The organism is Kitasatospora sp. NPDC051170, assembly GCF_044455705.1.
Taxonomy (GTDB): Bacteria; Actinomycetota; Actinomycetes; order Streptomycetales; family Streptomycetaceae; genus Kitasatospora.
The window spans coordinates 282,696-340,366 of sequence record NZ_JBITFA010000008.1 but is presented as its reverse complement, the minus strand read 5'-3'; the positions used below and the strand labels follow the sequence as shown (position 1 = coordinate 340,366).

The 57,671-nt window shown below is 73.5% G+C and carries 47 protein-coding genes and 1 pseudogene (2 of these 48 cut by a window edge); 20 read left to right on the top strand and 28 right to left on the bottom strand.

Annotated elements, in window-relative coordinates; all coding sequences use genetic code 11:
- From ACIBCA_RS19425 to ACIBCA_RS19400, 6 genes are all read right to left on the bottom strand, one after another.
- The coding region annotated (locus tag ACIBCA_RS19425; protein WP_396284136.1) for a condensation domain-containing protein crosses the window boundary (this coding region is incomplete at its 3' end): on the bottom strand, positions 1–3,209 show 3,209 of its 3,902 nt. Its footprint begins 693 nt before the window's first position.
- 152 nt (positions 3,210–3,361) lie between these two features.
- Positions 3,362–3,646 carry an acyl carrier protein gene (locus ACIBCA_RS19420; protein ID WP_396284135.1) on the bottom strand — a complete coding sequence of 95 codons (285 nt, stop codon included), beginning with the start codon at positions 3,644–3,646 and terminating at the stop codon, positions 3,362–3,364.
- Between the two features lie 11 nt (positions 3,647–3,657).
- The gene (locus ACIBCA_RS19415; RefSeq protein WP_396284134.1) at positions 3,658–5,334 is read right to left on the bottom strand and encodes an acyl-CoA dehydrogenase family protein; all 1,677 of its coding nucleotides are present in this window, start codon (positions 5,332–5,334) and stop codon (positions 3,658–3,660) included.
- Positions 5,324–7,093 (bottom strand): acyl-CoA dehydrogenase family protein, encoded by a 1,770-nt coding sequence (locus tag ACIBCA_RS19410; RefSeq protein WP_396284133.1) that lies wholly within the window; start codon positions 7,091–7,093, stop codon positions 5,324–5,326. Before ACIBCA_RS19410 ends, ACIBCA_RS19415 begins: the two co-directional genes overlap by 11 nt.
- Entirely contained in the window at positions 7,090–8,883 is a 1,794-nt protein-coding gene (locus ACIBCA_RS19405; RefSeq protein ID WP_396284132.1) for a fatty acyl-AMP ligase, read from the bottom strand. Before ACIBCA_RS19405 ends, ACIBCA_RS19410 begins: the two co-directional genes overlap by 4 nt.
- Before the next feature lie 56 nt (positions 8,884–8,939).
- Complete coding sequence (locus ACIBCA_RS19400; protein WP_396284131.1) at positions 8,940–9,152, bottom strand: MbtH family protein; 213 nt, start codon at positions 9,150–9,152, stop codon at positions 8,940–8,942.
- Positions 9,153–9,581: 429 nt separating this feature from the next.
- Here ACIBCA_RS19400 and ACIBCA_RS19395 point away from each other — a divergent pair, with 429 nt between their 5' ends.
- From ACIBCA_RS19395 to ACIBCA_RS19385, 3 genes are read left to right on the top strand one after another with little or no spacing between them, the layout of a single operon-like run.
- Positions 9,582–11,171 carry an MBL fold metallo-hydrolase gene (locus tag ACIBCA_RS19395; protein ID WP_396284130.1) on the top strand — a complete coding sequence of 530 codons (1,590 nt, stop codon included), beginning with the start codon at positions 9,582–9,584 and terminating at the stop codon, positions 11,169–11,171.
- Positions 11,172–11,226: 55 nt separating this feature from the next.
- Positions 11,227–12,120 carry an alpha/beta fold hydrolase gene (locus ACIBCA_RS19390; RefSeq protein WP_396284129.1) on the top strand — a complete coding sequence of 298 codons (894 nt, stop codon included), beginning with the start codon at positions 11,227–11,229 and terminating at the stop codon, positions 12,118–12,120.
- Positions 12,117–14,096, top strand: coding sequence for an ABC transporter ATP-binding protein (locus ACIBCA_RS19385; protein WP_396284128.1), 1,980 nt, complete (start codon positions 12,117–12,119; stop codon positions 14,094–14,096). The genes ACIBCA_RS19390 and ACIBCA_RS19385 overlap by 4 nt, the downstream gene beginning before the upstream one ends.
- A 145-nt stretch (positions 14,097–14,241) precedes the next feature.
- Here ACIBCA_RS19385 and dpgD read toward each other — a convergent pair whose 3' ends face one another.
- The 8 genes from dpgD to ACIBCA_RS19345 form a co-directional block, all read right to left on the bottom strand.
- A complete protein-coding gene (gene dpgD / locus ACIBCA_RS19380; protein ID WP_396284127.1) occupies positions 14,242–15,048 on the bottom strand; it encodes an enoyl-CoA-hydratase DpgD in 807 nt (268 codons plus the stop codon).
- Positions 15,045–16,295, bottom strand: a complete 1,251-nt coding sequence (gene dpgC / locus ACIBCA_RS19375; RefSeq protein WP_396284152.1) for a (3,5-dihydroxyphenyl)acetyl-CoA 1,2-dioxygenase DpgC — start codon at positions 16,293–16,295, stop codon at positions 15,045–15,047. Before dpgC ends, dpgD begins: the two co-directional genes overlap by 4 nt.
- Before the next feature lie 140 nt (positions 16,296–16,435).
- Complete coding sequence (gene dpgB, locus ACIBCA_RS19370; protein WP_396284126.1) at positions 16,436–17,101, bottom strand: enoyl-CoA-hydratase DpgB; 666 nt, start codon at positions 17,099–17,101, stop codon at positions 16,436–16,438.
- A 56-nt stretch (positions 17,102–17,157) separates the two neighbouring features.
- Positions 17,158–18,318: a 3,5-dihydroxyphenylacetyl-CoA synthase DpgA gene (dpgA, locus tag ACIBCA_RS19365; RefSeq protein ID WP_396284125.1), complete on the bottom strand. Its 1,161-nt coding sequence runs from the start codon at positions 18,316–18,318 to the stop codon at positions 17,158–17,160.
- 109 nt (positions 18,319–18,427) lie between these two features.
- Positions 18,428–19,801: a PLP-dependent aminotransferase family protein gene (locus tag ACIBCA_RS19360; protein ID WP_396284124.1), complete on the bottom strand. Its 1,374-nt coding sequence runs from the start codon at positions 19,799–19,801 to the stop codon at positions 18,428–18,430.
- A 302-nt stretch (positions 19,802–20,103) separates the two neighbouring features.
- Positions 20,104–21,084, bottom strand: coding sequence for a 2,3-diaminopropionate biosynthesis protein SbnA (gene sbnA / locus ACIBCA_RS19355; protein WP_396284123.1), 981 nt, complete (start codon positions 21,082–21,084; stop codon positions 20,104–20,106).
- A 29-nt stretch (positions 21,085–21,113) separates the two neighbouring features.
- The gene (locus ACIBCA_RS19350) at positions 21,114–22,172 is read right to left on the bottom strand and encodes a TauD/TfdA family dioxygenase (RefSeq protein WP_396284122.1); all 1,059 of its coding nucleotides are present in this window, start codon (positions 22,170–22,172) and stop codon (positions 21,114–21,116) included.
- A 57-nt stretch (positions 22,173–22,229) separates the two neighbouring features.
- On the bottom strand, positions 22,230–24,278 hold the full coding sequence (locus tag ACIBCA_RS19345; RefSeq protein ID WP_396284121.1) for an amino acid adenylation domain-containing protein: 2,049 nt from the start codon (positions 24,276–24,278) through the stop codon (positions 22,230–22,232).
- Positions 24,279–24,918: 640 nt separating this feature from the next.
- On the opposite strand from ACIBCA_RS19345, the gene ACIBCA_RS19340 reads away from it, so the two are divergent.
- Complete coding sequence (locus tag ACIBCA_RS19340; RefSeq protein WP_396284120.1) at positions 24,919–25,449, top strand: hypothetical protein; 531 nt, start codon at positions 24,919–24,921, stop codon at positions 25,447–25,449.
- A 115-nt stretch (positions 25,450–25,564) separates the two neighbouring features.
- Here the strand turns inward: ACIBCA_RS19340 and ACIBCA_RS19335 are convergent, their stop codons facing one another.
- On the bottom strand, positions 25,565–26,443 hold the full coding sequence (locus ACIBCA_RS19335; protein ID WP_396284151.1) for a transcriptional regulator: 879 nt from the start codon (positions 26,441–26,443) through the stop codon (positions 25,565–25,567).
- A gap of 685 nt (positions 26,444–27,128) precedes the next feature.
- On the bottom strand, positions 27,129–27,716 hold the full coding sequence (locus ACIBCA_RS19330) for a TetR family transcriptional regulator (protein WP_396284119.1): 588 nt from the start codon (positions 27,714–27,716) through the stop codon (positions 27,129–27,131).
- A gap of 120 nt (positions 27,717–27,836) precedes the next feature.
- On the opposite strand from ACIBCA_RS19330, the gene ACIBCA_RS19325 reads away from it, so the two are divergent.
- Complete coding sequence (locus ACIBCA_RS19325; protein WP_396284118.1) at positions 27,837–28,130, top strand: hypothetical protein; 294 nt, start codon at positions 27,837–27,839, stop codon at positions 28,128–28,130.
- A 240-nt stretch (positions 28,131–28,370) separates the two neighbouring features.
- Here ACIBCA_RS19325 and ACIBCA_RS19320 read toward each other — a convergent pair whose 3' ends face one another.
- Positions 28,371–29,252, bottom strand: a complete 882-nt coding sequence (locus ACIBCA_RS19320) for a GyrI-like domain-containing protein (protein WP_396284117.1) — start codon at positions 29,250–29,252, stop codon at positions 28,371–28,373.
- Positions 29,253–29,375: 123 nt separating this feature from the next.
- Here ACIBCA_RS19320 and ACIBCA_RS19315 point away from each other — a divergent pair, with 123 nt between their 5' ends.
- The 3 genes from ACIBCA_RS19315 to ACIBCA_RS19305 all read left to right on the top strand — a co-directional run bounded on the left by ACIBCA_RS19315 (position 29,376) and on the right by ACIBCA_RS19305 (position 32,055).
- The gene (locus ACIBCA_RS19315) at positions 29,376–30,491 is read left to right on the top strand and encodes a serine hydrolase domain-containing protein (protein ID WP_396284116.1); all 1,116 of its coding nucleotides are present in this window, start codon (positions 29,376–29,378) and stop codon (positions 30,489–30,491) included.
- Between the two features lie 356 nt (positions 30,492–30,847).
- Positions 30,848–31,312: a hypothetical protein gene (locus ACIBCA_RS19310; RefSeq protein ID WP_396284115.1), complete on the top strand. Its 465-nt coding sequence runs from the start codon at positions 30,848–30,850 to the stop codon at positions 31,310–31,312.
- A 74-nt stretch (positions 31,313–31,386) separates the two neighbouring features.
- Entirely contained in the window at positions 31,387–32,055 is a 669-nt protein-coding gene (locus ACIBCA_RS19305) for a phosphoribosyltransferase (protein ID WP_396284114.1), read from the top strand.
- A gap of 109 nt (positions 32,056–32,164) precedes the next feature.
- Here ACIBCA_RS19305 and ACIBCA_RS19300 read toward each other — a convergent pair whose 3' ends face one another.
- From ACIBCA_RS19300 to ACIBCA_RS19280, 5 genes are all read right to left on the bottom strand, one after another.
- Positions 32,165–32,584 (bottom strand): ATP-binding protein, encoded by a 420-nt coding sequence (locus tag ACIBCA_RS19300; protein ID WP_396284113.1) that lies wholly within the window; start codon positions 32,582–32,584, stop codon positions 32,165–32,167.
- Positions 32,585–32,753: 169 nt separating this feature from the next.
- Entirely contained in the window at positions 32,754–35,207 is a 2,454-nt protein-coding gene (locus ACIBCA_RS19295; RefSeq protein ID WP_396284112.1) for a SpoIIE family protein phosphatase, read from the bottom strand.
- Positions 35,204–38,200, bottom strand: a complete 2,997-nt coding sequence (locus ACIBCA_RS19290) for an ATP-binding protein (protein ID WP_396284111.1) — start codon at positions 38,198–38,200, stop codon at positions 35,204–35,206. The genes ACIBCA_RS19295 and ACIBCA_RS19290 overlap by 4 nt, the downstream gene beginning before the upstream one ends.
- 188 nt (positions 38,201–38,388) lie before the next feature.
- Entirely contained in the window at positions 38,389–38,769 is a 381-nt protein-coding gene (locus ACIBCA_RS19285) for an STAS domain-containing protein (protein ID WP_396284110.1), read from the bottom strand.
- A gap of 149 nt (positions 38,770–38,918) precedes the next feature.
- On the bottom strand, positions 38,919–39,110 hold the full coding sequence (locus ACIBCA_RS19280) for a hypothetical protein (protein ID WP_396284109.1): 192 nt from the start codon (positions 39,108–39,110) through the stop codon (positions 38,919–38,921).
- Positions 39,111–39,283: 173 nt separating this feature from the next.
- Here ACIBCA_RS19280 and ACIBCA_RS19275 point away from each other — a divergent pair, with 173 nt between their 5' ends.
- The 5 genes from ACIBCA_RS19275 (at position 39,284) to ACIBCA_RS19255 (ending at position 44,791) form a co-directional block, all read left to right on the top strand.
- Positions 39,284–39,808, top strand: coding sequence for a PadR family transcriptional regulator (locus ACIBCA_RS19275; RefSeq protein WP_396284108.1), 525 nt, complete (start codon positions 39,284–39,286; stop codon positions 39,806–39,808).
- Positions 39,805–40,515: an ABC transporter ATP-binding protein gene (locus ACIBCA_RS19270; RefSeq protein ID WP_396284107.1), complete on the top strand. Its 711-nt coding sequence runs from the start codon at positions 39,805–39,807 to the stop codon at positions 40,513–40,515. Before ACIBCA_RS19275 ends, ACIBCA_RS19270 begins: the two co-directional genes overlap by 4 nt.
- Positions 40,512–42,782 carry an FtsX-like permease family protein gene (locus ACIBCA_RS19265; RefSeq protein ID WP_396284106.1) on the top strand — a complete coding sequence of 757 codons (2,271 nt, stop codon included), beginning with the start codon at positions 40,512–40,514 and terminating at the stop codon, positions 42,780–42,782. Before ACIBCA_RS19270 ends, ACIBCA_RS19265 begins: the two co-directional genes overlap by 4 nt.
- 334 nt (positions 42,783–43,116) lie before the next feature.
- Positions 43,117–43,239 (top strand): hypothetical protein, encoded by a 123-nt coding sequence (locus ACIBCA_RS19260; protein ID WP_396284105.1) that lies wholly within the window; start codon positions 43,117–43,119, stop codon positions 43,237–43,239.
- A 118-nt stretch (positions 43,240–43,357) separates the two neighbouring features.
- On the top strand, positions 43,358–44,791 hold the full coding sequence (locus ACIBCA_RS19255) for a TROVE domain-containing protein (protein WP_396284104.1): 1,434 nt from the start codon (positions 43,358–43,360) through the stop codon (positions 44,789–44,791).
- 172 nt (positions 44,792–44,963) lie between these two features.
- Here ACIBCA_RS19255 and ACIBCA_RS19250 read toward each other — a convergent pair whose 3' ends face one another.
- The 3 genes from ACIBCA_RS19250 to ACIBCA_RS19240 all read right to left on the bottom strand — a co-directional run bounded on the left by ACIBCA_RS19250 (position 44,964) and on the right by ACIBCA_RS19240 (position 47,300).
- Complete coding sequence (locus ACIBCA_RS19250) at positions 44,964–45,881, bottom strand: SigB/SigF/SigG family RNA polymerase sigma factor (RefSeq protein ID WP_396284103.1); 918 nt, start codon at positions 45,879–45,881, stop codon at positions 44,964–44,966.
- A 494-nt stretch (positions 45,882–46,375) separates the two neighbouring features.
- Positions 46,376–46,849, bottom strand: a complete 474-nt coding sequence (locus ACIBCA_RS19245) for an ATP-binding protein (protein ID WP_396284102.1) — start codon at positions 46,847–46,849, stop codon at positions 46,376–46,378.
- 13 nt (positions 46,850–46,862) lie between these two features.
- Positions 46,863–47,300 carry an STAS domain-containing protein gene (locus ACIBCA_RS19240; protein ID WP_396284101.1) on the bottom strand — a complete coding sequence of 146 codons (438 nt, stop codon included), beginning with the start codon at positions 47,298–47,300 and terminating at the stop codon, positions 46,863–46,865.
- Positions 47,301–47,466: 166 nt separating this feature from the next.
- Here ACIBCA_RS19240 and ACIBCA_RS19235 point away from each other — a divergent pair, with 166 nt between their 5' ends.
- The 7 genes from ACIBCA_RS19235 (at position 47,467) to ACIBCA_RS19205 (ending at position 54,830) form a co-directional block, all read left to right on the top strand.
- Entirely contained in the window at positions 47,467–47,673 is a 207-nt protein-coding gene (locus ACIBCA_RS19235; protein ID WP_396284100.1) for a hypothetical protein, read from the top strand.
- Positions 47,674–47,802: 129 nt separating this feature from the next.
- Complete coding sequence (locus ACIBCA_RS19230) at positions 47,803–48,912, top strand: AI-2E family transporter (RefSeq protein WP_396284099.1); 1,110 nt, start codon at positions 47,803–47,805, stop codon at positions 48,910–48,912.
- Between the two features lie 20 nt (positions 48,913–48,932).
- A complete protein-coding gene (locus tag ACIBCA_RS19225) occupies positions 48,933–50,336 on the top strand; it encodes a serine/threonine-protein kinase (protein WP_396284098.1) in 1,404 nt (467 codons plus the stop codon).
- Positions 50,337–50,588: 252 nt separating this feature from the next.
- The gene (locus ACIBCA_RS19220) at positions 50,589–50,987 is read left to right on the top strand and encodes a hypothetical protein (RefSeq protein ID WP_396284097.1); all 399 of its coding nucleotides are present in this window, start codon (positions 50,589–50,591) and stop codon (positions 50,985–50,987) included.
- Between the two features lie 121 nt (positions 50,988–51,108).
- On the top strand, positions 51,109–51,999 hold the full coding sequence (locus ACIBCA_RS19215; protein WP_396284096.1) for a hypothetical protein: 891 nt from the start codon (positions 51,109–51,111) through the stop codon (positions 51,997–51,999).
- Positions 52,000–52,285: 286 nt separating this feature from the next.
- Positions 52,286–54,001, top strand: a complete 1,716-nt coding sequence (locus ACIBCA_RS19210; RefSeq protein ID WP_396284095.1) for a putative Ig domain-containing protein — start codon at positions 52,286–52,288, stop codon at positions 53,999–54,001.
- A 169-nt stretch (positions 54,002–54,170) separates the two neighbouring features.
- Positions 54,171–54,830 (top strand): DUF4232 domain-containing protein, encoded by a 660-nt coding sequence (locus ACIBCA_RS19205; protein WP_396284094.1) that lies wholly within the window; start codon positions 54,171–54,173, stop codon positions 54,828–54,830.
- Positions 54,831–55,009: 179 nt separating this feature from the next.
- Here the strand turns inward: ACIBCA_RS19205 and ACIBCA_RS19200 are convergent.
- From ACIBCA_RS19200 to ACIBCA_RS19190, 3 genes and pseudogenes are all read right to left on the bottom strand, one after another.
- Positions 55,010–55,162, bottom strand: a pseudogene (locus ACIBCA_RS19200) (glycoside hydrolase family 95-like protein); the annotation flags it as partial.
- A 7-nt stretch (positions 55,163–55,169) separates the two neighbouring features.
- A complete protein-coding gene (locus ACIBCA_RS19195) occupies positions 55,170–56,420 on the bottom strand; it encodes a D-arabinono-1,4-lactone oxidase (RefSeq protein WP_396284093.1) in 1,251 nt (416 codons plus the stop codon).
- A 97-nt stretch (positions 56,421–56,517) separates the two neighbouring features.
- Positions 56,518–57,671, bottom strand: the 3' portion of a protein-coding gene (locus ACIBCA_RS19190) for a phosphatase PAP2 family protein (RefSeq protein ID WP_396284092.1). The gene runs 796 nt beyond the window's last position; only the last 1,154 of its 1,950 coding nucleotides appear in the window; its start codon lies off the right edge, out of view; its stop codon occupies positions 56,518–56,520.

Below are 57,671 nucleotides of genomic sequence, written 5' to 3'. Positions count from 1 at the left end.
AGGCCGATCCCGCTGCCGTCGTCCTCGACGAAAGCCGTGAGCGGGTAGTTGTTGCGGGCCCGGGAGAAGATCGTGCCGACGCCCTCGATGCCGAGGCCGTCCCGGTTCACGTCCTGTCCGGCCGTGTTGTGCCGGTAGTTGAAGATCGAGGTGAACAGCGGCGCGTTGCCGGGGATGCCGCTGACCCGCTGGGCCAGCGCCAGCGCGGCGTGCTCGTGCTCCAGCAGTTCGGCGAGCTGCCCGCGCATCCCGGCGACGGCCGCGCGGACGCCCGTGCCGTCCACCGGGACGCGGACCGGCAGCATGTTCATGAACGGCCCGGGCACCCGGTCAGCGCCGGCGCCCGCGTTCATCCGGCCGAACAGCACCGTCCCGAAGACGACGTCCGAGCGTCCCGACACGGAGGCCAGCACCCGCGCCCACGCCAGGTGCAGCAGGGTCGCGGGGCTGGCGCCCAGCCTGCGCGCGGCCGTGCGCACCCGCCCGACCAGGTCGGGCTCCAGGGCGACCCGGGCCTGGACGGAGTCGGAGCCGTCCCGGTGGACGTCCACCAGGCCGAAGGGCGCGGTCGGCTCGTCGACGTCGCCGAGCAGGTCGGCGAAGTACTTCTCGTCCGCGGCGTGGCCCGCGCCCGTGCGGACGCCTGCCACGAAGTCCCGGAACGGCAGCGGTGCCGGCAGTTCGGCGGTACGGCCCTCCAGGACGGCCCGGACCTCCGCGAGCAGCACTCCGATCGCCGTGTGGTCCTCGATCAGGTGGTGGATGCGGACGTAGGCGAGCCAGCGGTCGGCGTGCGGGTCGGCGGCGACGTGCAGGTCCATCAGGGGTGCCCGGCCCAGGTCCATCGCGAGCCCGCCGGCGGCCAGGAGCGCGGCGACCGGGTCCGGCTCACCGGCCGCGAGCGCCACCTCGGTCACCGGCAGCGACGCCGTTCGCCACACCACCTGGACCGGCTCCTCCAGGCCCTCCCACACCACGCCGGTGCGGAAGACGTCGTGCCGGTCGACCACGGTCTGCAGCGCCTTCGCGAAGGCGTCCAGCCCGGCCCTGGTGTCGAACTCCAGCACCGTCTGGGTGACGTAGGCATCCTCGGCCCCGCCGGCCAGGCGGTGGTGGAACAGGATGCCCTCCTGGACCGGGGCCAGCGGGTAGACGTCCGCCACGTTGGCCGCACCGCCGTGCACGCCGGCGACCACCCGCTCGATCTCGGCCGGGGAGAGCTCCACCAGCGGCAGCATCTCCGGGGTGATCGCGGTCGCGCCGTCCGGAATCAGGTTGGCGGGCGCCGGCACCGGCTGCCGGCCGGCGGACGCGGCCAGTCCGGCCACCGTCGGGGTGAGGAACAGCGCACGCACCGGCAGCGTCACCCCGAGCGCCTCCCGCACCCGGCTGAGCAGCCGGATCGCCGAGAGCGACTGCCCGCCGAGGGCGAAGAAGTCGTCGTCGACCCCGACGGAGGGCAGGTCGAGCGCCTCCGCGAAGAGGGCGCAGAGGAGTTCCTCCCGCGCGTCGGACGGGCCCCGGCCCGTCCGGGGCGCCGGCTCGCCCACCGGCCGGGCCGGGGGCTCGGTGGTCTCACCGAGGACCTCGAGCCGCCCGTCCGCCGTCCAGCGGGCCTGCTCCCCGGTGCGGTACATCCGCGCGCCGCTCCCGTACGGGCAGGCCACGAACCGCTGCGCGGTCGGGCCGGCCTGCTCGAGGTGGCCGGCCGTCAGGTGGGAACCGGCCAGGTACAGCTCGCCGACCGCACCGACCGGCGACGGGCGCAGCGCGGTGTCCAGCACGTAGGCCCGGGCATCGGCGGAGGGTTCGCCGGGCGTCGGGCCGGGGTGGGCCCGGGCCGTCTCGACGGGGGCGGCGTTCCACTCGGACAGGACGTGCCGGCGTTCGTCCTCTCCGAGGAGTTCGACGGCGGCGACGGGGTCGGTGGGTTCGGCGTTCGCGAGCCAGTCGAGGATGCGGGCGTACCGGGCGGAGACGGCGGCTCCGGCCTCCGGGTCCTGCGGGTCCCGGTTGGTGACGACCGCGGTGCGGATGCCGGCGCCGGAGGCCCGGGGGTAGACGTCGATGCGCAGGCCGTCGGTGGGGCCGCTGGCGAGGGCGGTGCGTTCGACGGTGCAGTCGCCGAACCGCAGGGCCCGGTCGGCGGAGATGACGTTGACGACGAGGTCGCACAGCGGGGCGCCGCCGACCAGCTTCAGGTCGCCGACGATGTCGGTGTACTGGTAGCGCTGGTGGCGCAGGCCGTCGGCGACCGCGGCGGCGGTGCGCCCCACCAGGTCGGCGACCGTGGTGCCCGGGGTGAGGCTGAGCCGGACCGGCATGATGCTGGAGGTCATGCCGGGGACGCGGCGTTCCCGCAGGCCGGTGCGGCCGGCGACGGCCACGCCGACGAGGGTGTCACGGGAGCCGGTGACCCGGTGCCGGTGAACGGCGGCGGCGGCGATCATCAGGGTGGCGAAGCTGGTCCTCAGCCGCCGGGCGGCGGCCTTCAGCGCGGCGGCCGCGGCGGGATCCAGGTCGGCGGTGTGCAGCACCGGGGCCTGGGAGCCGGCCGGGCGCCGGGGCCGGTCGGGCGCGGTCGTCAGCGGGTGTCCGGCCAGGGTGGTGCGCCAGTACTCGCCGTCCCGGGCGTGGTCGGCCGAGGCCCGGTAGTCGCGGTCGGCGTCCAGCAGGAGGGCCAGGGGCGGCAGGGCGCCGTCCTCGGGGGCGCGGCCTTCGAGGAGGGCGGTGTAGACGTGGGCGAGCCGGTCGGCGAAGGCCATGAGGCCGGATCCGTCGATGACGGCGTGGTGGGTGCGCTGGTACCACAGGTGGTGGTCCGGCCCGAGGGTGATCAGGGCGTGGAGGTGGGACGGCCCGGCGGTCAGGTCGACGGGGCGGTCCAGGTCCGCGCGCATCCACGCGTCGGCGGCGGCCCGCGCGTCCGGCTCGGCGCTGAGGTCGAGGACGTGGATCGGGTGGTCGGGCGAGCCGTCGACGTACTGCCGGGGCGTGCCGTCCTGGACCCGGAAGCGCAGGCGGTAGGCCTCGGCCTCGTCCAGGGTCCGCCGCAGGGCCGCCAGGAAGAGTCCGGGCTCCAGTCCGCCGCGGAGCTCCAGGCACTCGCCGACGTTGTAGGCCGGGCTGTCGGGCGCGAGCTGCTGTCCGTACCAGATGCCGAGCTGCCCGGTCATCAGCTCCCGGAGACCCGCTTCGGACGCAACCATTTACCGCACACCTCAATCGCTTGAGTCATCGACAGGAAAGTCAGGCAGAACAGGACCGGCAGGCAGAACTGAACCGGCAGGCGGAGCAGGACCGGCAGGCGGACCAGGAGGGGCAGGTGGAGCAGGAGGGGCCGAGGGGCGAGAACGCCCGCTCAGGCGGACGGACGGTCCGCGGCGAGGGCGGAGAGGTGTCCGGTGAGGCGGACGACGGTGTCGACGTCCCAGAGCAGGGTGGGCTCGACGGCCAGCCCCCAGGTGTCCTCGATCTCGCCGCACAGCGCGAAGGCGTAGACCGAGTCGAGTCCGTACTCGGCGAGCGGGGTGTCGGGGTCGATGTCGGGGGCCGGGCGGTCGAGGTAGTGGGAGAGCCGCTCGACCAGCCAGGGCCGGATGGTCTCGGGGGTCGGCTGGACGCGCTCGGGTCGGATCTCGGTCACGGTACTGCCTCTCAGCCCGGGATGTGCCGGGCGGTCAGGTCGAAGAGCTTCCGGTCTCGGTGGCGCTCGACGGCGGCCTCGAACAGGAACTGCTCGGTGCGCTCGCGCTCGGCCGGGGTGAGGACGGGGGCGCCGCCGAGGCGTTCGGTCAGCCGGTCGAGGACACCGATCAGGGCGGTCTCGGGGTGGCGTCCGCCGCCCCGGCGCCACACCGCGAGTGCGGCCGACGCGGCGAGCAGGACGGTGTAGCGGTCGGCCAGGGCGAAGGCCGCCGGCCCGGCGTCGATGGTGATGTCCGCGGGTCCGAGGGCGGCGCACTGCTCGCGCAGCGCCCGCAGTTCGGTGCGCAGGCGTTCGACGAACCGGCCGAGCGGGCCGTGCTGTTCGCCGGGGCCGGTGGGTTCGGCGAGCACGGCCATCACGCCGTCGCCGCTGGGCAGACCGGCGACCAGCCGCTCCAGGCGCAGCTCGGGCAGGTCGGCGCCGAGGTCGAACAGTTCCGGTGCGGCGGGCGATCCGGACAGCCAGGACCGGCGGGCCAGCCGGGGCAGCTGCGGCAGGATCATCACCAGGCACGCCGAGCGCGAGACGTGCGCGAAGGTGGCGGGTGCGATGTCCCTGGCCATCTTCTGGAAGATCGCGTACGGGCCCTCGCGCAGGTATCCGGACGCGCCGAGCACCGCCCGCAGATCCTGGAAGGCGTCCAGCACCATGCGCGAGGTCAGGTACTTGGCCGCGGGTGCGTAGACCGCCGTCGCGTCGGGCGTCAGGTGCAGGGCCCGCAGGCCGACGCCGGAGAAGGCGTCGACGGCCAGCAGGTCGGCGTACACGCGGGCGAGGACGGAGCGCACGTAGGGGATGTCGGCGACGGCGCCGCCGTAGAGCCGGCGGTCGAGGGCGCAGGAGAGCGCGGTGCGCAGCGCCGTGTCCAGCGGTCCGACGGTCATGGCGGGGATGACGACCCGGGTGACCTGGTAGGAGCGCAGGGCGGTCTCGATGCCGCGGCCCTCGCCGCCGAGCAGGGCGTCGGCGGGCAGTGGGCAGTCGGTGAACTCGGCGCCGCCGAGCTGTACTCCTCGCATGCCCGAGCTGGGGAAGCGCGGCAGGTCGCGGATCCGGTCGGCGGGCAGGTCGTCGCGGTGGACGAAGAACTGGCTGTGGCTCCGGCTTCCGGGTGCCGGGCTGGTGCGGGCGAAGAGCACCATGGCCTCGGCGCGCCGGAGGTTGGTGACGATCTCCTTGCGTCCGGTCAGCTGCCAGTGGCCGGCTTCGGGCCGGGCGGTGCAGTCGGCGTGGGCGAAGTCGTTGCCGTGGTCGAGTTCGTGGAAGGTCGCGGCGATCCTGCGGTTGCCCAGGAGCAGTCGGGCGGCGTCCCGCCGCTGGTCCTCGGTGCCCGCGGTCCAGATGTTGACCGCGGCGAGGAAGGAGCTGAAGCCGTAGCCGAGGCCCAGGGCCGGGTCCCGCCGCCACAGGGTGCGCATCGATTCGGCGAGCCGGTCGGCGCGGGTGAGCCGGCCGCCGTACCGGGCGGGGACGAACTCGGCGTTGAAGCCCCAGGTGTCGAGCAGGTCCTCGCCGGCGGCGAGCATCTCCTGGCGTTCGTCGGCGGCCAGGACGGCGGCGTGGCCGACGGGGTTGGCGGGGTCCGCCGGGTCGCCGAGGAGGGTGTCGAGGTCGTCAGCACTCATCGGTGGTTCCCCCTCCCGGGCAGGGCGCGGTGGTCGGTGCCCCGAAGGGGGTGACCGGGGCGCCGGTGGTCGCGGCCTCGACGAGGAGGCGGGTGAGCCGGGCGTCGATGAGGTCGTCGCCGGGGGCGGGTTCGGGCGGCGGGATGCGCAGTTGGGCGGCGAGCCTGGTGTTCAGGGCCCGCAGCGCGGCCCTGGCCCAGAGGGCGTCCTCCCAGAGCGGTTCGCCGTGGTGGCGGTCGCGGCCGGCGGCCCAGAGGTGGAGGCAGGCGGCGCCCGCGTAGCAGAGCTCGTAGCCGGCGGCCAGTTCGTAGGCGGCCATCGGGGGCCGTGCGGCGGGGCGCACGTCGGCCATCAGGGTGTGGAGCAGGCGGGTGGTGGCGTCGAGGGTGGCCGCGTGTTCGGCGAGTCCGGGCGGGCCGTCGGCGAGGGCGCCCGAGGCGAGCAGCCCGGGCAGTGCCTGGACGGCCGAACCGCCGTTCCGGGAGAGGAGGGTGAGGGCGCCGGGGTCGAGGGCCCGGAGGCGTTCGCCGACGTCGGCGGCTTCCGCGAGTCCGGCGGTGTCGACGGTCTGCGCCGCGTGGCCGCGGACGAGCCGGGGGAACTGCTGCACGAGGGCCGCGCGGTTGACCGGGGTGCTGCCGTCGAAGACGGCCACCACCTGGTGGTCGCGTTCGATCCTCTGGAACGCGCCGTGCTCGTGGACGTCGGTGAGGAAGGAACGGGCGCCGAGCAGTTCGGCGAGTTCCCCGAGCATCGAGTCCACGAGGGTGGGGGCGAGCGCCTTGACGGTGGCCGCGGTGACGCTCTGTTCGCCCGTGAGGCTGTGGATGGAGCGGGTCGCGAGCAGTGCGGCGGCCTCGGTCGCGCCGAGGAGCGCGGCGCCGCGGGCCAGGACGGAGGCCGGGTGGGCGCGGTCGGCGAGGGGTTTGCGCTGGATGACGCGGTGCGCGGCGAAGCGGGCGACGATCCGCAGCGCGTGTTCGCCGGCGCCCAGGGACAGCGCCGCGCACATGGTGCGGGTGAGCTGGAGGGCGAGCAGGACGGTCTCGACGCCGCTGCCCTCGGGGCCGAGCAGGGCGCTGCCCGGCACGGTGGCGCCGGTGAACTCGATGCCGGAGATGTCGATGCCGCGGATGCCGTGGGTGCGGACCTTCGGCAGCGCGCGCCAGGTGTCGGGGGCCAGGGCGGCCTTGTCGACCAGGAACAGGCTCTGGCCACGGCCCGCACCGGGTGCGCCGGTGCGGGCGAGCAGGGTGAGCCGGCCGCTGCGGGTCGCGTTGTTGACCGGCCACTTGACGCCGTCGAGGCGGTAGCCGTCGCCGTGCGCGGTGGCGGTGAGGGTGCCGTTGAGCAGGTCGGCGCCGTGGTCCGGTTCGGACAGGGCCCAGGCCATCGGGGTGCCGTCGAGGACGGCGGCGGCGGTCCGGGTGGTCTGCTCGGGGGTGCCGGCGATCCAGACCGGGGCGGCGGCCAGGTAGGTCTTGCCGTGGGCGACGGTGGCGCTGAGGTCGCGGCGGGCCAGGGTCCGCCAGAGCCTGAGCAGGTGTTCGTGGTCGTCGAGGCTGCCGCCGTGTTCGGCCGGTACGTAGTACTCGGCGAGGCCGAAGGTGTCGAGCAGCTGCTTGAGTTCGGCGGGGAACCCTTCGGCGGCGTCGAGTTCGGCGGTGCGCCGGGCGGCCTGGTCCGGGTCGCCGAGGACGGCCTCCAGGGCCGCTTCGAGGGCGGGCCCGGGTGCCGTCCCGGCGAGGGCGCGGGTCATTGCGCACCGGCCTGCGCCGGCCGCGGCAGCCCGGGGTCGAGCTCGAGGTGCAGGGCCTGGAGCTCTCCGGCCAGGAACCGCTCGCGCATGGCGGTGCGCTGGATCTTTCCGCTGGTGGTCCGCCGGACGCCGCCGCGCCGGACCAGGACGACGTTGCGGACGGGGACGCCGAAGGCGACGGTGAGGCGGCGGATGACCGCCGCGGCGACGGCGGCCCGCTCCTCGGCCGGCAGGCGGTTGTCGATCTCGTGGACGAGGACGATCCGCTCGTCGGGCGCCGGCACGGAGAAGGCCGCGCCGTTGAACCCGGCGAGTGCCGGGTGGGCGGCCCTGGCCTCCTGCTCCAGGTCCTGGGGGAAGAGGTTGCGGCCGTGGACGATCAGCAGTTCCTTGATCCGGCCGGTGACGTAGAGCTCGCCGTCGACCAGGGCGCCGAGGTCTCCGCTGCGGAACCAGGGCGTCTCGGTGGCGGCGGTGTCGTCGTCGTCCGCGCGGCGGGCGGCGAAGGTGCGGGCGCTGAGCTCCGGCTGGTTCCAGTAGCCGCGTCCGATGCCGGGGCCGCGCAGCCAGATCTCGCCGATCGCGCGTTCGGGCAGGGTCCGCCCGGTCCCCGGGTGGACGATGCGCAGTTCGACGCCGTGCGCGCGGGGGACGCTGTGGCCGACCACCTCCCGGCCTTCGCCGCCGGTGGTGACGTGCAGTTCGGGGGCTTCGGCGTCCTCCAGCCGGCGCGGGTCGACCACGAGTACGGTCGGGAGGGCGCCGGGCGGGGTGACGGTCACGTACACGGTGGCCTCGGCCATGCCGTAGGCGGGCGAGAGCGCGTCGGGCCGCAGGCCGACGGCCGCGAAGCGCTTGGTGAACGCGGTCATGGTCGGCACGTGGATCGGCTCGGATCCGTTGAAGGCGACGCGCAGCCGCGAGAGGTCGATGCCTTCGAGCTGTCCGTCGGGGATGTGCCGGGTGCACATGTCGAACGCGAAGTTGGGGGCGGCGGTGAACGCGCAGCCGTACTCGCCCAGCAGGCGCAGCCATTCCACGGGCCGGCGGACGAAGTCCCCCGGCGGCATCATCACGAGGTGCCCGCCGGACAGCAGGGCGGTGGTGAGCATGCCGAACAGGCCCATGTCGTGGTGGAGCGGGATCCAGATGCCGAAGGCGTCGCCGGGCGTGGCCCCGCAGTCGGCGGCGAGGGCCGCGATGTCGGCGAGGATGTCGCCGTGGGTGAGCAGGACGCCCTTGGGGGTGCCGGTGGAGCCCGAGCTGTACTGGAGCACGGCGAGGGTGTCGGGGCCGGGGCGGAACGCGCCCGGCGGGGGCTCGGCGGCTTCGCCGGGGGCGGCCTCGCCCGGTTCCTCCACGGGGACGTCGCCGAGTCCGTGGTCGCGCAGTCGCTCGGAGACGGCGGCGCGGTCCTCGCCGGAGGCGACGGCCAGGCTCGGGGTGCAGTCGCGGGCGATGGCCGCGACCCGCTCACCGGCGACGGCCGAGCCGCCGGGCACCGGTACGGGCACGGCGACCAGCCCCGCGATGAGGCAGGCGAGGTAGAGCTCGACCAGCTCGGGGCCGGAGGGCAGGGCGAGCAGGACCCGGTCGCCGGGTACGAGCCGTGCCGAGAGCGCCGCAGCGCGCCGCCGCGCCCGCCGGTGGAGTTCGGCGGCCGTGAGTACGGGGTGTTCCGTCGCGGCGGAGCCGCGGTAGATGGTCAGCGCGGGCCGGTCCGGACCTGCGGCGACGCGTTCGCCGAACGCGTCGCCCAGGTTCCGGTGCCCGGCGAGGTCGATCGTCATGGCGATTCCCTCCGGGATCCGCCGCCCGTGTGCCGGGCGGGCCCCTCGACGGTCCCTCAGTTGTTTTCCATGGCGGCGATGAGGCTCTTGGGCCGCATGTCCGTCCAGTTCTTCTCGATGTGGTCCAGGCACTCCTGGCGGGGAGCTTCGCCGAAGACCCGCTGCCAGCCCTCGGGTACGTCGGCGAACACCGGCCAGAGCGAGTGCTGGCCCTCCTCGTTCACGAGGACCAGGTAAGCGGCGTCGGGATCCTCGAAGGGATTCGTCACCTCGCGTCCTTTCTCCGGAACAAATCACGGATGACTCATGTCGCACAGGCGTTCGCCCGGCTGATCCACTATGACCCAGCGGCGCCGGAACGATCAACGATCCGCCCCGGGCGCTCACCTGACGTCTGATCGGGTGTTCAACCCGCACCGGAGCGGCAGTTGAACAGGCCCGCGCGGGCTCGCGCGGGCCGTGAATCCGGGGGGCCGGGCGGCCGTTGTTCCCCGGCGGCCCCGGTGCCATAGTGAGGCGGCGCGCCACGCCGTGTTTCCCCGGCGGACCATGCGGCCGCGGCCCGGAATCCGACCCGGCGCCGGCCTGCCGCCGTATCCACCCCCTGTCCCCCGGTCCGGGCGTGGACGCCGCGCATCCACCGTCGCGGCCCCGAGCCGGCCGGTGTCCGAAGTGCATTCCAGAACAGGGAGATTGACGTGGGCGCCAACGAAGAGCCGATATTCCTCCGCTCGAACGCAATCATCGAACCGCTGGTCGACGGGTTCTACGCGTGGCTCTACACGGTCGCACCGGTCCAGGCCGCGATGAACCTCGCATTCCTCCAGGTGCCACTGCTGGAGTCGTTCCTGCGCAATCCGCAGGTTCACGTCGCCGCCGTCAACAACCCGGCGCTGCGCGGCGGTTACTTCGTCGGCATCGCGGAGGAGCGCAAGGACGAGGTCGCCGCGCTGCTGGAGTCGATCAAGCGGGACCGGGCCGACATGCTGACCTTCGCGGCGGCCGTCGCCGAGGGCGAGGAACTGCTGCGGCAGAACGCGACCGGCTTCGACCTCACCCCGCTCTACCCGAAGCTGCCGGCCGCGCTGAACGGACTGGTGGAGCTGGCCTACGACACCAACAACCAGCCGTCGATGCACTACCTGGAGCCGCTGGTCTACCACAGCCCGGTGTACGACGAGGGCCGTCAGTCCGTCCAGCTCTCCCTGGAGGACGGCGTGGAGCGCCCGTTCATCCTGAGCACCCCGCGCCTGCCCCAGCCCGGCGTGCTGGACCTGTCGCTGCCGTTCCGCCACCCGGGCCTGGAGGAGCTGTTCCGGGCGCGGACCAAGCCCACCACCGCGGCCAGGCTGCGCGAGGCGCTGGAGCTGGACGACGCGGGGGCGCGGCAGTTGGGCTCCCTGCTGGACACCCGGCCGAGCCTGGCCGAGGACCGGCACATCGACGCCGGCGGCCGGGTCCGCTACTTCGGCCACGCCTGCCTGGTGCTGCAGACCCCCGAGGCCGCCATCGTGACCGACCCGTTCATCAGCGCCGACAACCGGCACGGTGACCGCTACACGCTGGACGACCTGCCGGACTTCATCGACCTGGTGCTGATCACCCACGGCCACCAGGACCACATCGTGCTGGAGACCATGCTCCAGCTGCGCGGGCGGGTCGGGTCGGTCGTCGTGCCGCGCTCCTCCCGCGGCAACCTGGCCGACCCCAACATCGGCCTCTACCTGAAGCACCTGGGCCTGCCCGTGACCGAGGTCGACGACTTCGACGAAGTCCCCTTCCCCGGTGGCAAGGTGACCGCCACGCCGTTCCTCGGCGAGCACTCCGACCTGGACATCCGCGGCAAGTCGACCTACTGGGTGGAGCTCGCGGGCAAGTCGGTGTTCATCGGCGCGGACTCCTCCGGCATCGACCCGGTGCTGTACCGCTACATCCGCAACCACCTGGGCACGGCCGACATGGCCTTCCTCGGCATGGAGTGCGACGGCGCACCGCTCACCTGGCTCTACCAGGCCCTGCTGACCAAGCCGGTGACCAAGAAGATGAGTGACTCGCGCAAGCTGTCCGGGTCCAACGCGGCCCAGGCCGGCGACATCCTGGTCGAGCTGGGCGCGCGCGAGGCGTACATCTACGCGATGGGCGAGGAGAGCTGGCAGGGGCACGTGATGGCCACCACGTACACCGAGGACACCTACCAGCTGAAGCAGATCGACGAGTTCCTCGGCTGGTGCCGGGACCGCGGGATCCCGGCCGAGCACCTCCTCAACAAGCGCGAATGGCGCTGGTGACGAGCACCGCGACCACCCTGCCGCCAGGCGACCGACGAGAGATACGGCTGCAGTCATGCCCTTCGTGAACACCAACGGCATCCGGCTCGCCTACGAGCAGTCGGGCCGGGGGGAACCGGTTCTCCTCATCATGGGCTCGGGAGCCGCCGGACGGGTCTGGCAGATGCACCAGACGCCGGCGCTGAACCGGGCGGGATACCGGACGATCACCTTCGACAATCGGGGCATCGCCCCCTCCGACGCACCACCGGGCCGGTACACGCTGGACGAGGTGGTGGCCGACACCAAGGGGCTGATCGAGGCGCTCGACCTGGGCCCGTGCCATCTCGTGGGGTCGTCCCTCGGCTCCGCCATCGCCCAGGAGCTCGCGATCGCGGCCCCGCACCTCGTCCGGTCCGCGGTCCTGATCGCGGGCCGGGCGAGGGCGGACGCCTTCCGGCGCGCCCAGTCGGCGGCGGACCGCGAGCTGCTGGAGAGCGGGGTGCGCCTGCCCTCCGGCTACGCGGCCGTCAGGTCCGCGCTGGAGATGCTGTCCCCGTCGACCCTCGACGACAGCGCGGCGGCGGCCGTCTGGCTGGACCTCTTCGAACTGTCCGGCCCCGGCACCCAGGCCGGCGGCGGCCAGGCCTGGATCGACACCGACACGGACCGACGGGCCGCGCTGGGCGCGGTCACCGCTCCCTGCCGGGTCATCGGCTTCGCCGACGACCTGGTCTCCCCACCGCACCTGACCGCCGAGGTCGCGGAGGCCATCCCGGACTGCGACTACGTGGAGATCCCCGACTGCGGTCATCTCGGGCACCTGGAGCGCCCCGAGGCGGTCAACACCGCGATCATCGAGTTCCTCGACAAGCACGCGGCCGGCACCACCGGCCTCGGCCTTGAACAGGGCGGCCTTGAACGGGGCGGCTCTGAACAGGGCGGAGCGGAACGGGGTGACGCGGCATGACGACCGGCCTCGGCCCCATGGTGAGCTTCGACGAGGACACGATCACCAAGCAGACCGTCAAGCCGGGAACGCTGCGGCGCATCCTCCCGTACGCGCTGCGCTACCGGTGGTCGATCCTGGTGATGCTGCTGATGGCCTCGGCGGACGCCGCCATCGCCGCCGCCAGCCCCCTGCTGCTCAAGCAGATCATCGACGACGGCCTGGCACCGCCCGGGCGGCTCGGTCTGGTCGTCGGGCTCGCCGCGACCGTCGCCGCGCTGGCCCTCGTGGACGCCCTGGTCGTCTTCGTCCAGAGCCTGTTCTCCGGCCGGATCAGCGAGGGACTGGTCTACGACCTGCGCACCGCGGTGTTCACCCACGTGCAGCGCCAGCCCCTGGCCTTCTTCACCCGCACCCAGACCGGGGCGCTGGTCAGCCGGATCCACACCGACATCGTCGGCGCCCGGCAGGCCGTCACCACCCTGCTGTCCCAGGCGGTCTCGGCCGCCCTGACCCTGCTCCTGGTCCTCGGCGCGATGTTCTACCTGTCCTGGCAGATCACCCTCGCCGCGCTCCTGGTGATCCCGTTCTTCCTGCTGCCCGCGCGGGTGATCGGGCGCCGGATCCAGCGGCTCGCCCGGGCCGGCATGCAGGTCACCGCCGAGATGGGCTCGGTGATGAACGAGCGGTTCAACGTCTCGGGGGCGATGCTCACCAAGCTGTACGGCCGGCCGGACGAGGAGTCCGCGCTCTTCGCCCGCCAGGCGGACAGGGTGCGCGGCATCAACGTCTCCGCCGTCGTCCACGGGCGGATGTTCGGCATCGTCGTCTCCGTGCTCACCGCGGTCACCACGGCCCTGGTGTACGGCTTCGGCGGCTCGCTCGTCCTCGACAACACGCTCCGCCTGGGCGTCCTGGTCGCCATGGTGACCCTGCTGCTGCGCCTCTACGGTCCGATCAACCAGCTCTCCGGCATCCAGATCGACGTGATGACCGCCCTGGTCAGCTTCGACCGGGTCTTCGAGGTGCTGGACCTGCGGCCGCTGATCGAGGACCGGCCGGACGCCCGCCCGCTGGCCGCCGCGGCCGACGGCGCCGCGCCGGACATCGAGTTCGACCAGGTCTCGTTCCGCTACCCGGCGGCGAGCCTGGTCTCGCTCGCCTCGCTGGAGTCGCCGGCCCGACGGGCCGAGGAGGACGGCGACCGCAAGTGGATCCTGCGGGACCTGAGCTTCCGGGCCCCGTCCGGGAAGCTCACCGCCCTGGTCGGCCCGTCCGGCGCCGGCAAGACCACGATCACCGGCCTCGTCCCCCGGCTCTACGACCCGGACTCCGGGGCCGTACGGGTCGGCGGGGTGGACGTCCGGGAGCTGACCTCGGGCTCGCTCACCGCGGCCGTCGGCGTCGTGACCCAGGACGCGCACATGTTCCACGACACCATCCGGGCCAACCTGGCCTACGCCCGCCCGGGCGCCACCGAGCAGGACCTGGTGGAGGCGTGCCGGGCGGCCCGGATCTGGGACACCATCGCAGCCCTGCCCGAGGGCCTGGACACCGTGGTCGGTGACCGCGGCCACCGGCTCTCCGGTGGTGAGAAGCAGCGGCTGTCGCTGGCCAGGCTGCTGCTCAAGGCGCCGCCGGTGGTCATCCTCGACGAGGCCACCGCGCACCTGGACTCCGAGTCGGAGGCGGCGATCCAGCGGGCGCTCAAGGTGGCGCTGGCCGGCCGCACCTCGCTGGTCATCGCCCACCGGCTCTCCACCGTCCGGGAAGCCGACCAGATCCTGGTGGTCGACGGCGGCCGGGTGCGGGAACGCGGCACGCACCAGGAGCTGCTGGCCGCCGACGGGCTGTACGCGGAGCTCTACCGCACCCAGTTCGCCACCCAGGAGAACCGTCAGGAGCCGTCGGAGGAGGTGTCCACGGAGGAGGTGTCCACGGAGCAGCCCTCCGCGGAGGCCGCCGCCGAGCCCGCGGCCTCCGCACCGCTCGGCTGATCCGCCCGTGGGGGGGCCGGGGGGGGGGGGCCCCCCGCCGGGGGGGGGGGGGCGGGGGGGGGGGCCCGGGGGGGCCCCCCCCCGGGGGGGGGCCCCCCCCCCCCGCCCCCCCCCACGGGCGGTGGCCCGTACCGTGCGCAGGCGCCTACCGCCCCCGCCAGACCGGGTCACGCTTCTCGGCGAAGGCCCGCGGGCCCTCGGCCGCGTCCTCGCTGACCATCCGCCGCCGCTCCCACCCGTACGAGGCCGAGAAGGCCTCCTCCAGCGGCATGTCGACCGACCGCATCACCGCCTCCTTGATCGCCCGTACCGCCAGCGGGGCGCTGCGCAGCAGGTCGGCGGTCCACTCCTCGACGCAGGCGTCCAGCCGGTCGGCCGGCACCACCTCGTTCACCAGGCCGAACCGGGCCGCGTCGGCGGCCGTCAGGGAGCGCCCGGTCATCAGGTGGCCCATGGCGATCTTCAGCGGCAGCTGCCGGGCGAGCCGGAAGGCACCGCCCGCCCCCGGGACGAGGCCGAGCCGCGCTTCGGGCAGCCCGAAGACCGCCCGGTCCGAGGCGATGACGAGATCGCACGCCAGGGCCAGTTCGAAGCCGCCGCCCAGCGCGTACCCGTCGACCCGGGCGATCACCGGTTTGCTGAGGTCGAAGCGTTCGGTCAGCCGGGGCCAGCCAGGCTGGCCCCGGCTGCCGAACGTGGTGGGCGCCGCCCCCTCCGCGTTGAGCCGGGCCCGCTCGCGCAGGTCCTGCCCCACGGAGAAGGCCCGCTCACCGGCACCGGTGAGGACCGCGACGCGCAGCACGGGATCGGCCTCGAAGTCGTCCCAGATCGCGGCGAGTTCCTCGTGCGTCCGCAGGTCCATCGCGTTCAGCACGGCGGGCCGGTCGATCGTGATCCGGGCGACGTGCTCCTTCTTGTCGTACCGCACCCGCGGCCCACCGGAGTCGCTCACGCGGACACGGCCTCCGAACGTGCCGAGAAGCGGCCGACCTTGTCGAGGACGTCGTCGGCGTACAGGCGCAGCGACTGCTGCAGCGCGAACTCGGCCATGTACCGGCGGAATTCGTCCACCGGTTCCTCGGCCAGGTTGAGCATCCGCCGGTTGGCGACGACCGCCGATCCACCGAGCCGGGCCAGGCCCTGCTCGACGGCCTCGTCCATGGCCTCGGGTTCCACCACCCTGTCGACCAGGAAGCGGGCGTCCGGCTCGGCCGCCCGGATCTTCTCCCCGGCCAGCACCAGCCGACGCGCCAGCCTGGTCCCCCCGAAGCGGCGGAGCCGGAAGTTGGACGCCCCGGGGACGATGCCCTCCTGCGCCGCGGGCAGGCTCAGGAAGGAGTCGGCGGCGGCGATCACGTGGTCGAAGACCAGCAGCAACTGGGCGCCGCCGCCGATCGCGAAGCCGTCCACGGCGGCGACCCAGGGCTTCTCCACGGTGCGCGAGCGCCAGTGGGTGCCGTCGTCGACGAGCACTCCGCGGAGCAGCTTGTGGAGGTAGCCCAGTTCGCGCCGCAGCAGGAAGTCCACCAGCGAGATGCCGCCGGCGTGCAGGGACTTGAGGTTGATGCCGGCGCTGAACACCCGTCGGCCCGCGTAGCGCGGGTGCGTCATCACACCCCCGCGGACCAGCCCGACCCGCGTCCGCGGGTCGAGCAGGGCGAGGTCGACGGCGGTCTCCATGTCCTCGACCTGGCGGCCGTCCTCGGCGTTGAGGCAGTCGTCCCGGCACATGGTCACCCGGGACGCGCCGCCGGAGCGCTCCATCCGTACGCTGCCGAGGTCCGCGGCGCCCGTCCTGGTGTACTCCGGCAGCAGGGCCAGGGCGCGCGGGGTGGGCGTCAGCATCGCGTCGATCAGGTGGGCGCCGGCCGTCGGCGAGCCGAGCAGGTGGTGGAAGAGGATGCCCTGGTCGATCTCGTGGCCCTCCTTGGCCGCCTGCGGCCTCGTCCGTTCCGCGAGCTGTTCCGGGGTGGGGGCCAGTCCGGGGAAGCGGAGCGCGGCGAGAGCGGCCACCTCGGCGAGCTTGAGGTGGCGGGTCCGGCCGTCGGTCAGCTCGTCGTAGACGGCGTCGGCGTGCGCCCCGAGGAAGGTGTGGCGCAGCAGCCGGGCGCTCTCCTTGGCCCCCTCGGCGGCGGCCCGTTGCCCGGGCGAGCGGTGCTGCGGTTCGGGCAGGGCCGCCAGCACGTCCGCGGTGCGCAGCGCGGCGGTGGCGAGCGCGCGCCGGGCGGTGGCGAGGTCGGCCCGGACGGCGTGCCGCTCGTGGGCCTCGGTCTCGCTCCGGTCCCCGGCCGCGCTCCGGTCCTCGGCCACCTCCCGGCTCAGGGTGCGGGTTTCCGCCGTCACGAGGCCGCTCCGGCCGGCTCGCGCCGCAGCACCCGGTCGCAGGCGGCCAGGTGCACGCCCAGCGCCTCCTCGAAGGTGACGGCCGAGGCGTCGAACATGAGCTGGCGCCGGATGGCCAGTTCGGCTCCGGGCACCCCTTCGGCGAGTCCGGCCACGCCGGCCAGCGCACCCTCGACGTCGTCGGTCACCTCGTCCACCAGCCGGAGCGCCAGGGCCGCCGGGGCGTCGATCGGCTGCCCGAACAGCACCGCCCGGCGGACGCCGGCCGTGTTCGCACCCTGCTGCGCGAGCCGGAACAGGGCCATGCCCGGCCAGGTCGCACCGCCGTCGACGGGCACCACGAGTCGGGCGGAGGCGGTCACGACGCGGTAGTCGGTGGCGAGCAGCGCGTCCAGCGCGGTGCCGCCGCAGTCGCCGTCCGCGACGGCGACGACGGTGGCGGGAAGCCGTTCCAGGCGGCGCAGCGCCCGCTCCCACTTGTTGACCAGGCCGATGGTCAGGCCCTCGTACACCGAGCCGACCGGGGCGCCCGTCAGCCGGACGACCACCCGGCTGCCCTCGGTGGATTCGGCCAGGTCGCAGACGTCCGCGACCCGGGCCACCAGTTCGGCGGTGATGGGCTGCGCGCCGTCGATCTTGAGCGTCACGTCGCGGTCTTCCACTGTCGTCTCCCCGTTTCGAAGGCTGTCCGTACGCTGTCGGCTGTCGCCGCTGCCCGTCACCACCGGATCAGCGCCGTCTCGATGGTGGAACCCGGCCCCATCGTCATCATCACCCCGTAGTCGCCCGGCCGGACGGACCCTTCGCGCATCAGGCGGTCGTAGGAGAAGAGGAACGATCCGCTGGAGAGGTTGCCGTAGTCGCGCAGGACACCGGTGGTGTGCCGCACCTCGTGGCGGGTCAGGCCGAGGTTGACCCGGACGGCGTCGATGACCTTCTTGCCGCCGGAGTGCACCAGCCAGTGCGCGATGTCGCTGCGCCGCAGGCCGGAGCGGGCGAGCAGCCGGTCGACGACCTGTTCGGCGTTGGCGCCGACCACGTACGGGATCTCGGGGTCGAGGTAGAAGCTGAACCGGTTCTGGTCGTCGTCCCAGTCGTAGCGCATGGCGTCCAGCGCGTCGGTGATGATGTGGCTGGAGAAGTCCAGGATCCGGGGGGTGGCGGCCGCTGCGGCCGGGCCGGAGGTGAACGGGTCGGGGGCGTCCTGGCCGGGGGCGATCAGCGCGATGGCCGCGGCGCCGTCCCCGAACAGGCTGTTGACGACCGCGGTGCGCATCGTGTTGTCGAAGACGTAGGCGGCGGAGCAGACCTCCGCGCACACCATCACGGCGAGCCGGCCGGGGTTGGCCGCCGACCAGGCGGCGGTTCCGTTGAGGGCGTTGAGACCGGCGTTGCAGCCCATGCCGACGATGTCGGCGCGGTGGCAGCCGGGGTCGATGCCGAGGTGACGGATGATCCGGGCGCTCAGGCCCGGGGTGAGGAACCCGGTGGTGGTCACGCAGCACAGGTAGTCGACGTCGGCGAGGTCGGCGCCGAGTTCCTCCAGGCAGGCGAGCAGGGCCCGGGAGCCCATCTCGACCCCGACCCTGGTGTGCTTGGCGAGCAGTTCGCCCTGGATCTCCGGGACGAGGGTGCCGTCCGGGCCGACCGGGGGCAGGGTGAGGTGGCGCCGTTCGATGGAGCCGCTGAGGAACACCGAACGGATCTTGGGATCGGTGATCCGGAAGGTGTCGATCAGTTCCCGCTGGGTGTAGGAGTTCTCCGTCACGGCGGTGCCGACGGCACCGATCCGGGGCGCGTTCGGGGCGGCCGGGCCGCTGTGGCGCGCGCGGGACGGGTCGACGGCCGCGGTGCGGCGGGGGCTGACACTGGTGGTCATCGGAAGGTCCACCCCCACATGCGGCACCTGCCACGGGTGTTGAGCGTTGCTCTGATCACTGCCTGTCCCTTCGGACTTGTCGCGGATGGTTCCGGTCGGTGGTGCCGGGTCAGGCCCGCGCGGTGTCGTCCGCGCCGTTCGTCGCGGCCTCGGCCTCGACGAACCGGGCGAGCCGGGCGATCCCCTCGACGATCTCTTCGTGCGTCAGGTAGCTGGTGGACAGGCGCAGGGCACGGGTGCCCCCGCCGTCGGGGTGGAAGTAGGACATCGGGGTCCAGATGACGCCGTGGTCCCGCACCGAGCGGGCCAGCGCGGCGTTGTCGGCGGGGAACGGGACGGTGAGGCTCAGGAAGAAGCCCCCGTCCGGCCGGTTCCACCGGATGCCGAGGGCGGCGCGGCGGTCCGGCGGGAAGGCCGCCTCCAGTTCGCGCAGCGTGGCGGCCATCGTCTCCCCGTAGTACGCGGACGTCCGGACGTTGTGGTCGGTCGCGCGGCCTCCGCCGGCCAGCAGCATGCCCGCCACCACGGCCTGGCTGAGCGGCGAGGTGTTGACCGTCACCATGCTCTTGATCCTGGTGAGTTCGTCGGCGAGCAGTCCGGTGGCGCCCGACCCGTCGGCCACGACCTGGTCGGCGATCGCGTAGCCCACCCGGGCGCCGGGGAACAGCGTCTTGGAGAACGACCCGAGCTGCACCACGCTCCGCCGGCGGTCCAGGGCCTTGAGCGAGGGCAGCTGCGGGCCGGGGCTGACCAGCCGGTAGGGGCTGTCCTCCAGGATCAGCAGGTCCAGGCGCGCGGCCAGGTCCAGCAGTTCCGTGCGGGTCTCCAGGGGCATCGTGGTCCCCAGCGGGTTGGAGTGGTCCGGGATCACGTACAGGGCCCGGGGGCGTCGTCCGGCCGCCCGCTCGGCGGCGACCACGGCTTCCAGGACGGCGCAGTCGAAGCCGCTCTCGCCCTCCTCGACCGCGCTCAGCCCGACGCCGAGCACCCGGGCCGCCCCGGTGATCCCGACGTAGCACGGGCTGGACACCAGCAGCACGTCCTGCGGCGAGGCGATGAGCGCCCTGACCGCGAGGAACATCGCCTCCTGGCAGCCCACCGTCACCACGATCGACTCGGGCGGGACGTCGATCCCCTCGTCCTGGCGCAGCGACTCGGCGATCACCTCGCGGATCCGGCCGGCCGTGGGGCCGTACTGGAAGAGCGCGGAGCGGACCTCGGCCGGGGTGTGCCCGGTCTCGGCCAGGTGGTCGAGGTAGCGGCGCAGGTAGCCGAAGAGCTGTTCGGTGTCGAAGAAGCCGTCGTAGGGGCGTCCCGGGGCGAAGGAGATCGCCTCGGGGTGGCGCAGGGTGATCTCGTTGAGGAAGTTCATGGTGTCGAGGACCGGGTCCGACACACTGGCGTGCAGGTCCTCGCGGCGAAGCGGCGACGGGGCCTGGAGGGCGGTCACCGACGCGTCGTCCACGTCCGGTTCGAGGCGCATGCGCGATCAGGGCTCCTTCGGGTGGCGGTCGCGCCCCTGGCCGCCGTCGTGCGGACGGCACGGATCGGCGCCGGCCCGGCGCGCGGGCGGACTCCCGCAGGGGCGGGTGGGGTGGTGGGAGGCGGTCCGCGTCGCGGCCGCCGGTTCGCCGAACGCTCGGCGGCGACCACGAAGTCCGCTGCGGTGCGCGTGACTTGCGCGCGTCGCGGCCGGGGGCCACTTCACTATGACCGAGGGCCGAGCGGCCGATCAAGAGTGTGCGGGCCCGCCCGGTGACCGGTGCCGACGGAGCACCGGGACCGTCAGAAGCGGAACTCCTCCGACTCGAGGACGTCCGGCCCGTAGTGCTCGCGCACCCAGTCCGGCCGGTAGACGGTGTCCGTGTACCGCTCACCGAGGTCCGGCGCGATCGCCACCGCGGCGCCCGGCCGACGAGCGCCCGGGGGCCGCTCGTCGAGCCAGCGAGCCGCACCGGCCACCACGGTGCCGGTCGAGCCGCCGAACAGGAAGCCGCGGGCGGCCAGCCGGTGGCAGACGCGCAGCGCGTCCGGCTCCGGCACCCGGACGACCGCGTCGACGAAGGTCTCGTCCAGGATCTGCGGGCGCACTCCCGCCCCCAGTCCGGGCAGCAGCCGCCGGCCCGGCGGACCGCCGAAGGTGACCGATCCGACCGCGTCGATGGCCACGATCCGCACCTGTGGGCGGTGTTCCTTGAACCAGCGGGCGCAGCCCATCAGCGTCCCGGTGGTCCCGGCGCCGACGAAGAGGACGTCGAGCCCCGGGAAGTGCTCGGCGATCTCGGGGGCGGTCAGCCGGTGGTGCGCACCCCAGTTGTCGGGGTTCGCGTACTGGTTGAGCCACAGGTAGCGGTCGTCCTCGGCGCACAGCCGGCGGACGTGGGCGAGCCGGGCGCCGAGCAGGCCGTCCACCGGATCGGGCTCCGAGACGACGTGCACCTCGGCGCCCAGTGCCCGCATCACCTGCCGGGTCGCCGGGTTGCACCGGGAGTCGGTGACGCAGACGAAGCGGTACCCCCGGCTCGCCGCGATCATGCTGAGCGCCACGCCCAGGTTGCCGGACGAGGACTCCACCAGGATCGAGTCGAATCCCAGCCGGCCCGACTTCTCGGCGGCCTCGACCATTTCCAGGGCGGCCTTCTGCTTGATCGAACCGGCGAAGTTGAAGCCCTCGCACTTGAGGTGGAGCGGGATCCCGAGCACGGGAGCCAGATCGACGTAGAGCCGGTCCTCATTGAATTCGTACGGAGCCGAGATGATCGGCACGGCAAACCCCCGTTCTCCCGTTCCCCGGCTCAGGGGAGGACATGGCCTTCGAGCCGGACGGGGTTGCCGAGGAGCACCACGATCTCGCGCTCGCCCCGGAAGGGGTCCCGGCTGTGGGCCATCCGGAGGTTGTCGACCAGCAGCACGTCGCCGGCCTGCCAGGGCAGGCCGGCGGAGGCGTCGCGGTAGGCCGCGTTGATCGTCTCCACGGTGTCGTCGGACAGCTCGCCGCCTTCGCCGTAGGCGGTGTTGAACGGCAGGCCGGAGGGGCCGTAGACGTCCACCAGGTACTCCCGGATCGCCGGGTCGAGGGTCCGCTCGTTCAGGAACGCCACCTGGTTGAACCAGACCGGGCGGCCCGTCCCCGGGTGGCGCAGCACGGCGGCGCGGCGCTGGCGGGTGCGCAGCCGGCCGTCCGGCAGCCACTCGTGGTCGAGGCCCGCCGCCGCGCAGTAGGCGTCCACCTGCGCGCGGTCCTCGGTGCCGAACGCCTCGGTCCACGGGACGCCCACCTCGTGGTAGGACCGGGTGAGCAGCCAGCCTTCCCGGCTGAAGCGGTCGACCAGCTCGGACGGCAGCGCCTCCAGCACCCGCTGCGAGTCCGCGACCTCGGTGCGCCCGCCCTCGGCGGGGGCGACCAGGCAGCCGAACAGGAGCAGAGCGGGCACCTGCTCGGCGTAACTCAGCTCGTGGTGCATGCACATGGGCTCGTCGGCGGGCCACTCCGAGGAGGAGTGGACGCCCCGGCCGAGCTCGGCCCGCGGAGCGAACCGCTCCCGCTCGACCATCGGCTCGATCCCCAGGGCGGCGGCGACGTCCGCCAGGTCGGCGGCCGAGCGGATGCCCGTGCCGCGCAGCAGCACGGCTCCGGAGGCGCCGATGCGGGCCTCGATGTCCTGCCGCTGCTCGGTCAGCCAGCCGGACGCGACGGCGCCCGGCGGGACGGTGAGGAGTTCCGGCCCGTCCGGGCCCGGTGTCGGGGCCGGGGCCGAAACCGGGCTCGGGCCGGGGCCGGGGCCTGGGCCGGACGGCACCTGGTCGGTCGGCACCTGGCCGGACGGCACCTGGTCGGTTGTCGCGCTGGTCATCCACTCTTCCTCTCGTGATGGTTCGGGCCGGCCGACGGACCGGCGCCCGGGAGCGCGTCACTCGGCGGCGGTCGCCTTCCGGTCGAGCAGCGCCGCCACCTCCGCGACCGTCGGGGTGTCCGCCAGCTCCCCGACCGTCACCGCCCGGTCCAGCGCGATCACCAGTCGGATCGCCGTCATGGAGGTGCCGCCCAGGTCGGCGAAGCGGGCACGGCGGCCGATGCGCTCGGCCGGCACCTTGAGCAGTCCGGCCCACAGCGCGGCGACCCGCTGTTCGGTCGCGGTGGCGGGCGGCTCGAACCCGGCCGCCGCGGCCTGTTCGGCCTGCTCGGCCTCTTCGGCCTCCGCCGCGAGCCGGACCAGCTGCTTGCGGTCCGTCTTCCCGTTGGCGGTCAGCGGGAGCCCCGCGCTGTGGTGGAGGCGGTGGGGCAGCATGAAGGCGGGGAGCAGTTCGGCGAGGGCCGCCATGACCCGGTCGGGGTCCGGGGCCTCGGCCCCGGTGTAGTGGCCGACCAGCAGGGGCTGCTCGGCGGTCCCCGCGATCACCACCGCGCCGTCGCGGACACCCGGTACCTGGAGCAACCGGTTCTCGATCTCGCCGATCTCGATCCGGAAGCCGTGGATCTTCACCTGGGAGTCCCGGCGGCCGAGGTACTCCAACGTCCCGGACGGCAGCCACCGGCCGAAGTCGCCCGAACGGTACAGCCGTTCGCCCGGCCGGTACGGATCCGGGACGAACACCGCCTCGGTCCGCTCCCGGTCGTTGACGTAGCCCCGGCCGACGCACACCCCGGAGAACACGATCTCCCCCGGAACGCCCAGCGGCACCGGTTCGAGCCGCTCGTCCACCACGAGGACCCGCACGTTGCGGATGGGCCGCCCGATCGGTACCGACCGGTGCTCCGGCACGCGGTCCATGACCTCGTGGTTGGTGTCGTCGGAGGTCTCGGTGAGTCCGTACGCGTTGACCAGGAGCACCTCGGGAAAGGCGGCGAACCAGCGGTGCACCAGCTCCTTCTTGAGCGCCTCGCCGGTGGCCGACACGCACCGCAGCGCGGGCAGCGCGGTGGGCCGCGCCTCGACCGCCGACAGCAGCACCTCCAGGTAGGAGGGCACGAGTTGGACGACCTGGATCCGGCCGTCGGCGAGGGTGTCCACGAACCGGCGCACGTCCAGGATGACGTCCTGCCCCACGAGGTGGGTCCGCCCGCCGACCAGCAGGGCGGAGACCAGCTGCCACAGGGAGATGTCGAAGCACTGGGGCGCGGTCTGCGCGACCGTCTCCCCCTCCTCGATGCCGAGGTCCTCGATCTTGGCGAGGAGGTGGTTGAGGAAGCCGGCGTGCTCGCACATCGCCCCCTTGGGCTCGCCGGTGGAGCCGGAGGTGAAGTAGATGTACGCGAGCTGGTCGCCGGCGACCGGGAGCCCCAGGTCCCGGTCGGGGCCCGGCTGTGCCAAGAGGTCGTCCAGGTACGACAGTTCCACCTCGGGCCGGTCCGCCAGGGCCGCCGCGATCTGCGGCAGGCCGCGTTCGGCGAGCACCCGCCGGCTGCCGCTGCGATCCAGGACGGTGGCGATGCGCTCGGCCGGGAAGTCGGGTTCGAGCGGCAGGTAGCAGCCGCCGGCCTTGAACACCGCGAGCACCGCGGCCAGCCACTCCAGCGTCCGGTCGGTGATCACCGCGACCACGTCCTCGGAGCGCAGTCCGCCCCGGTGCAGCGACCAGGCGATCAGGTTGGCCCGCCGGTTCAGCTCCCCGTAGGTCCAGCTCCGGCCGCCCTCGACGCCCGCGATCCGGTCGGGGTGGCGGCGCACCCGCTCCTCGAAGAGCTCGTGGAACCGCCGGTCCGGCAGCGGGCGCACCGGCCCCGCGAACTCCTCGGTCAGTACGGAGAGTTCGGCCGGAGACAGCAGGCTGCGCCGGTGCCAGGGCTCCTCCGGGGCATCGACCAGGTGACGCAGCGCGGTACGGAGGTACTCGGCGACCCGCTCCGGCGTCACGTACTCCTGCGCCCCGACCGCCTGCCAGGCGAGCTCGGCCGCGGCCCGGCCCCGGTCGGCGGCGACGTGCTCGATCAGCTCGCGCCAGTCCCCTCCGTCCTGCACCGGGCCCCGCGCCTCGGCGACCGCGGCCGCCACCCGGAACCGGGCTGCCAGCCCTATCGCATCCTCGTCGACGCCGAATTCCGCGGCCAGTCGCCGTATCCCGTGAGCGACCTCGGACGGCAGCTCCGGAAAACATTCCCTCATCGATTCGCCACCGAATCCCCGGCGTGTGCCGTGCACCACGAGCATTTCCTCCGTGCCGGATATGTCCGTCGGGTCCGAATAACCCTCGCAACTCCGAAGGTTAACCGGGGAACGCACCGCCGTTCCAGGGTCGACCACCACCCCGGGGCCCGGCGGACAGCCCCGGAACGGGACGGCGCGCCGGACGCCGTCGACGTTCAACTGCGCTGCCGCAGTGGTTGAACAGCCCGGCGGAGCACTCGCGGCGGCCGGACGGCGACCCGCGCGACAGCGCGACCGACGGCGACCACGGGCGTCGGGCACACCCCCCACAAGTGGAACAGCGGAACATCGATTCGGGGAAGCCGACACCGCGTTCGAGCCGTTCCGGCCCGATGAACTCCGAAGTCCCGTGCCCGTTCCGGGGACAATTGCGTTCCGACCGCACACTTATGTCGGATATGACATGCTCTCCCTTATCGACCAGCGAGCGATCGCCCGAAGGGGATTCCGAGAGATGTCATCGAAGCACCTGCGCCGCGTACGCATGGTGGCCGGCCTCGTCATGGGCGCCGGACTGCTCGTCCTCACCGGCTGCAACAGCCAGACCGTCGGCGGCGGCGACCCGCCGTCCGCGCCCGCCCCGCCCGCCCAACCCGCTTCGGGCACCGGCAACGGCACCCCGAACCTCACGGGCGGCGCCCATCTCAGCTACTCCGGCGCCGAGTCGGGCAGCGCCCAGTTCGACGGCAGCACCTGCACCGTCAGCGGCGACAAGCTGGTCTCCTTCAAGGCCTCCGGCGACCAGGCCGGCACCGGCCCGGGGCTCACCGGCGCGCTGAACGGGCAGAACTGGAAGGTCACGTTCGGCACCGCGGAGCACAAGGACGGCTACACGCAGGACAGCGCGAGCGGGATCACCACCGAGAAGAAGGACGGTGTCTGGCGCGTCGTCCTCGGCGGCGTACAGCTCGATGCCGCCGGATCCGGCGGCCAGGGCGCTCCGCTGAGGCTCAGTGGGACCGTCGTCTGCCGTAACAGCGGGTGACCAAGCCCCACGGGCGGTCAGTTCTGCGGCGCCCGGGGGCAGTTGCTCCTCCGGGCGGGTCGGCCACCGGGGGTCCGGGCACTGTCCGGACCCCCGGTGGCCGTCGCCACATCGATCAGGATGCGCTGCTACGCTGACTGTCCGTCAATGACCGGCCCACCCGCTGGTCCAGTTCCTGTGCGAACTCCCTCCACGTCTCCGCGCACTGCCGGGCGAGGTCCACCACCAGGGCCCCGCAGTGCGGCGGGACCACCGAGATCAGCTCGGACCACTCCTTCGCGCCGATGACGTTCTGCTGCAGGAGCCGCAGGAGTTGCCGCCCCTCCTCCTTGTGCCGCAGCGAGGGGTCCCGCACCAGCTTCTCCAGCAGGGTGACCGGGTCCGACTGCACCAGCCGCACCCGCCGGCCGCCCTGTCCCCGCCGGCCCCGCGCCGGCACCGCGTCCCCGGACACCCGGAGCATGTCGGGCTCTTCGTACGGCCCCGGCCCCTCCTCCGCCTCCGACCGTTCCGGCAACGCGGCGCGGCCCGCCGGAACGGGCGCCGGGGGCTCACCGACCGCCAGGCGCCGGCGGACGTCGCTGACCGTCGCCGGCGAGATGCCCGCCAGCCGCGCCACCTCCCGCAGCGACGCCTCCGGGCGCTCGGCGATCAGCTCCGCCGCCCGCTGCCGCCCCTCGGCCCCGCTCAGCGGCCGGAGCTTGCCGTCCTGACCGACCCGCACGTTCGCCACCGCCCCGGCCGACCGCTGCCGGATCGACGCGACGGTCCTCGGCCCCAGGCCCGCGGCCCGGGCGATGGCCCGGTCCGACATGTAGGGGTGCGATGCCACGATCCGCTCCGCGGCGGCCTTCCGGTCCGCGGTCGACAGCGGCAGGCCGTGCGTCACGTTCATCTCGACGGACCGCAGGAAGGCGTCGTCCGCGCCCCCCTCGAAGAACTCGACCTCGATCGTCTCCTGGCCGCGCAGGATCGCGGCCAGCAGGCGGTGCATCCCGTCCACTACCCGCATGGTCGCGCGTTCGACTAAGATCGGCGGAAGCGGACCGTCCACCTCCGCAAGTCGCGCCACGTGCTCCGGGTCCTTGCCACCCGAACGCGGTGATTCCCCGGGCACCAGGAGGGCGATCGGAACGGTCGCGACGGATCGCCCGTGCCGGTCACCCGTGGACCCGACCGGTCCCGTCACTCCGTCAGCCCTGTATCTCCATAGTGTCTCGATCGGTGCCGGTTCCATAGGCTCGTTCAACGTTCTCCCCCGTTACCCACAAAGCAGCATCAAAGTCACGCCCGTAGACGCCCGTTCAGGCAACTACGTGGTCGAATCGGCGCAAAGACAATTGAATTGGCATCTGGCGGCGTATTCGTCACGGCTGTCGACCGGTCCTCCGTGAGTCCTCGACCGCCCTCCACAAGAGTGACTCCCTTCGCTTCCTCCTGTCGAGCCGCACGAGCCCGTTCAAGCCCACGACCACCACATCGCCACCTGCGCCCACGAACAGCTCGACGCCGGCCGCGGCCACCGGACCTCCGACCACCGCCCCGCCACCCTCTCCCACTCCCCCGGCACCGCCGTGCGCGCACGGACCGCTCGCGTCCGGGGCCACCGAGGAGGCGGCCGCCGGGACGCCCGGGCAGCCGGACGCCCGGCCGCCCTCCGCGGGGCAAAGCCAAGTACCCTACGGCCGCGCCATCCGGCTGACCAGCGTGGCCAGCGCCTCCCGGTCCGCCGCCGGGTCGGCGGAGCCGCCGAGGAGCAGGCGCGCCATCTGCGGCAGGGTGATCCAGGAGTTCACCATGCTGATCATCGCGAACATCATCCGCCCCGCGTCGACCTCGTCGATCATGCCGCCGCCCCGCTGGGCGGCGGCGACGGCGGCGACCTTCTCCCCGAGGTGCGCGGCGCGTTCGGCCTCCGCCGCGAGCTCGTCGGTGACCTTGCCCCGCTGGAGCCCTTCCCAGGCGAGGAGGCGGGAGAAGTGCGGGTGGGCGGAGTGGTAGTCGAAGACGCGGCCGGCGTAGTCGCCGAAGTCCGCCGCCTCCTCGACGACCAGGGGCACCGCCTCCGCCAGTTTCGCGAGTTCGGAGGTGAGCACGGCGGAGAAGAGCTGCTCCTTGTTGCCGAAGTACTGGTAGATGCGCTCCTTGTTCACCCCCGCGCGGGTGGCGACCCGGGCGATGCGGGCGCCGTCGGGGCCGAACTCGGCGAACTCCTCGACGGCCGCGTCGAGGAGGAGCTGCTGCGTGCGTGCGGTGTCCCAGGCCATGGGGCCAGCCTACCGCGAGTTTCCAACCGGATGGTTGGACATTCGCGGCCGCATCTGCAAAACTCCAACCAACGGGTTGGAGATTCGAGCTCCGGCCCAGCCGTAGGGGAGGAACGCGCCATGTCCACCGACACCATCACCGCACCCGCCATCACCACCCCGGCTGCTCCGGTCGCCCCGACCGCCCCGGCCATGCCCTCCGTGCACCGCCGGGCACTGCTCACCTGGCTCGCCGTCTACCCGAGCATCACCGCCGCCTTCCTCCTGCTCGGCCCGTACCTCGGCGGCCTGCCGGTGCCGCTGCGCACCCTGGCGATGACCGCCGTCGTCGTCCCGGTGGTCGTCTACGGGGTGATGCCGCTGCTGATGAAGGCGAACGCGAGGATCGCCCGCCGCACCCTCGGCCACCGGTGAGCCTGCTCGCCGCACCGCAAGCCGGTCCGTACCGCCCGATCCAACGATCGGGCGGTACGTCGCGTTCCGGCGCCCCCACCGTCCGACCGTGCGCGGCGGCACGCCTTCGTTCGCCTGACGCAGCGTCATCGCGCCCCTGGGACAACGGCGTTCCCGAGGCCGTCGCGACGACGCGTCCACCGCGAGCCGCGCCACCGAAGCCCGCCCGCCCGCCCGGCTGACTGGCCGGCCGGTGGGGGGTCACGCCCCGGCGCGCCCGCCGTCCCGCTCGACCGGGATCCACAGCTGGGAGTCGGTCGGCGCGCCGACCTCCACCGGTCGCGTCCGCAGGAGTTCCGGACCCGCCCGGCTCGTGTACGGGTTCGAGGGGAACCACTGCGTAAACACGTCGCGCCAGAGTCCCTGGAGGGCGCTCGGATAAGGCCCGTGGTCCTCGAAGACCGCCCAGGTCCCGGCCGGCACGTCGAGGGCGTCGAGCCCCTCGGCGGCCGTCCCGGGGGCGGTGACCACGCCGATCCAGTAGTCCGCCTCGGCGCCCTCCTCCCGGCTGTCGGTCAGGTACACCACCGCCGACAGGATCCCGCCCGGGCCCTGGCCGGCCAGCTCCTTCATCCGTGCGATCTCCCGCTCCTCCAGGCTCCTCGCGTGCGCCTCGGCGGCCGCGTTGGTCCCCTCGTGCACGAGCGGGAGCCGGGCCTTCCTGCCGATCACCCGGAACGGCTCCTTCTCCACGATCCGGTAGCGCATGGCCGCGCTCCCCTCGACGACGAGGCGGAAGGACATGCGAGGCTGCGCGGTGAGCACCGCGCCCGTACGGCGGGCCTCGCCCGGGCCGACGCCGTGCACCGACCGGAACGCGCGGGCGAACGCCTCGGCCGAGCCGTACCCGTACCGCACCGCGATGTCGAGCAGCGTCAGCTCCCCGGCCAGCACCTCGGCCCCGGCGAGCGTCATCCGCCGGCGCCGCACGTAGACCGGGAGCGGCATGCCGGCGAGCGCGGAGAACAGCCGCCGGAGGTGGTACTCCGACACCGCGGCAATCCGGGCCACCTCCGCGATGTCGACCTCCCGGTCGAGGCACGTCTCCAGGTGGTCCAGCGCCTGATTGAGCCGCTCCAGCACGCCTGTCCGTCCTTTCGGGCCGCCCCCGCGCGGGCGGAGGCGGATGTGGTCGCGGCCCGCCCGACGGAGCCGGTGCGGGAACGGTCGGGCGGGAGGCCGCGGCCCGGCGGGAGGCTTGCGCCCATGAACGATGTTATGGGTTTCTCCGAGCCACGTTTCGAGCCGGTCCGGGCGGCTCTCGCGGCCCTGCTCGCCGCCGAGGACGTGGGCGCCTCGGTGGCCGTCCACGTCGACGGCGAGCCGGTGGTCGACATCTGGGGCGGGTACGCCGACGCGGACCGGTCCGTCGCCTGGGAGCGCGACACCCTCGCCGCCGTGAACTCGACGACCAAGAACATGACCGCCCTGTGCGCGCTGATCCTGGCCGACCGGGGCGAGCTCGACCTGTCCGCGCCGGTGGCCGCCTACTGGCCCGGGTTCGCCGCGTCCGGCAAGGGGGGCGTGCTGGTGCGGCACGTGCTGTCGCACACCGCGGGGCTGCCGGACCTCTCCGGGCCGACGACGGTCGAGGAGCTCTACGACTGGGAGGGCGTGACGGCGGGGCTGGCGGCGCAGGCGCCCGCATGGGAGCCGGGGACGGCCGCCGGCTACCACGCGCTCAGCTTCGGCTTCCTCGTGGGAGAGGTCGTCCGCCGCGTCACCGGCCGGACCCTCGGCGAGTTCTTCGCCGAGGAGGTGGCCGGACCGCTCGGCGCGGACTTCCACCTCGGGCTCTCCGCGGAACACGACCACCGCGTCTCACCCCTCATCGCGCCGCCGTCCCTGACCGACGAGTACGCCGCCGCCGCACCGCCGGGGCCGGACGGCACGCGCCGGGAGGGCGCCGGTCCCGCGATCCGCGTCAGGGACGTCAACTCCACTGCCTGGCGCCGTGCGCAGCTCCCCGCGGTGAACGGCTTCGGCAACGCCCGCTCCGTCGCCCTGGCGCAGTCGGTCCTGGCGAACCGGGGGTCGGCCGGCGGCGTGCGACTGCTGTCCCCGAAGGGCTGCGAGCCGGCCTGGCAGGAGCTGTTCCGCGGCAGGGACCGCGTGCTGGGCACACCGATGTGCTGGACGGCGGGCTTCGGCAGGTTCGGCAGCACCTTCGGCTGGGGCGGCTGGGGCGGCTCGCTGGTCGCGAGCGATCCCGACGCCCGCATGACGGTGGCCTACGTCATGAACCGGATGATCGACCGGGACCGGCAGGAGGACAACCGCGGCATGGAGATCGTCATGGCCGCCTACGAGGGACTGCGCTGACGGGCGCTCAGTTGCCGGTCCCTGACCGGGCGGCCGATGTGATGGGATGGGATGGGAAGGTCCCCATCCGTAGCAGCCAGGAGGTCGGGCCTGCCCCGACGCGTCCGGTGCACAACGGACGCGTCGGTCGTACGGTTCAGCGCCACGGCCGTGCGCGGCGTCACACGCCGGTCGCGCGCGTCTCCGGCTGCCAGACGTCCAACCGGGGTGATCGGCGACACGGCCCCGGGGTAGCCGTCCGGTACGTCCCGGTTCCGGAACGACCGCCGGAACGACCGCCGGGACGTCCGACCTGGCCCGGGCCCCCGATCGGGCTCATCGGGTTCGGGGGCCGGAGACCCGGCAAGCCGCCCGGCATGAACACCTCGCCGAACACCTCACCTCCCCTGCACACCCGCCCCTGGTCCCGCCGCCTGCGCCGCGCGGTCGACGCACCGGCGCACTGGGACCTCCTGGACACCCCCGCCTCGAAGCTCGCCGCCGCCGTGGAGAGCCTGCCGCACGGGCCGTACCGCGACGCGCTGCGCGGCGTCCGGCTCGGACACCCGCTCCACCCGCTGCTCGTCCAGATGCCGCTCGACTTCTGGACCTCCGCGGAGCTGCTGGACGCCACCCCGGGCGGGCGCCGCAGCGCCGACGCCCTGGTGGCGGCCGGACTGCTGACCGCCGCACCGGCCGCCCTGGCGGGCTGGGTCGACTGGGCCCGGCTCGACCCACCGCGCCGCCGCACCGGACTCGGGCCCGACCCGTCCATCGTCGCCCACCTCCAGCCGCCGGCCGTCCCCCTGTCTCGCGGCCGTCCCCGTCCTGCCGACCTCTAACGTCCGCGCGGACGTTAGAGGTGGGCGAGACGGGGAAGCCGCCTCGTATGCGCCGGGAGAAGGAGGACGGACCCGTGAGATTCCTCGACCGTGCCGCGGCAGGGCGCCGGCTCGCCGAAGCCGTGGCCCCGTTCATCGGCGACCGGACCGACGGCGAGGTCGTCGTCCTCGGCCTGGCCCCGGGCGGACTGCCCGTCGCCGCCGAGGTCGCCGAGGAGCTGGACGCCCCACTGGACGCCATCGTGGTACGGCAGTTGAACGTGCCCGGCCACGACCGCCCGATCGGCGCCGTCGCCGACGGCGACCCCCCGCTGTTCGACCACGACGCCCTCAAGATCCTCGGCGTCACCCCGGCCGAGGTGGGCGCGAGCCTCAAGCGCGAACGCGCCGAGGTCCACCGCGACGAGGCCCTCTACCGCGAGGGCCGCGCCCCGCTGCGCATCCAGGGCCGCACGGCCGTCCTCGTCTCCGACGGCCTCACCGACGCCCTCACGGGCCACACCGCCGTCCGCACCCTCCTCTCCGACCGCCCCGCCCGCCTCCTCCTCGCCGCCCCCGTCTGCGACGCCCGCCTCGCCGACGACCTGCGCCACGAAGTGGACGTCCTCATCTGCCTCCACCTGCCCGACTACGCCCACGCCGCCGGCCCCTTCTACGGCGAGTTCCACACCGTCACCGCCCGCGAGGCCGTCCTCCTGCTGCGCCGCCACGGCCGCCACCACGCGAGTGCCCCCGCCGGGTAGGGCGCAGCGTGCGGATCCCGCCGGGCCCGTACGGCACTACGCCCGTAGTGGCACTACTCGAGTAGTGCCACTACGGGCGTAGTGCCCGGCGGACCGGCCCGGTACGCGACTACGGCACCCGCAGGTCGCACCAGACGACCTTGCCCGTGTCCGCCGTGTGCCAGCCCCAGTGCTGGGAGAGGTGGTTGAGTAGGAAGAGGCCCAGCCCCCCAGTGTGGTCGGCGGGGGTGGGCGGGCGCGGGAGGGGCGGGCGGGGGCTGGCGTCGCCGACCTCGATGCGCAGGAGGCCGGGGGCGCGGACGAGGAGCAGCCAGCGGGGGGCTCCGGTGTGGCGGACGGCGTTGCCGACGAGTTCGGAGACCAGCAGGACGGCGTCGGCGACCACGAGCGGGTCGGCGACGTCGGCGAGGAACCCGACGGTGCACAGGCGGGCCTCGGCGGCCGAGCCCGGACGTGCGGACAGCGGCAGCCGCCTGGCCCACGGCCACGCCGAGGAGCGCGGTGGTGGGATCCTCCGCGCTCCCGTCATGCGACTGCATCTCCCTCAATGGCCGAACATCAGTGGCCGAGCGTCAGTGGCCGAGCGTCAGTGGCCGAGCGTCGGTGGCCGAACAGCTGCCCGCCCCGGCGCCGGGCGGGAAGTCCCGGCAACGACATGGGTTTCCCCGTCCGTCACGTTCGGGTCCCCCCGGCGGCGCCTACCCGGGCCGCCCGGCCCGTAACGCGGCGCGGCCGACCCGCCGCCGTGCGGGTCGATACACCTGGTCGACCTGGACGGCGATCAGGCAGGCGTCGTCCTCGGTGTCGGCGGGGCTGAGGTCGAGCAGCCGGTCCAGGTAGTGCTCGAGGTCCGGGCCGGGCGGGCCGGCGGTGCGGATCAACTGGTCGACGGAGTCCTCGACGGGCCGGTCGCGGCGTTCGACCAGGCCGTCGGTGTAGAGCAGGAGGACGTCCCCGCTGTCCAGGCGCGCGGTGTGCTCCTCGTACGTCGCGTCGTCCAGGGCGCCGAGCAGCACGCCGTGCGGCAGCGGCAGGACATGGGCACCGTCGGTGCTGAGCCGGATCGGGGGCAGGTGGCCGGCGCGGGCCCAGCGCAGGTCGCCGGTGGCCGGGTCGAGCAGGACGCAGACGGCGGTGGCGGTGACCTGCCCGGGTTCGCGCAGGGCGACGGTGTTCGCCCACTCCAGGAGCCGGCCGGGCCCGGCGCCGGTGACGGCGAGTCCGCGCAGGGCGTGGCGCAGCGCGACCATGCCGGTGGCGGCGCCGACGCCGTGTCCGGCCACGTCGCCGACGGCGAGCAGGACGCGCTTGTCGGGCAGCAGCAGCACGTCGTACCAGTCGCCGCCGACGCGGTCGCGCTGGGCGGCGGGGCGGTAGCGCACGGCGGCGCGCAGTCCGGTGCCGCCGAGCGGCGGCGGGGCGGCGGGCAGGATGGCCTGCTGGAGGCGCAGGGTCAGCTGGCCGCGTTCGGCGGACTCCTGCTCGCTGTCGGCGAGGCGCTCGCGGGTGGCGCCGAGGGCGACCTCCGTCCAGTGCTGGGCGGACACGTCGTGGTAGGCGCCGCGGACGGCGAGCAGCCCGCCCTCCTCGTCCAGGACGGGCTCGGCGATGACCCGGGTGTAGTGGTAGGTGCCGTCCGGGCGGGCCAGCCGGAAGACGGCGGAGGCCGCGCGGTGGCGGTGGCGGACGGTGTCGACGAGGCGGCGCACGGCGGGTTCGTCGTCGGGGTGGGTGTGCCGGGCGAGGTGGGCGAGCGGGACGGCGGGGGCGCCCGGGGGCAGCCCGAAGAGGTCGCGCAGCCCGTCGCTCCAGCGGACCCGGCCGTGTTCGGGGTGCTCCTCGAACCCGGCGACGCGGGCGAGGCGCTGGGCCTGGCGCAGCAGCGCGGCCTGTTCGTCGTCGCCGGGCGAGGGCTCGGTGTCGGGCCGCCATTCGACGAGCAGCAGCGGGCCGAGCGGGGCGACCGACAGCCGTACGGTGGCGGGCTCGACCGAGCGGCCGTTCCTGACGATGACCTGCACGGTCGCTCCGGGCAGCGGGGTTCCGGTGCGGTGCACGCGCAGCAGGTGCTGGAAGAGGCCCCCGGCGGCGGCGACGGGGTAGGAGGCGAGGAAGGAGGCGCCTTCGAGCTCGTCGCGGGGGCGGCCCAGCGGGTCGCGGAAGCGGGCGTTGGCCCGGCGGATGGTGAAGTCGGTGACCAGGCCGCCGTGTTGGAGGGGGTCCAGGAGGACGGGTTCCAGGAGGAGCGCGGGGGTGAGCAGACCGTCGACGAGGTCGGTGACGTCCCGTGGCGGCGGGGCCTGCCCGGACGGGGTGAGCAGGGTGGCGCAGAGGTCGGCGAGCGCGTGGAGCTGGCGGCGCTGGGCCGCGGTGAGCTCCGGGGCGGTGCCGGGCCACAGCAGTTCGAGGGCTCCTAGGCAGCGGCCGCCGTCCAGCAGCGGCAGGACGGCCCGGGCGCTGCCGCTGCCGCTGCCGACGGAGGGCGCGGCGGTGGCCGGGTCGCCGGGCCACAGCTCCTCCGCGCCGCCGCCGACGACGTACTGGGCGGGCGTGGTGACGCCGGGCGGCACCCGGCTCCAGGCGGCGGCCTCGGCGGCGGGCAGCCCGCCGTGCGCGGCGAGGGCGAGCGCGGCGCCCGGCAGGCGCCGCCAGACGGCCACGGCGTGGACGCCGAGCGCGGCGCCGCTCTGCTCCAGGACGGCGGCGGAAGCCTGCTGCAGGTCGGGGCCGTCGGCTTCGAGCGCCGGTACCAGGAGGCCGGACGGGGGCGTGGGGGCGGCGGCCGGGGCCGGTTCGGGCTCGGCGCCGGGGCGGCGGGCGATGTCGGCGGCGAGGGTGGCGACGGGGACGCCGGCCTCGCGGGCGAGCCGGGCGAGCTGGGCGGCGGCTTCGGTGGGGAGCATGTCGAGGCGCTCGGCGAGGATGCCGGTGGCGAGGTCGACGACCGACCGGGTCCGGGCGGCGGACCGCTCCCGGGCGGCGGCGGCCTGGAGGCGGCGGACGGTCCCGGCGAGCGCACGGGCGGTGGCGCCGGAGGGGTCGGCGGCGGGGTCGGGTTCGGGTTCGGCTTCAGGGCGGGGCGCGGGGCCGGCTTCGGGGCCGGCTGCGGGGTCCGCTTCGGCGTCGGGGCGCGGTTGGCGGGGGCCGGTCATGGGGTGCCGAGCCGGCGGCGGAGGAGGGCGAGGAGGCGGGGGGTGTCCACGGGCTTGGTGACGTGGTCGTCGGCGCCCGCGGCGAGGCTCTTGTCGCGGTCGCCGGGCATGGCCTTGGCGGTGACGGCGATGATCGGCAGGCCCTCGAAGCGGTCGTCGGCGCGGATGGCGGCGATGGCGGCGTAGCCGTCGAGGCCCGGCATCATGACGTCCATCAGGACGAGGGCGGTCTCGGGGTGGGCGCGCAGCAGGTCGAGTCCGGTGCGGCCGTCTCCGGCGTGCAGGACGGTGAGCCCGCTCTGTTCGAGGGCGGCGGCGAGGGCGAGGACGGTGCGGGCGTCGTCGTCGACGATGAGGACGGTCTGCCCGGCGAGTGCGTCGTCCGCCGGCCCCGATTGCGGGGCGGACACGGGGGTTGGGGCTGTCTCGCGGTGGTCGGCGAGGAGCCGGGTGACGCGCTCGCGCAGCTCGTCCAGTCCGTGGGCGAGCTCCACGCCGGGCACCGCGCCGGCTTCGCCGTCCGCCTGGTAGCCGAGCACCGGGGTGCCCTCCGGGAGGGCGTCGAACAGCACGGGGGCGAGGTCGCCGGAGCGGGCGAGGTCGAGCACGACGGCGCGCCGGGGCACGGCGGCGAGGGCGGCGCGCAGCGCGGGTTCGTCGGCGACTCCCTCGACCGACGGCGCCGGGTCGGAGGCGTCCGTGGCGGAGCGGGTGAGGAGGGTGAGCAGTCCGGGCGGGTCGGGCTCGACCACCAGGATGCCCGGGTTCCCGTCCGTCTCCGTCCGCGCCCCGGCGTCCGGGTCCGCCTGGGCCGCGCCGATGGGCAGGTAGAGGGTGAAGCGGCTGCCGGAGCCCGCCGTGGAGACCACGGTGATGGTGCCGCCGAGCAGCCGGGCGAGCTCCCGGCTGATGGAGAGCCCGAGGCCCGTGCCGCCGTAGCGGCGGCCGGTGGAGCCGTCGGCCTGCTGGAAGGCACCGAAGATGGCGTCGAGGTGGGCGGGGTCGATGCCGATGCCGGTGTCGTCGACGCGGAAGGCCACCGCGGCGTCCGCGTGGCCGAGTTCGGCGGGCAGGCCGGGGGCCTCGGCGCGTTCGATCCGCAGATCGACCCGGCCGGTGTCGGTGAACTTGACGGCGTTGGAGAGCAGGTTGCGCAGCACCTGCCGCAGCCGGGCCTGGTCGGTGACGAGCCGCTCGGGGACCTCTCGGTCGACGGCGGACTCGAAGACGAGGCCCTTCTGGTCGGCCAGCGGCTGGATGGTGGAGTCGACGTACTCCAGCAACTCCCTTACGGCGAACGGCTCGGGGGACAGTTCCATCTTACCGGCCTCGACCTTGGAGAGGTCGAGGATGTCGTTGATGAGCTGGAGCAGGTCGGCGCCGGCGGAGTGGATGACGCCCGCGTACTCGACCTGTTTGGCGGTGAGGTTGCCGGTGGAGTTCTGGCCGAGGAGCTGGGCGAGGATGAGCAGGCTGTTGAGCGGGGTGCGCAGTTCGTGGCTCATGTTGGCCAGGAAATCGGACTTGTACATCGAGGTGAGGCTCAACTGCCGCGCGCGCTCCTCGAGTTCCTGGCGGGCCTGCTCGATCTCCAGGTTCTTGGCCTCGATGTCGCGGTTGCGCTGGGCGAGCAGTCCGGCCTTCTCCTCCAACTCGGCGTTGGAGCGCCGCAGTTCCTCCTGCCCTTCCTGCAACTGTTCGGACCGGGCCTGGAGTTCGGCCGTGAGCCGCTGGGACTCGCCGAGCAGTTCGTCGGTGCGGGCGTTGGCCAGCAGGGTGCCGATGGTGACGCCGCAGGTCTCGGCGAAGCGCTCCAGGAAGTCGCGGTGGACCTGGGTGAAGGAGTGGACGGAGGCGAACTCCATCACACCGAGCAGCCACTCCTCCAGCGCGACCGGCAGGATGACGAGCGAGCGGGCGTCGCCCGACCCCGCGCCGGAGGCGACGGTGGCGTAGCCGGGCGGCAGGTCGTCCACGGCGATGGGCCGCCTGGTCCGGGCGGCCTGGCCGACCAGGGTCTCACCGAGTCGCAGCCGCTGCTCCGGGAGCCCGTCGGCGGGCCGGCCGTAGGAGCTGATGAGGGCGAGCTCGGTGCCGTGGTCGGTCTCCTCGGCGAGGAAGAAGGCGCCGTACTGGGCGCCGACCACCGGGGTCAGCTCGTCGGTGACCATCTCGGCGACGGCGCGGATGTCCCGGCGGCTCTGGATCTCGGCGGAGAACCGGGCGAGGTTGGTCTTGAGCCAGTCCTGTTCCTGGTTGGCGAGGGTGGTGTCGCGCAGTGAGCCGACCATGGCGTTGATGTTGTCCTTGAGGTCGGCGACCTCCCCGGAGGCGTCCACGCTGATCGAGCGGGTGAGGTCGCCGGAGGCGACGGCGCTGGTGACCTCGGCGATCGCCCGGACCTGCCGGGTCAGGTTGCCGGCCAGCTCGTTGACGTTCTCCGTCAGGCTCTTCCAGGTGCCGGAGACGCCCTCCACCCGGGCCTGGCCGCCGAGGCGGCCCTCGGTGCCGACCTCGCGGGCGACCCTGGTCACCTCGCCGGCGAAGGAGGACAGCTGGTCGACCATGGTGTTCAGGGTCGTCTTGAGTTCCAGGATCTCGCCGCGCGCGACCACGTCGATCTTGCGGGTGAGGTCGCCCTCGGCGACGGCGGTGGCCACCTGGGCGATGTTGCGGACCTGCCCGGTCAGGTTGCCCGCCATCGCGTTGACGGCGTCGGTCAGGTCCAGCCACGTCCCGGTGGCGTCCGGCACCCGGGCCTGGCCGCCGAGGCGGCCCTCGGTGCCGACCTCCCAGGCGACCCTGGTCACCTCGGAGGTCACCCGGGCGAGCTGGTCGGCCATCCGGTTGAAGACCGTGGCGATCTCGCCGAGCACGCCGGGGCGGTCCTCGTCCAGCCTGGTCCCGAAGTCGCCGTCGCGGACGGCCGTGAGCCCGGCGAGCAGCGGGCGCAGCGCCTGCTCCGCCTCTCCCGCGACGGGGTGCTCGTCCATCCGTCCCACCGTCCGGATCGCCGTCCGGCCGGGGTTCCGGTCCGCCGGAACACCCCGGCCCGAGGCGGCGCGCTGCCGCCCTGCTCCCACTGTGCCACCGCGGGCGCAGGGGGGACAGCCGCGGCCGTCCGGGCCCGGGCGCAGTGGGCCGGGGCGGGGGGCGGGGCTGGGGCGGGCTCGGGCCGGGCTCAGGCGGGCAGGGTGTCGCGCAGGGTGAAGGCGTCCGTCGCGCCGGTGAGCTGGAGCATCCGCAGGACCAGCGGGCGGGGGCGGGCCAGTTCGATCCGGCTGCCCCGGGCCCCGGCGCGGGCCTGGGCGCGCAGCAGGGCGTTGAGGCCCGTGGAGTCGCAGAACTCGAGCCCGGCGCAGTCGATCACGACGACGGTGGCGGGCTGGTCGAGCACCGGTTCGAGGACGCCGGCCAGGTCGGCCACGGAGTCGAGGTCGAGTTCACCGAAGAGCGAGACGACGGTGCCTTCGTCCCAGAGCGACACCTCCGCACTGAACCCGCCGGGCACGTCCAGGTCGTCGAACGTCCGCTGCTGGGGGTTCGACGGGCGCTGTGCCATCGTCCTCGCTCCTCTCGGCCCCCTTTCCCACCCTCCCGAGGCCGGCCACGGGGAAACGGCCTCACAGAGCGGCTGTCCGCTGACGGGCGAGGGAAACACCCGAAACACCCCTGGAGCCCCTGGAGCCCCTGGAGCCCCTGGAGCAATAGTCAGGACTTGTGGATCGGCTCTTTGGCCGCGATCGCCTTCCAGACGTGCTGAGCGAGGTCGTTGACCGGGCGATCCCCGTCGACGACCAGGTCGCAGTCGCCACGCAGGGGTTCGACATGCTGCTCGTGCGCGGCACGCCGGTGGTTGAGGTAGTTCAGCAGGAGGACGTCGAGGGGAACCTCAAGACTCACGCCACCAGGTCCGAGGAGCGCTCCACGAGGTGACCGTTCTCGAAGCGGGCACCTGCACGAACCAGGGGCACCAGGCGAGCCCCGGTGATCCCCGCCAGCCCCGCCTCTAGCCGGTCTGCGCGGCTTCCTCGCGTATATGTACGCGAGATATGTACTGAGTGTATGTTCGCCCTATGAGTGTTCCGTTGACCCTTCTTGGGTTGCTCGAGCGCGAGCCGAGCCATGGGTACGACCTCAAACGCGACTATGACGCCTTCTTCGGCGGAGGCAAGCCACTGCCGTTCGGTCAGGTGTATGCCACCTTGGGCCGGCTGGCCCGGGACGGAAAGGTGGCGGCCGCCGACAGCGAGTCGAGTACGGGACACGACCGCAAGCGTTACCTGATCACCGAGCTGGGGGTGACCGAGGTCGAGACCTGGCTGGCAGAGCCGGTCGAACCCGCGCCCAGCCTGCAGACGGTGCTGTTCGCCAAGGTCGTGCTGGCGCTGATGCTGGGACGCGACGCCGAGCACTACCTCGACGTCCAGCGGACTGCTCACCTGCAGCGCATGCGGGAACTGACCGCGCTCAAGGAGACCAGCACTCTCGTGGACACACTCCTGGCCGATCACGGCCTGTTCCACCTCGAAGCCGATCTGCGGTGGATCGACCTGACCACAGCGCGCCTTGGGGCATTGGCCGAGGCGGTACGGTCATGAGCGCCACCGGTGGTCCGGCCCGAGCGGCCTTAATCGAGGCGCGCGACGTCGCCATCTCGTTCGGCCGGACCCCTGCGTTACGGGGCGCCAACGTGTCGGCGGCCGCAGGCGAGATCGTGGCTGTCATGGGCCCGAGCGGATCGGGCAAGTCGACGCTGCTGCATTGTCTCGCCGGAATCCTCGCCCCCTCCTCCGGAGAGGTCCATTTCGACAACCGCCGTATCGACACCCTGAGTGAGGCCAAACGCAGCACCTTGCGCCGGGACAACTTCGGGTTCGTGTTCCAGTTCGGTCAGCTCGTCCCCGAACTGACCGCCGAGGAGAACATCGCCCTGCCGCTCCTGCTGGCCGGAGCCCGCCGGACGCAGGCACTGACGCAGGCTCAGGAGTGGCTGCGGCGGCTCGATCTGGACGGGTTGCAGGAGCGCAGGTCCGGGGAACTGTCGGGCGGGCAAGCCCAACGTGTCGCGCTGGCCCGCGCCCTGGCCGCCGGGCCGAAGGTGCTGTTCGCCGACGAGCCGACCGGAGCGCTGGACTCGCTCACCGGTGAGAACGTGATGCGGCAGTTGGTCACCGCGGCCCGCCGGGAGGGCACCACCGTCGTCCTTGTCACCCACGACTCCCGGGTGGCCGCCTACGCCGACCGCCAGGTGATCGTCCGCGATGGGAAGGCGACCTCCCTGTCGTCCGGACGGGCGGCATCATGATCGCCCTCGGTCTGCGTCTGAGCCTGCGCGGCGGAAGAGAGGCTCTCGCGCGCCTGTTCCTGATCGCCGTGGCCGTGGCACTGGGGACGGGCCTGCTGCTGACCTGTCTGGCCGGCATGAACGCGGTCAACAAGCAGAACACCCGGTACGCATGGCTGGAGACCGGCCTCACGACGCCGCCGACCAGCACCTCCGAGAACTCCTCGGCCGACAGCACGACGGCGGCGAACGCGCTGTGGTGGCGCCTGACGGGCGACAACTTCGACGGGCAGATCATCGGCCGCGTGGACCTGGCTGCCACCGGACCGAACGCGCCCCTACCGCCCGGCATCCCGCACCTGCCCGAACCGGGGCAGTACTACGCCTCGCCCGCCCTGGCCGCGCTCATCCACACCGCTCCCGTCGCGCAGCTCAGTGCCCGCTTCCCCGGCCACCAGGTCGGCACGATCGGGCCGGCGGCGCTGCCCGCACCGGACTCGTTGATCATCATCGTCGGCCGGCGAGCTGACGAACTCATGCACGCCCCGCACGCCCGCCAGATCACCGCCATCCAGCAGCAGGCGCCAATGAACTGTTCCAACTGCGGGGCGATCAGCATCAACGCCGACCAGCTGAAGTTCGTCCTGGCCGTCGCGGCACTTGCACTGTTCTTCCCGACAGTGATCTTCATCGGTACCGCGACCCGGCTCGCCGCGACCCGTCGTGAACAGCGGTTCGCGGCTATGCGCCTGGTCGGCGCCACGCCCCGGCAGGTCACGGTGCTGGCTTCGGTCGAGTCGATCGTCGCCGCCACCGCGGGCCTGGTGGTCGGCTTCAGTATGTTCCTCCTGCTCCGGCCCGTGTTGGCCTCGATCCCGTTCACCGGCACACCGTTCTACACCGGCGACCTGACGCTCAGCCCGGCCCACATCCTGCTCGTCGTGCTGGGAGTTCCGATCGGCGCGCTGTCGGCTGCCCTGGTCGCGCTGCGGCGGGTCCGGATCTCCCCGCTGGGGGTGGTCCGGCGCGTCACCCCGCGCCCCCCTCGTTGGTGGCGCGTGATCCCCTTGCTGACCGGGATGGGTGAACTCTCCTACGTCGTCGGGGTAGGGCGGCCCGCCACCATCAACAAACAGATCATGGCCTACCTCCCCGGAATCCTGCTCATCATGGGCGGACTGATAGTCGCGGGCCCATGGCTGACGATGATCGGCGCCCGGGCCATCGCCCGGCGCACCAGCCGACCTTCCGTTCTCGTCGCCGGGCGGCGCCTCGCCGACAACCCGCAAGCGGCCTTCCGCGCGGTCAGCGGACTCATCATCGCCCTGTTCGTCACCACGATGGCCATCGGCACGCTCACCACCTTCGTCGCACACCGCGGCGTCAACCGCGGCGGCCAGATCGCCGCCGACACCATCACCCACCAGTTCGGCAACCAGTCCGCCACCGGCGAGCAGAAGGGCAACCCCGTGCCGAGCGTCCCCGACACGCTGCTCACCGAGCTCCGGTCGATCCAGGGCGTCCAGGGCGTCACCCTGATCCACGCGAACCCCCTCGACTCGGCGGCCTCCACCGCCAACGGGGAACTGACAGGCGGCCTCGTCTCGTGCGCCGAACTGGCCACCACACCGGTCCTCGGCCGCTGCGCCGCCGGGGCACAGGCCGCAGCGATCGGACCAGAGGTCTTCGACCCCCGGACCGGAACCCTCTGGCCCGCCGCGCCGATCGAACCAGACCGCCTGAAGACCCTCCCGGTCTGGACGATCGTGGTGAGCACGAACGGGTCGAAGCCCGTGATCGAGCAGGTGCGCACCATGCTTGAGACCGCCTATCCCGATCGATCGCCCTTTCCCGCCACCATGAACGAAGTCGCCGCCAAGCGTCAGCGGGACACCGACGAATCGCGGCAACTCGCGAACGTCATGATTCTCACCAGCCTGCCCATCGCCGGCTGCAGCCTGGCCGTGAGCGTCGCCGCCGGCCTGGCCGACCGCAAACGGCCCTTCAGCCTGCTACGCCTCACCGGCATCCCACTCGGAGTGCTGCGCCAAGTGGTCCTCCTGGAAAGCGCGGTACCGCTCCTGGCCGTCGCCGTCCTGGCAACGGGCACCGGATTCCTCGCCGCCCACCTTTTCGTCAAGGCGCAACTCGGCTACTCACTCCAGCCGCCAGGAATCGAGTACTACGTCATCGTCCTCACCGGGCTGATCGCCTCACTCGCCGTTATCGCCTCCACCTTTCCCTTCCTCCGCCGGATCACCGGCCCCGAAGTCGCCCGAAACGACTGATCCACCGACCAAGCCGGTCGATTCCCGGTCTATCGTGTCCCGGCTCGGGCCCAGGACCGGCCTGGTGATGCTGCGGCATCCGGCGACAGTGTCGCGCCCGTGTGCCGGTCTTCATGCGGTTTCGCCCCGCGGTGGAGCAGCCACGGGTCGCGCTGCACGGCCTGCGGCCAGGGCGGCGTGGCGGGAGTTGAGCGATCGGCGCCGCCGAGTCTCGGCCGGGGCGGGGGCGTTGACGGGCGGGCTGCCGGGGGTCTCGGGCTCGCGCAGCCGGTTGTAGTGTTCGCGCTGCACCTGCTCGCGCCGGGTGGTGACTTCGTCCAGGCAGGTCACCGGCGTGAACCGCAAGACCCTGGAAAGCACCTGCTCTCGCCTGGCCAAGTCCGGGGACCTCGTCCGCAACCCCGACCGGGACGCGATGAACGGCCTGCCCCTTCAGGGCGCCGACAAGATCAGCTGATCAGCCGTCAGAACATGGCGCCGCACCCCAGAGTAGACCCGACGAGAGGGGGCTCTCTGTGGCGCGGCCCCGTTCTGCATCTCGTAGCAACAACCAGGGCGCGCTGATCGCGCTCGTCATGCGCACCGCCGCAATCGTCGGCGCCGCCGAGTTCGTCAAGGCACGCCTGGAAGCGAACACGAACGCTGCGCAGCCCACCGGCACGGCGACCCACCCGACCGCCCGCCTTCACGGCCGCAGCAACGCCTCCATGACCGAGCGATACCAGGCCTCGAACCGGGCTGTCATCGCCTCGGTCCTCAAGCGCGCCGACGAGCCCGGCGAGCTCATCGCCTACTGGACCAGCCGCTACGGCCGGAACCTGCCCAAGCCCGTCAAGCGCGGCATCGAGGACGCGCTCGGCAGCCTGTACACCGAGCGAAACCTCCTCAAGTACGACACCGACAGCAAGGGCTACCGATTCGGCGACGTCATCGAACTCGTACACCCCGCGCCGAAGGCGGTGTGGCAGGGAGACCTGTTCGAGCACGCCATCGACCGGCGCCACAACCGGGACAAGGCAATCCCCGAGAGCCTGCCCATGCTGCACGCCCGCGCCCACCTGATGGGACTGCCCCCCGAGCAGCGCCGCGCCCAGCTGACCACCGTCGGGGGGACGCTGGCTCTCCTCGACGCCGGCATGACGTGGGAGGCTGTGGCCGGCTGGCTGCAGGGCCCCATGGATGCCCAGGCCTGGGAGTCCGTCATCCCGTCCATGGGCTACATGGCGCTGCTGCGCAACCTGCGGAACTTCGACCAGGCAGGCGTCTGCGACGAGGTGGCCGAGAAGGTCGCCGCACTGCTCGCCGACCCGGAGCAGGTCGCCAAGTCCCGCCAGGTCCCGTTCCGGTTCTGGTCTGCCTACAAGCACACCCAGTCCCTGCGCTGGGCGCACGCACTGGAGAAGGGCCTCGCCCGCTCGCTGGCCAACGTGCCTGCCCTGGGCGGCCGGACGCTGATCCTCGTCGACCGGTCCCCGTCGATGTTCCCCGGCTACGGCTTCTCCACCCCGAACAAGTCCGACATCCCGCTCGCCGAGCAGGCCGCCGTGTTCGGCGCCGCGCTGGCGATCCGGGCGGCGGACCCGACGCTCGTCGAGTTCGGGATGCGCAGCGGACGCGTCGACGTGCCGAAGGGCGGCAGCGTGCTGCGGCTGATCGAGCAGTTCGGTCGGATCGACGGCACTGACATCCCATCCGCCGTCAAGCAGCACTACGCAGGGCACGACCGGGTCGTCATCGTCACCGACGAGCAGTCCCGGCCGGGCTGGCTGCCGTCGAACTGCTACGGGCACTGGGGCGGCATGCCGGAGACGCAGATCGACGACCTGATCCCCAAGCACGTCCCGGTCTACATGTGGAACATGGCGGGCTACAAGCCGGGCGCGATGAAGTCCGGCGGCCAGAACCGGCACACGATGGGCGGTCTCACCGACCACGCGTTCCGCCTGATTCCACCGCTCGAGTCCGGGGTCAACGGGACCTGGCCGTGGGAGCAGACCACGGCGGCTTGATCGTTGACGGTTCGGGTGTCACACCCCGATCCAGCAGGACTACTGCGCCCAGAACCTGGAAGGCCTCCACCATCGGTGGGGGCCTTCAGCCAATTTCCTGCGGTGGATGGGGGTTCAGGGATGGGCGTTCGGGGATGGGGGTTCAGGGATGGGCGTTCAGGCGGAGGCGGGATCAGGCCGATGCGGCGGGCGGGTCGGCCCAGCCCGGGGCGCCCCGGTCCTCCAGGTGCTCGCGCAGGCCGCCGAGTGCGGCGGCGAGCAGCCGGGAGACGTGCATCTGGGAGACGCCGATGCGCTCGGCGATCTCGGACTGGGTGCAGTCGTCCCAGAAGCGCAGCTTGAGCACGGTCTGTTCGCGCCGGGGCAGTTCGGCGAGCAGCGGGCGTACGGCGGTGCGGAAGTCGGCGAGTTCGATGCCGGGGTCGCAGCGGCCGAGCCGGTCCAGGCGGGCGCTGCCGCTCTCGTCGTCCTCCTGTTCGCGCAGCGCGTCCAGGGAGCTGGGGCGGTAGACCCGGCCGGCCAGCAGGCCCTGGTTGGCCTGCTCGACGGTCAGGTGCAGGTCCTCGGCGAGTTCCTCGGGGCGCGGCAGGCGGCCCAGTTCCTGCTCCAGCCGGTCGGAGCCCCGGGCCACCGTCAGATACAGCTCCTGAACGCTGCGCGGGACCCGGACGGGCCAGGAGGTGTCGCGGAAGAAACGTTTGATCTCGCCCGCGATGGTGGGGATGGCGTAGGTGACGAACTCGACGCCCCGGTGCCGGTCGTAGCCGTCGACGGCCTTGATCAGGCCGATCGTGCCGACCTGGAGGATGTCCTCCATCTCCTCGGCCCGGTGGCGGAAACGGGCGGCGATGAACCGCACCAGCGGCATGTTCAGCTCGATGACCGTGCCGCGCACGTAGCTGTACGCCCGGCTCTCCCGGGGCAGCTCGGCCAGACGCTCGAACAGCGCGTCGCTCAGCTCGCGGGCCTCGGTCTTGCCCATCGTCCGCAGCCGCGCCGCGCTGGGGCGCGGGGGCAGGTCGGGCGGGACGCCGGTCGGCGGGCTCTCCGCCTGGCCGGTGCCGTACGGGATGTCGAGGTCGGTGGCCACGGTGGTTCTCCCGGGGCTGCCCGGGAAGGCTCGGCGGCTGGCCGGCCGGTCGTCGGCTGCCGCCGCAACGGTGTTCTACCCGGCCTGCGGGCGCCGACGCGTCCTTCACCCGATGGGCCCGATTCATCCGCCGCACTCCGGGGTACACGCGCTGCTCGCCTCAGCCGTGACGACCGAGAAGGGCCAGGCCATGACCATCCCGCCGCCCCTCGACCCGGACACCGATCCGATCCCCCACCCGCACCCCGGACCACGCCCGGGCGAGGAGCCCCGGCCGATCCCGCCACCCGTACCGCCGTTCCCCGACCCCGATCCGGCGCCGCCACCCATGCCGGAGCCCTCGCCGGCGTGACTGCACTACATCCGTAGTGCCACTACGGATGTAGTTGGACGGCGAAAGCAGTACCCCGACCGGGCCGCAAGGTCACTACGGCAGTAGTGCCACTACGGAAGTAGTGGCACTACTGCCGTAGTTCCAGGCCGCCGCCGACCGCTCACGGCCGCTCAGAGCCACTGAGGTGCCGTCGCCGCTCCAGCGGCGACGGCACCTCCAGCCAGACCAGCTTCCCCTCCCCCTCCGGCACCGACCCCCAGGCCCGGGCGAGCCGGTCGACCACCCGCAGGCCGTGGCCGCCCGGCCGGGCCGGGTCCGCGTACGGGCGCAGCCGGGGCGGCACCGGGCTGGCGTCCGCGACCTCCACCCGCAGCCGGGCGCCGTCCCAGTTCAGCCGCAGTTCGCGCGGACCGCCGGGGGCGTGCAGGCAGGCGTTGGTGACCAGTTCCGACACCATCAGCAGGACGTCCTCCGAGACGGCCTGCTGCTCCTCGTCGGCGGCGGGCAGCCACTCCCAGGACTGCAGGGCCAGCCTGCTGAACTCGCGGCAGCGCTGCACGGCGCCCTCACTCCCCGCCAGGGCGAGCCGCCTGGTCTGTCCGGGGCCCCGTGGCGGGCTCCCGACGCGGTCCACTGCGCGCCTCCGTTCAGGACGCGCCGGACGGGCCGGGTGCGCCGGACGGGCCGGGCCGTCCGGGCGCGTCCGCCGGGCCGAGGGCCGACGCGCGGTCGGGGTGGATGCGGAGCACGCTGTCGGCGCCCGTGATCGAGAACAGCCGGGCCACGGCGGGGCGCGGGGCGACGAGTGCGACGGTCCGTCCGGCCGTCTGCGCGTCCAGGCGGGCGCGCAGCAGGACGTTCAGGCCCGTCGAGTCGCAGAACCGCAGGTCGGTGAGGTCGACGACGATCCGTTCCAGCCCGTCGACCAGCGGCCGTGCCAGCGCCTCGCGCAGCCGGTGCGCCGTGTCGTGGTCCAGTTCGCCGGTCACGGTGACGATCCGTACCGGCCCCTCGTCGTCCACCGCGACGCTCAGCGCCCCCGGTTCGTAAGCCCCGTCGCCGGGGCCCTCGGTCGGCCGTGGCATGGCAGGCTCCCGGTCCGTTCGGGACGGCGCACTCGCCGTCCCGACCATCATGCCGCCCGCGCCCGCCACCGCGCGAACGGCCGATCGGGGCCGCATGGAACACCCGTACCCGGGCACACGCCGCGCGGGGCGGAGTTCGCCCCCGTCGACCAGGAAGGTGGACCCGATGAGTGAGCCGCGCAACCCGAGCGCACCGGAACCGCAGGACCCGCCCGTCCCCAGGGACCCGCCGGTGACGGTCGAGACGCCGGAGTCGCGGATGACCGGCGAAGGCTCCCCGCCCCCGCCCGGCCCCGAATCCGAGCCCGAGCCCGAGCCCGACCCAGACTCCGAGCCCGATCCCCAGCCCGAGCCGCACGAGCCGCCCGACTGAGCCAGTGCCGGTGAGCCAATGCCGGTGAGCCAATGCCAGTGAGTCGATGACGGAGGGAGGTCCCCCGTGGGAAGGAAGGGTGCCGGCCGACCCCGCCCGCCCCGGGTACCCGCCCGGGGCCCTGCCCGGGTGCCCGCCCGCACGGGGCCCCGCCGCGCCGGCGGCCCGGCGGCCGAGGACCGCGTCCCGCCCGGGCTGCGCACCGCCGCCGGGTACACCTGGCGGCTGGTGCTGCTCGGCGTGGCCGCGTACCTGGCCGTCGAGGTGCTGGGGCGGCTCCAGCTGCCGGTCGTCGCGGTGTTCGTGGCGCTGGTGATCACCTCCGTGCTGCGCCCGCTGGTCGACCTGCTCGCCCGGGTGCTGCCGCGCTCGCTGGCCGTGCTGCTCGCCTTCCTCCTCGCCGGCGTGGTCGTCGGCGGGGTCCTGGCGCTGGTCGGCACCACCGTCGCCGACGAGTGGAGCCGCCTGGGCACCGAGCTGCGCGGGGGCCTGGCCCGGATCGACCACTGGCTCACCGGCGCCCCCTTCCACCTGCGCCCCGGCACGGTGACGGACCTGCGCGCGAAGGTCGCCGCCTTCGTCGCCGCCCACCGCCAGGCGCTGCTGAACACGGCGCTCAGCGGCGCGAGCCGTGCGGTCGAGCTGCTCACCGGGCTGGCGCTGGCGGTGTTCTGCTCGGTGTTCTTCCTGCACTCCGGGGACCGGATGTGGCGCTGGGCGGAGTCCCTGCTGCCGGACCGGGCCCGCCCCGCCTGGGACCGGGCCGGGCGCACGGCCTGGCGCACCTTCGCCGGCTACACCCGCGGGGTGCTGATCGTGGCGGCCACCAACGCCGTGCTGGTGGGCATCGCCCTGACCGTGCTGCGGGTGCCGCTCGTCATCCCGCTGATCGTGCTGGAGTTCGTGGCGGCGCTGGTGCCGCTGATCGGCTCCCCGATCGCGCTGGCCGTCGCCGCCCTGGTGGCGCTGGCCGCGCGGGGGCCGGTGGTCGCGCTGCTGGTGCTCGCCCTGATCGTGCTGATCGGCCAGGTCGAGGGCCATCTGCTGCACCCGCTGGTCCTGGGCTGGTCGGTGCGCCTCCACCCGGTGGCCGTCGCGCTGTCGGTGATCGGCGGCGCCGTCCTGGGCGGGGTGCTGGGCGCGGTGGTGGCCGTCCCGGTGGTGTCCGTGGCCTGGGCGGTGTTCGGGGAGCTGCGCGATCACGGCCCGTCGGCACCTGTCAGGGACCGCTCACCCTGACAGGCTCTAAGGTAAGGCGCGTGACAGCAGCGAACGGGGCACTCGTCGGGGGGCGCTACCGCCTTCTCGACCTCATCGGGCAGGGCGGCATGGGCCGCGTATGGCTTGGGCGGGACGAAACACTGGGGCGGGACGTCGCCGTGAAGGAGGTGCTGCTGCCCTCCGGAGTCACGGAGGAGCACCGCGAACAGCTCCTCCAGCGCACGCTGCGCGAGGCGCTCGCCGCCGCGCGGCTCAACCACCCGGGCATCATCACCGTGCACGACGTTGTCGAGCACGAGGGCGCACCGGTGATCGTGATGGAGTACGTCACCGGCGCCTCGCTCGCCGCGGCGCTCGAGCGGGACGGCGCCCTGCCGGTGCAGCGGGTGGCCGAGATCGGCGTCGCCATGGTGAAGGCCCTTCAGAAGGCCCACGCGGCGGGGATCGTCCACCGGGACCTCAAGCCGGACAACGTGCTGCTGATGGACGAGCGCGTCGTCCTCACCGACTTCGGCATCGCGCACATGGCGGACGCGACCACGGCGCTCACCCGCACCGGAGCCGTCGTCGGCACCCCCGCGTACATGGCCCCCGAGCAGCTGGAAGGCAGGCCCCCGACGCCCGCCAACGACCTGTGGTCGCTGGGCGCGACGCTGTACGCGGCGGTGGAGGGCGAGGCGCCCTTCCACGCGGAGACGTTCAGCGCGCTGTGCATCGCCGTCGTCACCCAGCCGCCGCGGCCGATGCGGCGCGCGGGCGCCCTCGGGGCGGTGCTCGCCGGGCTGCTGGCCAAGGACCCGGCGCAGCGGCTGACGGCGGAACAGGCGCTGGCGGCGCTGGAGTCGGTGGCGCGTACGGGCGTGGCCCCTGCCATCGCGCCGGTCGTGGCCCCGGTCGTGCCCGCGCAGGCGCCGCCGCCCGGGTTCGGGCCTCCGCCGTCGTACTACCAGGCACCCCCGCCCCAACCCCAGCCCTGGCCCGCGCAGCCACCGGCCGTCGGCGCCTACGCACCGACACCCGCGCCCGCACCGGCACCCACCGCCGTCACCACCCGGCCCCCGGCTAGCCCGGCCTCGGCGCGGCTGGTGCGCTTCGTCGGCTGTCTGGCCCTGCTGTGGATCGTCGGCACCGTGCTGCCGTGGAACTACCTGGGCCGCATGCCCTCCTCCTTCGTCCCGTACGCGGTCGTGACCACCGTCGTGATCGCCCTCCTGCACGCCCTGCCACGCCCCCGGCTGAACCCCGCACTGGCGTGGGTGCTGCTGTTCGTCGCCGACGTGCTGCTGTTCTTCGTGACCCGGGAGGTCGTCGCGGTCGGGCTGCTGGGCATCCCGACCCTGGGGTTCGGCGACTCCCCGGCGGAGATCGCCGTCAACATGCTGTTCGTCTCCACCGGCGCCTGGCTGCTGTGGTGGAAGGTCCCCGGGAGTCGTCCCAGCTGATCCCTCATTACCTGGGACGTCTCCAGTTCATCCCCCGTTCACCGTCTCAAAGTCCAGGTCAGCGCCGTGAGACACCGTCAGCGGCGTCCCGGGAGGGGCTGGGACACCGTCAGGCGGCTCGGCCGACTGCCTACGGTTGTGGCCGAGCCGGGAAGCCCGTCCAGGGCACCCCGGCCCGGCCCGGCCGCCGTCGTGACGAGCTTCGGCGGCCGGGAGAACCATCCGCTCACTCGATCCACGGGGACGAACCACATGAAGAAGATCACGGCCGCTCTCGGCCTCGCCGCCACGCTCGCCGCGTCCACCATCGCGCTCGCGCCGTCGGCCTCCGCCCTGAGCTGCCAGGAGAACACCCTCTACACCGGCCCCAACGGGACGGTCGCCGACACCACCACCAAGGCGAACGACGGCTGCCACGACGTCAACCTGGTCATGGCCGGTGCCTCGGCCGGTGCCCACAGCGACGGCTACATGGGCGTGTACAAGGACGGCAACGGCGTGTGGCACTCGGCCGCTTCCGGCTACCACTGGCTGAACGACGGCTACTACAGCCTGGGCTCGGTCGTCCTGATCTCCAACCTCACCTCCGGCCGCACCTTCGGCGTGACCGAGTACAACTCGGGCTGGGGCGTCGTCAAGGTCCAGCACTGACCTCGCGGGCCTCGGCAACCCGTAGGCCCGTAGTCCCGTAGTCCGCAGGCAGGCGCCCAGCACCCCGGGCGCCTGCCTGCGGCGCCCCCGCCACCAGCGATCATCGAGAGAAGACGGCACAGTGCGACGCCCCACCCGGCTTCCCCGCCGGTCCGCCGGCACCATCACGGCCCTCCTGGGCGCGGTGCTGCTCCTCGGCCCGACGGCATGCTCCGGCCCGGCCCCGGGCGCCGCCGCACCGACGGCCGCCGGCACCGGCTCGGCCGCGCCCGTTCCGCCCACGCCCGTGACGCGGACGATGCCGCCGGACATCTCGGCCATGCTGCTGCCGTCGACCGGCGCGGACACCCGCTGGTCCCAGGGCCTGGACACCTTCTCCACCCTGACGGGCAACGCCGCCGTCCGCGCCTGCGCCCGTGCCCGGGGCACCGCGGAGCCGGTGACGCCCCCGGCGATGTTCTTCCGGGTCATGGACATCCCCGATCTCCCCTTCATCCAGGCGCACGGCTTCAGCGGCGGCTTCGCCCCCGGCGAGTCCGCGACCGGTTCGGCCGGGGCCCCGGGGCCTCCGAACGCCGAGCAGAAGCAGTGCTGGGAGGAGAGCAAGAAGACGGTGCAGGAGCTGAAGGACCTCTACGCCCCGTTGCAGTCGCAGTGGTTCTCCCAGATGGCCTCCCTCCGGCACACCCCCGACGTCCAGGCCGCCTACCAGCGCTTCAACTCCTGCCTGGCCGAGCACGGCGTGCGGGCCAAGGACGAGGACGCCCTCTTCGCCCAGGTCGACCAGCTCACCCAGGACGGCGACACCGCCGCCACCACGCACCTCGGCGAGGTCTACACCACCTGCATGGCGCCCGTCGAAGCCGTCCGGGAGCCGGTCCGGGCCAAGCAGCGGGAGGACTTCCGCGCCGCGCACGCGGCCCAGATCGCCGCGCTGAGCACCTCGCTGCCCCAGAAGATCCACGAATTCGAGCAGCGCTACGGCCTCCAGATCGCCTTCCCCACACCCTGACCCACATCCTGACCGACGCCCTGACCCACACCCTGACCGGCGCACCGCACCCGCAGCGCGTCGACCGCAGCGCCGTGAGCCCCGCCCACCCGGGCGGGGCTCACGGCGTTGTGCGGATCTCCCGCCCGCTGAGGGCGTGCACCCGGCGGTGACGGTGACGGGTGCGCGGTGATGTGCAGAACCGACCCGTTCCGTTCAGGCGCCGCTCACCCCATCATGGGACGGTGGCACCGCGCCTACGCGCGTAGCAGTTCCCCTGTACCCCCCGAGACAAGGGACTTGATCCATGCTCAGACGCCTCCACGCCATCCGCCCGATCGCCCTGGGCGCCGTCGCGCTGACCGTGCTCGCCGGTGCGGCCGCGCTGCCGCAGCAGGCCACCGCGGCGGGTGCCGGGCCCGCCGCGGCGCCGGCCTCCACCGCCGTGAAGCACCGCGTGCTGTTCGACGACACCAAGGCCGAGACCGCCGGGAACGCGGACTGGATCATCAGCACCAGCCAGCCGGACCCGCTCGCGGAGAACGCCAACCCCCAGGCGGCGACCGACTGGACGGGGGCGATCTCCAGCTGGGGCGTCGCCCTGCAGAAGACGGGCCAGTACAGCCTCAAGACCCTGCCGAAGGGCTCCTCCATCACGTACGGCACGGGCGGCGCGCTGGACCTGGCGAACTTCGACGAGTTCGTGCTGCCGGAGCCGAACGTGCGGCTGAGCGACGCCGAGAAGACGGCCGTCATGACGTTCGTGCAGAACGGCGGCGGGCTGTTCCTGATCTCCGACCACACGGGCAGCGACCGCAACAACGACGGCTGGGACTCCCCCGCGATCATCAACGACCTGATGACCGCCAACTCGGTCAACAGCAACGACCCGTTCGGGCTCTCCGTCGATCTGCTCAACATCCAGACCGACAACCCGACCGCCGTCAACGACGCCACCGACCCCGTGCTCCACGGGCCCTTCGGCACCGTCACCGGCAGCATCATCCGCAACGGGACCACCTTCACCCTCAAGCCGGCGGACAACCCCGCCGTCAAGGGCATCGTCTACCGCACCGGCTCCGCCGGTAACACCGGCGCCTTCTTCGCCACCAGCGGCTTCGGCAAGGGCCGTGTCGCCATCTGGGGCGACAGCTCCCCCATCGACGACGGCACGGGCGAGGCCGGCAAGACGCTCTTCAACGGCTGGGACGACCCGGCCGGCACCGACGCCGCGCTCGGGCTCAACGCCACCGCCTGGCTCGCCGGCAGCACCGGCACCGGCGGCGTGACCCTCACCAACCCCGGCGCCCGGACGGCCACCGTCGGCACCGCCGCGAGCCTCCAGCTCTCGGCCACCGACACGGCCGGCGGCACCCTGAACTACAGCGCCTCCGGCCTGCCCGCGGGCCTGGCCGTCAACGCCACCACCGGCCTGATCAGCGGCACCCCGACCACCGCCGGGACGTACTCCGTGACGGCCACCGCCACCGACTCCACCGGCCCGTCCTCCTCCGTCACCTTCACCTGGACCGTCCAGCCCTCCGGGGGCACCGGCTGCACCGCCGCACAGCTGCTCGCCAACCCCGGCTTCGAGGCCGGTACGACGGCCGGGTGGACGGAGACCAACTCCGGTGGCAGCAGCGCCGTCAACAGCAGCGCGAGCGAGCCCGCGCACTCCGGCACGTACGACGTGTGGCTGGACGGGTACGGCAGCGCCAACACCGACACCCTCGCCCAGACGGTGACCCTGCCGACCGGCTGCAGCAGCTACACCTTCAGCTTCTGGCTGCACGTCGACACCGCCGAGCCCACCACCAGCGCGTACGACAAGCTGACGGTGACCGCCAACGGCACCACCCTCGCGACGTACTCCAACGTCAACGCGGCCTCCGGCTACCAGCAGCACAGCTTCAACCTGTCCGCGTACGCGGGCCAGAGCGTGACCCTCAAGTTCAGCGGCGTCGAGGACTACACCAAGCAGACCTCCTTCGTCCTGGACGACACCGCCGTCAACGTGGCGTGACCCGTCCGCCCGGTCGCCCTCCCCGCGCGGGGAGGGCGACCGGGCCGTCTCGGGCGTGTAACAGCTGTGTACGGACGGGCGGTTGAGCGGAACGGTTCAACCGGGCGCGCTGTCCTGGTCATCGGAAGCGACGGGAACGACCGCTCGCACCGACGGGGAGGAACACGGGATGCGCGTTCACAAGGTCACCTTCGCGGCCCTGGCCGTTGCCGCGGGTCTGGCGCTCACGGCCTGCCAGAACGACGACGCGAGCACGGACCAGAGCAAGCCCACCGCAGCGCCGGCCGTCACCACCGCGCCCTCCGCGCCGCCTGCGCCGTCCACTTCCTCAGCCACTTCCACCGCCACTTCCACCGCCACGCCGAAGGGCACCGCGGCCCCTGCCGGTTCCGCCGACGGCGGGAAGACGGGCGGCAAGTGCCGGACCGACGATCTGACGATCACCGCCGTGGACCGCACCATCGACGGCGACGCCGAGCGCACCGTCGTGGTCGAGCTGAAGAACCGCAGCGGCCACGACTGCTCGCTCTCCGGTTACGCGGGCGTCGACCTGAAGACCAGCGCCGGGACGCTGTCCGCGACGCGCTCGGGCGAGCCGATCGTGGCGGGCGTGGTCAAGAGCGGGAAGTCGACCTTCTTCGGCATCACCTACCCGGCCAACAAGTCCGGCGGCTCCGGAGTCCGCATCACCGGCGTGGTCGTGACCCCGCCGGACGAGACGAAGCCCGTCACCCTCCCCTGGCCCGGCGCCGCCACCCTGCCCGTCACGGAGGGCGGCGGCACCCCGGTGAAGATCGGCCCGATGGGCAGCGCCGGCCAGGGCAACTGACCGGTCCCTCCCGTCCAGGCTCGGTGCCCGGCGTCCGGCGCCGGGTAGGAGAGCCGCAGGTGACCGCCCGCCGGAAGGCGGACCCGGAGGCGGCGCGCGTCGCCGGGGGCGCAGGCCGCCGCGACCAGGTGGCCCTCCCCGTCGGTCAGGACGGGGACGCCCCCGCGCTCGGGCAGGTACAGCTCCGCCGTGGTGTCCCTCGCCGCCCGCAGTTCGGCTCCGGTCAGCACGCCCCGGCGCCAGCTCAGGCCGACCGTGAGCCCGCCCCGGGCCCGCAGGCCCCGGACGTCCCCGTCGGGCCAGGACGGCGGCAGCGCGGGCAGCAGCCGCAGGACGCCGTCACGCGGGGGGAAAGTGGCGGGTGAGGAACCCGTTGCGGAACCTGCCCGTCGGATCCAGGTCGCGCAGCAGCGCCCGGAAGTCGTCCCAGCGCGGGTAGGACGCCCGGACCGCCTCGGGCGCGGTGGTGAAGACCTTGCCCCAGTGCGGCCGGGCGGAGAAGGCGGACAGGGCCTCCTCGACCGCCGTCACCGCGGCCGTCGCGGCGGCCGCGTCGGGGTGCCAGGTGAAGTGGAAGGCGACGCTGTCGCGCCCGTAGGCGGGGCTGAGCCACAGGTCGTCGGCGGCCACGGCGCGGATCTCGGAGATCTGCAGGGCCGGTGCGATCCGACCTCTGACGGCGTCCAGCGCGTCGAAGGCGCGGACGGCGTCGGCGCGGTCGACGAAGTACTCGGACTGCAGCTCGTCACCGCTGCTCGGCGTGAACTCCGCCCGGAAGTGCGGGAGTCGGTCGTGCCAGCGGCCCGGGGCGCCCAGCTGCCCGGTGCAGGGTTCCGGCGGGCACCCCGGCACGGGATGGCGCGGGCCGTCGGCCGGCACCGCGCCGAACCAGGTGCCCGGCGCCTCGGGGCCGCCGCGCTGCTTGAGCCAGACCTGGTCGATCCGGTCCGTACGCCAGCGCGTGAAGAGGCTGACGCTGTACGCCGCCGCCATGATCTCGTCGAACCGCTCCCTCAGCACCGCGTTCGGCAGGCCCTCGTAGACCCACTGCCGGACCTCGAAGGCCGGCACCACGTCCAGGGTCAGCCGGGTGACCACGCCAAGGGCGCCCAGGGCCACGACGGAACCGGGGAACTCCGCCGCGCCCCGGGCGATCGTGCGCAACTCGCCCTCCGCCGTGACCAGTTCGACGGCCCGGACCGCCGTGGCGAGGCTGCCGTTGGCCACTCCCGAACCGTGCGTCCCCGTGGCGCAGGCGCCCGCGACCGAGATGTGCGGCAGCGACCCGAGGTTGTGCAGCGCGAAGCCCGCCCGGTCCAGCACCCCGGTGAACTCGGAGAACCGAAGCCCGGCGCTCACCGTGACCGTGCGGGCCCGCCCGTCCACCTCGACCACCCGGGGCAGGCCCGCCACGGACACCAGGTCCCCCGGGGTGTCGGCGATCGCGTTGAACGAGTGGCCGGTGCCGAGCACCCGCACGGACCGGGCACCCGCGACGATCCGCCGCAACTCCTCGACGGAGCGCGGCTCGTGGCAGCGCTCGGCGCGGAACCTGATGTTCCCGGCCCAGTTGGTCACGGCGACGGTCACGGGTGGTGCCTCCTCGGTCTCGGTGTCTCCCGCGCGGTGGCTCCTGCGCGGCGTCTCCTGCGCGGTGTCTCCTGCGTGCTGTCTCCCGCGCGGTGGCTCAGCAGCGGGTCAGGCGCACCGCGACACCGTCGTGGGTGTGGATCGGCGTCGCCCGGTACCCGTCCGCGTCGACCGTGACGCCGGCGAACCCGCCCTGCGGCGCGCGCCCGCCGATCACCGGCACCACGAGGTCGTCCTCGAGCGCTTCGGGGTCCGGCACCAGCAGGACGAGCCGGGCGCCGGGGCCGAGCGTCATCCGGCCGTCGACCGTCAGGGCCGGGGAGTGCAGGCGGTTGAGCGTCAGCTCCAGGGTCGTTCCGGTGCCCGACTGGAGGTAGTCGCCGCGCACCCGGACGGCACCCCGCTCGGCGTCCACCCGCAGGGTGCCGCCGCGGACCTGGACGCCGCCGCGCCCGAGGGCGTCGCGCGAGCCCGCCACGAGGACTCCGCCCTCCACCGCGGTGGTGCCGGTGTAGCGGTTGGTGCCGGTCAGGGTCAGCGTCCCGGTGCCGCGCTTGGTGAGCCCGCCGGGCCCGGCGAGGTCGTTGCGCCAGGCGTCCGCCGCGCGGAACCCGCCGTCGGCGGCGTTCAGCTCCGCGGTCACGTCCCGCTCGAACGCGCCGTACCCGTCGGCCGCGGCGAACAGGTTGAGCCGGCCCCACATCTCCGGGCCGTCGAGCAGCACGTAACCGGAGGGCAGGGCGGTGGTGCGCAGCACCTCGCGGCGCTGGGCGGCGTCGAGGTAGGGCAGCCTGGTCTCCAGCAGGACCTCGGCGCCCTTGGGCACGACCATCGGCACGTCCCGGCCGCCGCGGCGCAGCACGTACGTCAGGCGCGGGGTGACCTGCTCGGCGTTGACGTCCCGGTCGGCGTACGGGTCCTCGTCCGTGGTGGCCCGGTGGGCGAAGTCGTACAGGGTGTCGGCCGAACCGCCCGTCCTCTTCCGGAAGTAGGCGGCGGCCTGGCTCCGGGCGGCGGTCTTGAGGGCGGCGTTGCGCGGGTCGGCCAGGGTGGCCGCGGCGAGGGCGGTGGCGAGCGTGCGGCCGCCGATGACGTCGAGCGGGGAGTGCATGCCGGCGGTGATCCGGGTGTGGCTGAGGTCGAAGGCCCGGGCGACCATCTCCTGGAAGCGCTCGGGCACCGCGTACGCGAGGGCCAGCGCGGCCAGGTGGAAGGCGTTGGTGTGACCGCTCACGAAGCCGCCGTCGTCGG

Excerpts from the sequence above, each read along its gene's own strand:
- ACIBCA_RS19415 (WP_396284134.1), bottom strand. The coding sequence starts at position 5,334 with ATGAGTGCTGACGACCTCGACACCCTCCTCGGCGACCCGGCGGACCCC.
- ACIBCA_RS19410 (WP_396284133.1), bottom strand. The coding sequence starts at position 7,093 with ATGACCCGCGCCCTCGCCGGGACGGCACCCGGGCCCGCCCTCGAAGCG.
- ACIBCA_RS19405 (WP_396284132.1), bottom strand. The coding sequence starts at position 8,883 with ATGACGATCGACCTCGCCGGGCACCGGAACCTGGGCGACGCGTTCGGC.
- ACIBCA_RS19390 (WP_396284129.1), top strand. The coding sequence starts at position 11,227 with ATGCCCTTCGTGAACACCAACGGCATCCGGCTCGCCTACGAGCAGTCG.
- ACIBCA_RS19385 (WP_396284128.1), top strand. The coding sequence starts at position 12,117 with ATGACGACCGGCCTCGGCCCCATGGTGAGCTTCGACGAGGACACGATC.
- dpgA (WP_396284125.1), bottom strand. The coding sequence starts at position 18,318 with ATGACCACCAGTGTCAGCCCCCGCCGCACCGCGGCCGTCGACCCGTCC.
- ACIBCA_RS19360 (WP_396284124.1), bottom strand. The coding sequence starts at position 19,801 with ATGCGCCTCGAACCGGACGTGGACGACGCGTCGGTGACCGCCCTCCAG.
- ACIBCA_RS19350 (WP_396284122.1), bottom strand. The coding sequence starts at position 22,172 with ATGACCAGCGCGACAACCGACCAGGTGCCGTCCGGCCAGGTGCCGACC.
- ACIBCA_RS19340 (WP_396284120.1), top strand. The coding sequence starts at position 24,919 with ATGTCATCGAAGCACCTGCGCCGCGTACGCATGGTGGCCGGCCTCGTC.
- ACIBCA_RS19335 (WP_396284151.1), bottom strand. The coding sequence starts at position 26,443 with ATGCACCGCCTGCTGGCCGCGATCCTGCGCGGCCAGGAGACGATCGAG.
- ACIBCA_RS19330 (WP_396284119.1), bottom strand. The coding sequence starts at position 27,716 with ATGGCCTGGGACACCGCACGCACGCAGCAGCTCCTCCTCGACGCGGCC.
- ACIBCA_RS19325 (WP_396284118.1), top strand. The coding sequence starts at position 27,837 with ATGTCCACCGACACCATCACCGCACCCGCCATCACCACCCCGGCTGCT.
- ACIBCA_RS19315 (WP_396284116.1), top strand. The coding sequence starts at position 29,376 with ATGAACGATGTTATGGGTTTCTCCGAGCCACGTTTCGAGCCGGTCCGG.
- ACIBCA_RS19310 (WP_396284115.1), top strand. The coding sequence starts at position 30,848 with ATGAACACCTCGCCGAACACCTCACCTCCCCTGCACACCCGCCCCTGG.
- ACIBCA_RS19300 (WP_396284113.1), bottom strand. The coding sequence starts at position 32,584 with ATGACGGGAGCGCGGAGGATCCCACCACCGCGCTCCTCGGCGTGGCCG.
- ACIBCA_RS19295 (WP_396284112.1), bottom strand. The coding sequence starts at position 35,207 with ATGACCGGCCCCCGCCAACCGCGCCCCGACGCCGAAGCGGACCCCGCA.
- ACIBCA_RS19290 (WP_396284111.1), bottom strand. The coding sequence starts at position 38,200 with ATGGACGAGCACCCCGTCGCGGGAGAGGCGGAGCAGGCGCTGCGCCCG.
- ACIBCA_RS19285 (WP_396284110.1), bottom strand. The coding sequence starts at position 38,769 with ATGGCACAGCGCCCGTCGAACCCCCAGCAGCGGACGTTCGACGACCTG.
- ACIBCA_RS19275 (WP_396284108.1), top strand. The coding sequence starts at position 39,284 with ATGAGTGTTCCGTTGACCCTTCTTGGGTTGCTCGAGCGCGAGCCGAGC.
- ACIBCA_RS19270 (WP_396284107.1), top strand. The coding sequence starts at position 39,805 with ATGAGCGCCACCGGTGGTCCGGCCCGAGCGGCCTTAATCGAGGCGCGC.
- ACIBCA_RS19265 (WP_396284106.1), top strand. The coding sequence starts at position 40,512 with ATGATCGCCCTCGGTCTGCGTCTGAGCCTGCGCGGCGGAAGAGAGGCT.
- ACIBCA_RS19255 (WP_396284104.1), top strand. The coding sequence starts at position 43,358 with ATGCGCACCGCCGCAATCGTCGGCGCCGCCGAGTTCGTCAAGGCACGC.
- ACIBCA_RS19240 (WP_396284101.1), bottom strand. The coding sequence starts at position 47,300 with ATGCCACGGCCGACCGAGGGCCCCGGCGACGGGGCTTACGAACCGGGG.
- ACIBCA_RS19235 (WP_396284100.1), top strand. The coding sequence starts at position 47,467 with ATGAGTGAGCCGCGCAACCCGAGCGCACCGGAACCGCAGGACCCGCCC.
- ACIBCA_RS19220 (WP_396284097.1), top strand. The coding sequence starts at position 50,589 with ATGAAGAAGATCACGGCCGCTCTCGGCCTCGCCGCCACGCTCGCCGCG.
- ACIBCA_RS19210 (WP_396284095.1), top strand. The coding sequence starts at position 52,286 with ATGCTCAGACGCCTCCACGCCATCCGCCCGATCGCCCTGGGCGCCGTC.
- ACIBCA_RS19205 (WP_396284094.1), top strand. The coding sequence starts at position 54,171 with ATGCGCGTTCACAAGGTCACCTTCGCGGCCCTGGCCGTTGCCGCGGGT.